The sequence below is a fragment of the Streptomyces cyaneofuscatus genome (assembly GCF_000718135.1).
GTDB lineage: Bacteria > Actinomycetota > Actinomycetes > Streptomycetales > Streptomycetaceae > Streptomyces > Streptomyces cyaneofuscatus.
The window spans coordinates 54,857-112,527 of record NZ_JOEM01000017.1; the positions used below are offsets into that span (position 1 = coordinate 54,857).

The 57,671-nt window shown below is 72.1% G+C and carries 47 protein-coding genes (2 of these 47 running past the window's edge); 13 read left to right on the forward strand and 34 right to left on the reverse strand.

The window, feature by feature from the left end:
* The 3 genes from IF17_RS0126225 to IF17_RS0126235 all read right to left on the reverse strand — a co-directional run.
* Positions 1–373 carry the 5' portion of an HAD family hydrolase gene (locus IF17_RS0126225; RefSeq protein ID WP_030570599.1) on the reverse strand. The gene continues 296 nt to the left of window position 1, outside the view, so only the first 373 of its 669 coding nucleotides appear in the window; the start codon lies at positions 371–373; its stop codon lies beyond the left edge, outside the window.
* 74 nt (positions 374–447) lie between these two features.
* A complete protein-coding gene (locus IF17_RS0126230; protein WP_030570604.1) occupies positions 448–921 on the reverse strand; it encodes a DUF5709 domain-containing protein in 474 nt (157 codons plus the stop codon).
* A 45-nt stretch (positions 922–966) separates the two neighbouring features.
* Entirely contained in the window at positions 967–1,293 is a 327-nt protein-coding gene (locus IF17_RS0126235) for a hypothetical protein (RefSeq protein WP_030570607.1), read from the reverse strand.
* 604 nt (positions 1,294–1,897) lie between these two features.
* Between IF17_RS0126235 and IF17_RS0126240 the strand changes: the two genes are divergently transcribed.
* On the forward strand, positions 1,898–2,134 hold the full coding sequence (locus IF17_RS0126240) for a DUF5133 domain-containing protein (RefSeq protein WP_030570609.1): 237 nt from the start codon (positions 1,898–1,900) through the stop codon (positions 2,132–2,134).
* Between the two features lie 46 nt (positions 2,135–2,180).
* Here IF17_RS0126240 and IF17_RS0126245 read toward each other — a convergent pair whose 3' ends face one another.
* Entirely contained in the window at positions 2,181–2,912 is a 732-nt protein-coding gene (locus tag IF17_RS0126245; protein ID WP_030570612.1) for a GAF and ANTAR domain-containing protein, read from the reverse strand.
* Positions 2,913–3,130: 218 nt separating this feature from the next.
* Here IF17_RS0126245 and IF17_RS0126250 point away from each other — a divergent pair, with 218 nt between their 5' ends.
* Together IF17_RS0126250 and IF17_RS0126255 are read left to right on the forward strand one after the other, a co-directional pair.
* Positions 3,131–3,616 (forward strand): STAS domain-containing protein, encoded by a 486-nt coding sequence (locus tag IF17_RS0126250; RefSeq protein WP_030570615.1) that lies wholly within the window; start codon positions 3,131–3,133, stop codon positions 3,614–3,616.
* Positions 3,617–4,114: 498 nt separating this feature from the next.
* Entirely contained in the window at positions 4,115–4,843 is a 729-nt protein-coding gene (locus IF17_RS0126255; protein WP_030570618.1) for a GAF and ANTAR domain-containing protein, read from the forward strand.
* A gap of 68 nt (positions 4,844–4,911) precedes the next feature.
* On the opposite strand, the gene IF17_RS0126260 is transcribed toward IF17_RS0126255, so the two are convergent.
* Complete coding sequence (locus IF17_RS0126260) at positions 4,912–5,514, reverse strand: flavodoxin family protein (protein ID WP_030570621.1); 603 nt, start codon at positions 5,512–5,514, stop codon at positions 4,912–4,914.
* A gap of 255 nt (positions 5,515–5,769) precedes the next feature.
* Here IF17_RS0126260 and IF17_RS0126265 point away from each other — a divergent pair, with 255 nt between their 5' ends.
* The 3 genes from IF17_RS0126265 (at position 5,770) to IF17_RS0126275 (ending at position 10,520) form a co-directional block, all read left to right on the forward strand.
* Positions 5,770–7,047, forward strand: coding sequence for an ATP-grasp domain-containing protein (locus IF17_RS0126265; RefSeq protein ID WP_417159441.1), 1,278 nt, complete (start codon positions 5,770–5,772; stop codon positions 7,045–7,047).
* Between the two features lie 56 nt (positions 7,048–7,103).
* Positions 7,104–9,137 (forward strand): CocE/NonD family hydrolase, encoded by a 2,034-nt coding sequence (locus IF17_RS0126270; protein ID WP_030570626.1) that lies wholly within the window; start codon positions 7,104–7,106, stop codon positions 9,135–9,137.
* An 84-nt stretch (positions 9,138–9,221) separates the two neighbouring features.
* Complete coding sequence (locus tag IF17_RS0126275; protein ID WP_030570629.1) at positions 9,222–10,520, forward strand: cation:proton antiporter; 1,299 nt, start codon at positions 9,222–9,224, stop codon at positions 10,518–10,520.
* Here the strand turns inward: IF17_RS0126275 and IF17_RS0126280 are convergent.
* Positions 10,517–11,404, reverse strand: coding sequence for an SDR family oxidoreductase (locus tag IF17_RS0126280; RefSeq protein WP_030570632.1), 888 nt, complete (start codon positions 11,402–11,404; stop codon positions 10,517–10,519). The genes IF17_RS0126275 and IF17_RS0126280 overlap by 4 nt on opposite strands.
* Before the next feature lie 68 nt (positions 11,405–11,472).
* The gene (locus tag IF17_RS0126285; RefSeq protein ID WP_030570635.1) at positions 11,473–12,300 is read right to left on the reverse strand and encodes a pentapeptide repeat-containing protein; all 828 of its coding nucleotides are present in this window, start codon (positions 12,298–12,300) and stop codon (positions 11,473–11,475) included.
* 147 nt (positions 12,301–12,447) lie between these two features.
* Here IF17_RS0126285 and IF17_RS0126290 point away from each other — a divergent pair, with 147 nt between their 5' ends.
* Together IF17_RS0126290 and IF17_RS0126295 are read left to right on the forward strand one after the other, a co-directional pair.
* Positions 12,448–13,020, forward strand: coding sequence for a PadR family transcriptional regulator (locus IF17_RS0126290; RefSeq protein ID WP_030570638.1), 573 nt, complete (start codon positions 12,448–12,450; stop codon positions 13,018–13,020).
* 90 nt (positions 13,021–13,110) lie between these two features.
* Positions 13,111–14,835: an acyl-CoA dehydrogenase family protein gene (locus IF17_RS0126295; RefSeq protein WP_030570641.1), complete on the forward strand. Its 1,725-nt coding sequence runs from the start codon at positions 13,111–13,113 to the stop codon at positions 14,833–14,835.
* Between the two features lie 15 nt (positions 14,836–14,850).
* Here the strand turns inward: IF17_RS0126295 and IF17_RS01000000136705 are convergent, their stop codons facing one another.
* Complete coding sequence (locus IF17_RS01000000136705) at positions 14,851–17,013, reverse strand: tetratricopeptide repeat protein (protein WP_106980235.1); 2,163 nt, start codon at positions 17,011–17,013, stop codon at positions 14,851–14,853.
* Between the two features lie 26 nt (positions 17,014–17,039).
* On the reverse strand, positions 17,040–18,593 hold the full coding sequence (locus tag IF17_RS1000000139910; protein ID WP_051884126.1) for a TIR domain-containing protein: 1,554 nt from the start codon (positions 18,591–18,593) through the stop codon (positions 17,040–17,042).
* 88 nt (positions 18,594–18,681) lie between these two features.
* On the opposite strand from IF17_RS1000000139910, the gene IF17_RS0126310 reads away from it, so the two are divergent.
* Positions 18,682–21,252, forward strand: a complete 2,571-nt coding sequence (locus IF17_RS0126310) for a CHAT domain-containing protein (RefSeq protein WP_030570648.1) — start codon at positions 18,682–18,684, stop codon at positions 21,250–21,252.
* Positions 21,253–21,288: 36 nt separating this feature from the next.
* On the opposite strand, the gene IF17_RS0126315 is transcribed toward IF17_RS0126310, so the two are convergent.
* The 3 genes from IF17_RS0126315 to IF17_RS0126325 form a co-directional block, all read right to left on the reverse strand.
* On the reverse strand, positions 21,289–22,047 hold the full coding sequence (locus IF17_RS0126315; protein WP_030570650.1) for an IclR family transcriptional regulator: 759 nt from the start codon (positions 22,045–22,047) through the stop codon (positions 21,289–21,291).
* Between the two features lie 137 nt (positions 22,048–22,184).
* The gene (locus tag IF17_RS0126320; protein ID WP_030570653.1) at positions 22,185–24,245 is read right to left on the reverse strand and encodes a neutral/alkaline ceramidase; all 2,061 of its coding nucleotides are present in this window, start codon (positions 24,243–24,245) and stop codon (positions 22,185–22,187) included.
* A gap of 202 nt (positions 24,246–24,447) precedes the next feature.
* Positions 24,448–26,730, reverse strand: coding sequence for an FdhF/YdeP family oxidoreductase (locus IF17_RS0126325; protein ID WP_030570656.1), 2,283 nt, complete (start codon positions 26,728–26,730; stop codon positions 24,448–24,450).
* A 260-nt stretch (positions 26,731–26,990) separates the two neighbouring features.
* Here IF17_RS0126325 and IF17_RS0126330 point away from each other — a divergent pair, with 260 nt between their 5' ends.
* A complete protein-coding gene (locus IF17_RS0126330) occupies positions 26,991–27,635 on the forward strand; it encodes a DUF1345 domain-containing protein (protein WP_030570659.1) in 645 nt (214 codons plus the stop codon).
* On the opposite strand, the gene IF17_RS0126335 is transcribed toward IF17_RS0126330, so the two are convergent.
* From IF17_RS0126335 to IF17_RS1000000139045, 10 genes are all read right to left on the reverse strand, one after another.
* The gene (locus IF17_RS0126335; RefSeq protein ID WP_030570662.1) at positions 27,625–29,409 is read right to left on the reverse strand and encodes an ABC transporter ATP-binding protein; all 1,785 of its coding nucleotides are present in this window, start codon (positions 29,407–29,409) and stop codon (positions 27,625–27,627) included. The two genes, IF17_RS0126330 and IF17_RS0126335, sit on opposite strands and share 11 nt — an antisense overlap.
* A 22-nt stretch (positions 29,410–29,431) precedes the next feature.
* Positions 29,432–31,087, reverse strand: a complete 1,656-nt coding sequence (locus IF17_RS1000000140275; RefSeq protein ID WP_030570665.1) for an ABC transporter transmembrane domain-containing protein — start codon at positions 31,085–31,087, stop codon at positions 29,432–29,434.
* Positions 31,084–32,151 (reverse strand): FecCD family ABC transporter permease, encoded by a 1,068-nt coding sequence (locus IF17_RS0126345; RefSeq protein WP_106980236.1) that lies wholly within the window; start codon positions 32,149–32,151, stop codon positions 31,084–31,086. The genes IF17_RS1000000140275 and IF17_RS0126345 overlap by 4 nt, the downstream gene beginning before the upstream one ends.
* Positions 32,148–33,233 (reverse strand): FecCD family ABC transporter permease, encoded by a 1,086-nt coding sequence (locus IF17_RS0126350; RefSeq protein WP_030570671.1) that lies wholly within the window; start codon positions 33,231–33,233, stop codon positions 32,148–32,150. The genes IF17_RS0126345 and IF17_RS0126350 overlap by 4 nt, the downstream gene beginning before the upstream one ends.
* Positions 33,234–33,258: 25 nt before the next feature.
* Entirely contained in the window at positions 33,259–34,347 is a 1,089-nt protein-coding gene (locus IF17_RS0126355) for an iron-siderophore ABC transporter substrate-binding protein (RefSeq protein ID WP_030570674.1), read from the reverse strand.
* Positions 34,348–34,498: 151 nt separating this feature from the next.
* The gene (locus IF17_RS0126360) at positions 34,499–35,362 is read right to left on the reverse strand and encodes a helix-turn-helix domain-containing protein (protein WP_030570677.1); all 864 of its coding nucleotides are present in this window, start codon (positions 35,360–35,362) and stop codon (positions 34,499–34,501) included.
* A gap of 35 nt (positions 35,363–35,397) precedes the next feature.
* Positions 35,398–37,047, reverse strand: a complete 1,650-nt coding sequence (locus IF17_RS0126365) for an alpha/beta hydrolase (RefSeq protein WP_030570680.1) — start codon at positions 37,045–37,047, stop codon at positions 35,398–35,400.
* Positions 37,048–37,131: 84 nt separating this feature from the next.
* On the reverse strand, positions 37,132–38,493 hold the full coding sequence (locus IF17_RS0126370) for a sensor histidine kinase (protein WP_030570683.1): 1,362 nt from the start codon (positions 38,491–38,493) through the stop codon (positions 37,132–37,134).
* Positions 38,490–39,155, reverse strand: coding sequence for a winged helix-turn-helix domain-containing protein (locus IF17_RS0126375; protein ID WP_030570687.1), 666 nt, complete (start codon positions 39,153–39,155; stop codon positions 38,490–38,492). Before IF17_RS0126375 ends, IF17_RS0126370 begins: the two co-directional genes overlap by 4 nt.
* Before the next feature lie 52 nt (positions 39,156–39,207).
* The gene (locus IF17_RS1000000139045) at positions 39,208–39,354 is read right to left on the reverse strand and encodes a hypothetical protein (protein WP_157851174.1); all 147 of its coding nucleotides are present in this window, start codon (positions 39,352–39,354) and stop codon (positions 39,208–39,210) included.
* A 361-nt stretch (positions 39,355–39,715) separates the two neighbouring features.
* Here IF17_RS1000000139045 and rph point away from each other — a divergent pair, with 361 nt between their 5' ends.
* Positions 39,716–42,358, forward strand: a complete 2,643-nt coding sequence (rph, locus tag IF17_RS0126385; RefSeq protein ID WP_106980237.1) for a rifamycin-inactivating phosphotransferase — start codon at positions 39,716–39,718, stop codon at positions 42,356–42,358.
* A gap of 68 nt (positions 42,359–42,426) precedes the next feature.
* Here rph and IF17_RS0126390 read toward each other — a convergent pair whose 3' ends face one another.
* The 10 genes from IF17_RS0126390 to pgfA form a co-directional block, all read right to left on the reverse strand.
* Complete coding sequence (locus tag IF17_RS0126390; protein ID WP_030570692.1) at positions 42,427–42,783, reverse strand: PRC-barrel domain-containing protein; 357 nt, start codon at positions 42,781–42,783, stop codon at positions 42,427–42,429.
* A gap of 147 nt (positions 42,784–42,930) precedes the next feature.
* Positions 42,931–43,710, reverse strand: a complete 780-nt coding sequence (locus tag IF17_RS0126395; RefSeq protein WP_030570695.1) for an FkbM family methyltransferase — start codon at positions 43,708–43,710, stop codon at positions 42,931–42,933.
* Entirely contained in the window at positions 43,707–43,925 is a 219-nt protein-coding gene (locus IF17_RS0126400) for a Trm112 family protein (protein ID WP_030570698.1), read from the reverse strand. The genes IF17_RS0126395 and IF17_RS0126400 overlap by 4 nt, the downstream gene beginning before the upstream one ends.
* A gap of 116 nt (positions 43,926–44,041) precedes the next feature.
* Positions 44,042–44,938, reverse strand: coding sequence for a hypothetical protein (locus IF17_RS0126405; RefSeq protein ID WP_030570701.1), 897 nt, complete (start codon positions 44,936–44,938; stop codon positions 44,042–44,044).
* A 4-nt stretch (positions 44,939–44,942) separates the two neighbouring features.
* A complete protein-coding gene (locus IF17_RS0126410; protein WP_237324635.1) occupies positions 44,943–45,704 on the reverse strand; it encodes a class I SAM-dependent methyltransferase in 762 nt (253 codons plus the stop codon).
* The gene (locus IF17_RS0126415; RefSeq protein WP_030570706.1) at positions 45,701–47,002 is read right to left on the reverse strand and encodes a condensation protein; all 1,302 of its coding nucleotides are present in this window, start codon (positions 47,000–47,002) and stop codon (positions 45,701–45,703) included. The genes IF17_RS0126410 and IF17_RS0126415 overlap by 4 nt, the downstream gene beginning before the upstream one ends.
* Positions 46,999–51,354 (reverse strand): alpha-(1->3)-arabinofuranosyltransferase, encoded by a 4,356-nt coding sequence (locus tag IF17_RS0126420; protein ID WP_030570709.1) that lies wholly within the window; start codon positions 51,352–51,354, stop codon positions 46,999–47,001. The genes IF17_RS0126415 and IF17_RS0126420 overlap by 4 nt, the downstream gene beginning before the upstream one ends.
* Complete coding sequence (locus IF17_RS0126425) at positions 51,351–52,079, reverse strand: class I SAM-dependent methyltransferase (RefSeq protein WP_030570712.1); 729 nt, start codon at positions 52,077–52,079, stop codon at positions 51,351–51,353. Before IF17_RS0126425 ends, IF17_RS0126420 begins: the two co-directional genes overlap by 4 nt.
* Positions 52,076–53,245 carry a glycosyltransferase family 4 protein gene (locus IF17_RS0126430; RefSeq protein ID WP_030570715.1) on the reverse strand — a complete coding sequence of 390 codons (1,170 nt, stop codon included), beginning with the start codon at positions 53,243–53,245 and terminating at the stop codon, positions 52,076–52,078. The genes IF17_RS0126425 and IF17_RS0126430 overlap by 4 nt, the downstream gene beginning before the upstream one ends.
* A gap of 309 nt (positions 53,246–53,554) precedes the next feature.
* Entirely contained in the window at positions 53,555–54,538 is a 984-nt protein-coding gene (gene pgfA, locus IF17_RS0126435; protein WP_030570718.1) for a cell envelope lipid trafficking protein PgfA, read from the reverse strand.
* A 187-nt stretch (positions 54,539–54,725) separates the two neighbouring features.
* Here pgfA and IF17_RS1000000139345 point away from each other — a divergent pair, with 187 nt between their 5' ends.
* Together IF17_RS1000000139345 and IF17_RS0126445 are read left to right on the forward strand one after the other, a co-directional pair.
* Complete coding sequence (locus tag IF17_RS1000000139345; RefSeq protein ID WP_167344533.1) at positions 54,726–54,878, forward strand: hypothetical protein; 153 nt, start codon at positions 54,726–54,728, stop codon at positions 54,876–54,878.
* Positions 54,875–56,083 (forward strand): PucR-like N-terminal domain-containing protein, encoded by a 1,209-nt coding sequence (locus IF17_RS0126445; RefSeq protein ID WP_030570721.1) that lies wholly within the window; start codon positions 54,875–54,877, stop codon positions 56,081–56,083. Before IF17_RS1000000139345 ends, IF17_RS0126445 begins: the two co-directional genes overlap by 4 nt.
* 23 nt (positions 56,084–56,106) lie before the next feature.
* Here the strand turns inward: IF17_RS0126445 and IF17_RS0126450 are convergent, their stop codons facing one another.
* Positions 56,107–56,892, reverse strand: a complete 786-nt coding sequence (locus tag IF17_RS0126450) for a 3-oxoacyl-ACP reductase (protein ID WP_030570725.1) — start codon at positions 56,890–56,892, stop codon at positions 56,107–56,109.
* A gap of 5 nt (positions 56,893–56,897) precedes the next feature.
* A protein-coding gene (locus IF17_RS0126455; protein ID WP_030570728.1) for an aldehyde dehydrogenase family protein crosses the window boundary here: on the reverse strand, positions 56,898–57,671 show its 3' portion. Its footprint extends 621 nt past the window's final position; the window shows 774 of its 1,395 coding nt (coding positions 622–1,395); its start codon lies off the right edge, out of view; its stop codon occupies positions 56,898–56,900.

Here is a 57,671-nt window from a genome sequence, read left to right on the forward strand (position 1 = left end):
CGTCCGCGTCCACGGCCCGCCGCAGGGCCGCCAGCTCCGGCCCGCTCGCCGAGGTGGCGAGGACGACCCGCCAGCCGCGCCCGGCCAGGGTCCGCAGTAGATCGCCCGCGCCCTCGAAGGCCGGGAGGCGGTCGAAGTACGTCCCGTAGAGCACCGTGTGCGCGGAGCTGATGGCGGAGTCCTGGTCAGGGTCCCGGTCCGGGCCTAGCAGCCGCTCGATCAGATCGCCGGAGCCGAGGCCGACCGCCCGGTGGATGTCCGGCATCGGCACGGTGTGCCCCGCCTGCCGGAACGCCTCCCACCACGCCACCACGTGCAGATGGTTGGTGTCGGTGAGCGTGCCGTCCACGTCGAAGATCGCCGCGCCTGCCATGTGCACCCGTTCCTCCGTCTGCGTGCCCCGCTGGGCCGCCTCAGCTCCCCCTGTGCCGCCCCCCGCTCACCCGGTCAGGGCCGTCGCCCTCCGCCGTCCGCATCGTCCGCGACGTGCACGGCGGCCTCCTCGGCCGACGCCGCTCCGCCGTCGATGCCCACGTCCTCGGCGAAGACATCGGTGTTCCGGCCCGTGGCGTCGTCCGCCGCGGCGAGCCGCCCGGCACGCTCGTCCCCGTCGATCCGCTCCTGCGGCTCGCCGTCGCCCTCCTGGAGATCGCCGATGCCGTCACCGGCCGGCGGTTCCACGTCAGGCATCTCCTGGGCGAGCCGCTGGTCGAGCGATTCGCCTTCACGCTCCTCCTCGCCCGTGGTGCCGAACTTGTTCACACCCAGGGGGCGTTCGGGAGGGGAGTAGCCCTCTTCCATCTGGTCGTCCAGATCACGTTCGCCGAGTGTGTTCTCCAGGTCGAGATCGTCGTTCGGGGGGTCCTGGCCGTCGTCGGCCTGGGGCTGGTACACATCGTCGCCGCGTGCTTGGTCGCTCATGGCGTCCTCTCTGCGTAGGGTTCGCGCGCTGTCCTGAAAGGCCCGTCAGCGCCCGACAGCCTTCCGCAGCTCGTCCTTGTTCATGGAGGAGCGCCCGTCGATGTTCTTCTTCTTCGCCTCTTCGTAGAGCTGGTCCTTCGTGGGCCCCTTCGCCCCCCGGTGGGAGCGTTCGCCACCGCGTTCGTAGGCGGACTTCTTGTCCTTCACCGACGTCCTGCTCGCGGTCTTCGACTCGCCGGACCGGGCGCGCTCCTTGTTCACCGTCCTGGCGGCGATCTCCTTGGCGCGCTTGGTGGAGCTGCCCCGCTCCTCCTGGCTCTCCTTGATGTGCTCGTACTGGCGCTCACGCTTCGCACTCGATCCAGCAGGCATGACGTGCTCCTTCTCCGGCCCGTCGGCCGCATGGCCGCGGGACCTCCATCGGAACGGGTGAATCGACTACCCGAATGGACGCCCACCCGCGTTTCCCGTACGAGCCCCAATAAACCGCGCCGGGAGGGAGAGGGCACGTCCGTCGTGCCGTTCCGCGTCCACTGGAGTGAAGGCGCGTCGGCGAGGTGAGGGCTTTTTCCGAGTGCGGCGCCGAGGGCTGTTTTCCCAACCCGTCGGCGCCTGAGCTCCGCGTACGCCGGATACCTGATAAGGGGAGTACCCCTCGCCCGGGCACTAAACATCTCCCCGTATACCGCTCCGCCACGCGTCGGCGCGCCTTTCACGCTTGCATGAATCGCCAAGGGCTGGGCACAGTTGTGGAACGAGGTCAGGAAGCGGCCGACTCGAATGGTCCGTGACCCCTCAGGTGAGCCGTGCTCTTATCCGGATCACTTCTCCTTCCCGTCCGAATGCGTGCCACCCGGTCATGCGCGATACGTGCTGTCGGTGTGTCGCTGGGTGTCGGTTGTCCGTCTCGGGAAAGCTGTCCGCGCTCGTTCACTTCCAGCGGGCGCCCTTGGTCGTGAGAGAAAGGCAGAGCGCGATGCTGATGGCACACCCCGCTGTACTCGAGGAACTTCTGCGCCGCTACGAAGAGTTGCGGTCGCGGTACGGCGGGGGCGACGAGGGGCTGGCCCGCAGTCTGGAGGACGTGACCTACACGTTGTGCGTCTCCACCGGGACCCGTGACATCGCCGCGGCGCTCGTCGTCGCCCGCGAGCAGCTGCGGCGCTCGGTCCCGCGAGGAAAGGCCCCGGCCTCCGCCTCGGTCCCCGCCTGACGGGCCGCCCGCGCCCGTCGCGATCGGCCGCCCGCGTCGGTGAGATTCAGGGACGCGGGCGCAGCCGGGGGCCGCTCGCCGGCGGATTGCCGGAGATACCGCCGACGAGCTGCCCGCAGAGGTCGCGCAGTTTGACATTGCGGTGTTGCGACGCGGTACGCAGCGTATGGAGCGCCTCCTCGGCCGAGCAGCGGCGCTGACTCATGACAATGCCGATCGCCTGGTCGATGACCGCACGCGACTGCAGGGCCGCTTGCAGGTCCGAGGTGAAGGTCCGGGCGTCGGAGAGCCTCTGGGCCAGCGCGATGGCGCCCGTCGCCTGGGCGGCCAGATCGCGCAGACCATCGAGGTCCGCGTCCTCGAAGCCCTTGACCTCGGGCGAGTAGATGTTCAGCGCGCCCGCCGTGTGGGAGTGCGCGGCGATCGGCAGGGAGAACGACGACAGGGTCCCGGCGGCGACGGCGAAGGCCGGATAGCCGTTCCAGCGGCTCTCGGCCCGCATGTCGATCACACTGACCTCATGCCCTTCGCGCAGGGCTTCCAGGCAGGGGCCGTCGTCCTGCCCGTACTGCGCCTCGTCCAGGGCCGGTGCGCTGGTTCCCGCGCTCACCACGGTCAGAGGGCGGTTCTCGCGCTCCAGCGTGATGCCGCAGCCATCGGAGCCCGGAGCGTTGACCAGTGCCCCCTCCACCAGCGCCTGAAGGAAGTCCTCCAGCGTGTCGGTGTCCAGGAGCAGGGAGACGAGGTCAGGCGTCCCAGGGGTCAGGGCGTCGGTCATGGTCGCTCCCTTCCGGGCCCAGGGCCCTCGCAGCCAGCATGGCACGATACGGGAAGTGGCGTCGCGGCCCCGCCGGACCCGGGCCCCTCACCGCGCGGTCCGAAGAAGCGCGGGGAAAGGGGTGTCGGATGCCCGATCGACGGGCAGGCGCGCAACGAGGTCAGGAAGCGGCCTTTCATCGGCCTGTTCCCCTGCCCGGCTGCTTCGCGGAGTACACGATGTCCTTGCTGCATTACCGTCTCGACGAGTCCCATGTGGTCGTGGAGCTGTGGGAGGTCGTCGACCACGACAACGAGTCGACGATCGAGCAGGAACTTTCCCGGCTGCTGCCCTGCTGCGGCCCGAGCACCGTCATCGTGGACGTCCTCACCCCTCTCCTCACCCCGCGGGCTCTGAGTGTGCTGCTGCGCGTGCGCGCGGCCGCCGAACAGCGCGGCGTGGCGATCGCGGTGGTGGCCCGGCACGAGACCACGCGTGAGGTGCTGAGCGCCGCGGGACTCAACCGCGTCCTTCGTGTCGCGTTCAGCCTCCAGGGCGCCGAACTCCGCAGCCGGGGGTGCGGACCGGGCGCCGACGCCTCCCGGAGGGAGAAGGCCCGGGGGCGACCGGAGCGACGGAACGCCCGGCCGGACACCCCCCGGCGCCCGAGCAGGGCGGTCGGGCCGTACACCGACACGTCCCTGCCGCGCTTTCCCGGGAACTGATGCCGATGAGGTCAGGCCGGCGCTGATGCCCGAAGGCGCTTTCCGGCCCTCCTGGCCGGGCTCCGCGATGCCGGGCGGACCGTGGCGGCCGAGAGGGCATAATGAAGCGCTGGAGGTCAGGAAACGGCCCTTGAGATTTTTTCCTGCCTCCTTGGAGTTCCCGTGAACCACGCTCTTCCCCGCCGCTCCGCCGCGGTCCCGGCCGCCGGTGCTTCCCGCCCGGTACGCATCCCGGCCTCGGCCGCCCGCAGCCGACCGCCGTCGGCCCGGCCTCTTCCCCGGGGAAGCCTCAGCAGTCCTGCAACCACGGCCGGTAACGCGCCCGCCCTTCTGCGGCCACCGCTCACCCACGCCTGACATCCCCGCCGCACGCCCGGAGCCTGTCCCAGGTGCCGGTGCGTCGGTGGAGGTTGCCCTGTCCCAGCGGCCCCGGACTGCGCCGCGCCAGCTCTGCCCCGCCCTTTTGGGAGGCGGGGCACCGCCCAGAACGAGATGATCATGACTGACAGGCCCGTGGCCGAGGTGCCGGACACGACCGCGCTGCTCCTGGAGACGACATCGCTGGACGAGTTCCTCCACGCACTCGCCCGCAGCGCCCTGGCCCTGGTGGAAGCGGCCGACGGGTGCGGCATCACACTGGAGAGACAGGGGCGTCCTGTCACCGTCTCCAGCGTGGGAGCCTCCGCCACGAAGCTGGACGAGGCCCAGTACGGGCAGGACGACGGCCCGTGCCTCCAGGCGATGCGCACCGGCCTGGAGGTCAGCGTGCCCGACACGCTGCGGGAGAGCCGCTGGGCCGACTACCCCGCCTACGCCGCCGTCTGCGGCGCCCGCTCCTCGCTCTCGCTGCCCATCGCCCCGCACAGCCACACCGCCGGCGCCCTCAACCTCTACGCGCCGCTCCCGAATGCCTTCGACGACGCCGACCTGACGGCCCTGCGGCTCCTCACCGCGCAGGCCACCGGGGCCATCGCCCTGGCCCAACGCATCGCCGACACCGAGGAGTTCGCCGCCGACCTGGAGGCCGCCCTCCAGTCGCGTACGGTCATCGACCAGGCGATCGGCGTGGTCGTCGGCCAGCAGCGCTGCACGCCGGAGAAGGCCTTCGAGGTCCTGCGTACGGCATCCCAGCACCGCAACGTGAAACTCCGGGTGCTCTGCGCCGAGCTGATCGCCAGCATCACCGGCGAGACTCCCCCCGAGGCACGGATCCAGCCCCGGGGGTGACATGCCGTCGGGCGGCCACCCGCCGGCTCAGGGGCGCCGGCTCAGGGGCGCCGGATCAGGGCGCCGGATCAGGACGACGCCGGGTAAGGGGCGTCGGCCAGCAGCCTGGCCAGGTGTACGGCGTTGGCGGCGAGCGCCCGGGTCGTCGACGCGACGGTCTCGGGCGTTTCGTCCAGGTCCTGGTAGTCGGTGCCCTGCATGGCTTCGCCGACCCAGTACGTGACCGCCCCAGGCGCCAGGGAGAAGCCGACGTCGTCGAGTCCCTGGAAGAGGTCGGCGCTCACCTTGTGGGCCCCGTCCTCGTTGCCCACGACCGCCACGGCCGCGACCTTGCCGTAGACGAGGGGACGGCCCTGGTCGTCGGTCTCCGACAACTCCCCGTCCAGCCGCTCCAGGACGCGCTGGCAGAGGCTGGAGGGGTGGCCGAGCCAGATGGGTGTGGCGATCAGCAGGATGTCGGCGGCCAGCATCTTCTCCCGGATGGCGGGCCAGGCGTCGCCGTCGCCCATGTCCACCTCGACACCCGGGCGGACATCGTGGTCGGCGATCCGGACGATCTCGCCCTGTACCCCGTGGCGGTCGAACTCGCTCATGACCTGCTCGGCGAGGTGCTGGCTGCTGGATCGGGCCGGTGACGGGTTCAACGTACAGACGAGGGCGAGTGCGCGCATGACGGGGTGTCTCCTTCGAGCTGCGGGGCGGGGGAGGCGTGCCGGCCGGCGGGCACGGCGACACTGGTGCCCCGTCAAGCGCCCCGGTACGCGCGGGCGCCGAGGAATGCCCCGAACGGAAGTGGTCCGGAGTTCTCCCGCGTCGGCCGTTTCCGTTTGAACCTCCGCACACGGGTAGACGGCGCAGAACCCCGCCGCCCTACGAGAGGAATCCCTGTGTCCCGAGATCAGCGCAAGAACATTTTCATCATCGGAATGGACGAGGCCAACCTGCGCACGCTGGAGGCCGTTCCGGACGCCGACGATTTCCGCCTCCACCCGCTCCTCAGCGTCAAGGAACTGCAGGAGGACGCCACCACCGTCGACGAACTGCTGACCCGGGCACGCGCCGTGCTGGACGCGCACGAGGGCAGCATCGATGCGATCGTCGGCTACTGGGACTTCCCGACGAGCACCCTCGTCCCCCTCCTCAGCAAGGAGTACGGGACGACCAGCACCAGCCTCGAATCCGTCGTCAAGTGCGAGCACAAGTACTGGAGCAGGCTGGAACAGCAGAAGGTCATCGACCAACACCCCCGCTTCGGCATCGTCGACCTCGACAGCGACGATCCGCAGCCGCCGGAGGGGATGAGCTTCCCCATGTGGCTCAAGCCCGCCCTGGCCTACTCCTCCGAGCTGGCCTTCGGCGTCTCGGACATGGAGGAGTTCCGGACGGCGGTCGCGGAGATACGCGGGGGCATAGCCCGGGTCGGAAAGCCCTTCGAGGCGATACTCGATCTTCTGGAACTCCCGCCGGAGATGGCGGGCGTGGGCGGCCAGGTCTGTCTCGCCGAAGAGGCCATGACCGGAATTCAGGTGGCCGTCGAGGGATATGTGCACCGGGGTGAGGTCACCGTCTACGGCGTGCTCGACTCGATCAACTACCCCGATTCCTCGTCCTTCCTGCGCCACCAGTACCCGAGCACCCTCCCGGCCCCGGTCATCCAGCAGCTGCACCAGGTCAGCGAACGCACCATGCGGCAGATCGGCATGGACAACGCCACCTTCAGCATCGAGTTCTTCTACGACCCGAAGACGGGCGACGTCAGCCTGCTGGAGATCAACCCCCGGCACTCCCAGTCGCACGCGGAGATGTTCCACTTCGTCGACGGCGTGCCCAACCACCACCGCATGTTCCGTCTCGCCCTGGGCGGCGACCCGGCCCTCCCGCCGGGCGGCGGCCGCTACAAGGTGGCCGCCAAGTGGTACTACCGCTGGTTCGGTGAGGGACGCGTCCACCAGGTGCCGACCGCCGAGGAGATCGCCGCCATCGAGCGGGACATCCCGGGCGTCCACATCGACATGGTCCCCGCCGAGGGCCAGAAGCTCTCCACCGTCCACGGTCAGGACAGCTACAGCTACGAGGTCGCCCACATCTTCACCGGCGGGGACGACGAGGACGACCTGCGCCGCAAGTTCGACGCCTGCGTCGCGGCCCTCGGCCTGAGCTTCGACGAGACCGAACCGGGCGGGCGCGGCCGGAATTCTTCGTGACGTCCCGGGTACCCGCCCCCACCGGACCCGACGTCAGGAAGGACCCTGCCACCCGTATGCGATTCGTCGAACAACTCCCTCACGAGACCGAGGTCGAGGACCACGTCACCATCCCCATGGCGGACGGGGTGCGGCTGTCGGCCAGGATCTGGCGGCCCGTCCTGCCCGACGGGGAGCCGGTGCCCGCGGTCGTGGAGTACATCCCGTACCGCAAGAACGACCTCACCTCCACCCGGGACGCCATCCACCACCCGTACATCGCGGGCCACGGCTACGCCTGCGTACGGGTGGACCTGCGCGGCACCGGGGAGTCGGAGGGCGTGCTCCTGGACGAGTACCTGGAGCAGGAGCAGCGCGACGCCGAAGAGGTGCTGGCCTGGGTCGCCGCCCAGCCCTGGTGCGACGGCAACACCGGCATGATGGGCATCTCCTGGGGCGCCTTCGCCGCGCTCCAGACGGCGGCGCGCAGGCCGCCGAGCCTGAAGGCCATCGTCATCGCCTCGTTCACCGACAACCGGTACGCGGACGACATGCACTACCTCGGTGGTGCCATGCTCTCCGACAACCTCGCCGAGGCCGGCACGATGTTCGCCTACGCCACCTGCCCGCCCGACCCCGAAGTGGTGGGGGAGCGGTGGCGGGACATGTGGCGGGAGAGGCTGGAGTCCGCCCGCCCCTGGGTCCTGGAGTGGCTGCGCCACCCGCACCGCGACGCGTACTGGCAGCACGCCTCGCTCAGCGAGGACTACGCGCAGTTGCAGTGCCCGGTCCTCGCCTCCAGCGGCTGGGCGGACGGTTACTCCAACGCCGTCACGCGGCTGCTGGCCGGCGTCGACGTGCCCCGCAAGGGGCTGATCGGCCCCTGGTCGCACAAGCTGCCGCACCTCGGCGAACCCGGCCCCGCCATCGGCTACCTCCAGGAGGTCGTCAAGTGGTGGGACCACTGGCTCAAGGGCGTCGACAACGGGGTCATGGACGGGCCGATGCTCCGCACCTGGATGCAGGAGAGCGTCCCGCCCTCCACGTCGTACGAGGAGCGCCCCGGCCGCTGGGTCGCCGAACCCTCCTGGCCGTCCCCGCAGATCAAGGAGGTGGTGCACCCGCTGCGCGGCGCCACCATCGTGGCGGCGGACGAGGAGGAAGCCCTCCCGCGCGGCCGTACGCGTACGGTGCAGTCGCCGCTCTCCGTCGGCCAATTCGCGGGCAAGTGGGCCTCCTACAACGCTCCGCCCGACCTGCCCTACGACCAGCGCGAGGAGGACGGCGGCTCCCTGGTCTTCGAGACCGAACCGCTCACCGAGCGGGTGGAGATCCTCGGCTCGCCCTCCGTGGACCTGGAGGTCTCCGCCTCCGCCCCGGTCGCCCAGGTCACCGCCCGGATCTCTGACGTCGCCCCGGACGGCCGCGCCACCCGGGTCACGTACGGCGTGCTGAACCTGACCCACCGGGAGAGCGACGAACACCCCGAGCCGCTGGAGCCCGGCCGCCGCTACCCCGCCCGGATCACGCTGAACGGGGTCGCGCAGGCCTTCCCGCCCGGGCACCGCATCCGGCTCTCCCTCTCCACCTCGTACTGGCCCCTGGTCTGGCCGGCCCCGGAGCCGGCCCTGCTCACCATCCACGAGGACGGCGCCGCCCTGACCCTGCCGGTACGCCCCACCGAGGAGCCGGACGGCATGCCCCAGGCGTCCTTCGGGGAACCGGAGGGGTGCCGGCCGCCCCCGGTCACCCGGCTCACCGAGCCCGAGCAGGCCTGGAACGTGTCCAGGAGCCTGGTGGACTACCACTCCGCCCTCGACATCGTGAAGGACCGGGGCCGCCAGCGGTACGAGGACAACGGCATCGAGGTCGGGCTGCGGGCCTGCGAGAGGTACACCTCCGTGGCCGACGACTTCGCCTCCCTGAGCGGCCGTTCGGCGTGGACCATGACGTTCTCCCGGCCCGGCTGGGACGTACGGGTCGAGACGAGCACCGTCCTCACCTCCAGCGCCGACACGTTCACCGTCGACGCGACCCTGGACGGGTACGAGGACGGCCGCCGGGTCTTCTCCCGCACCTGGAACGAGACCGTCCCCCGGAATCTGGCCTGAGCCGGGAGAAACTCCCGGCGGTGGCCTCGCGGCCCGCCCCCGGACCGGACCGCAGTGGGCGGCCGGCCGGACATGAAGAGAATGATGAGGCCTCACGTGGCGATCACCACCGTGGGTGCGGTGTACGGGTGCCTCGGCATAGGAGCCTTCCTCGCCGCCGCGCTGCCCCGGCTGCTCTCCCGTCTGCCGGTCTCCGTACCGATGGTGTTCCTCGCCGCCGGCGTGCTCCTCTACCTCACGCCGCTGCCGCTGCCCGAGGTCGACCCGGTCGCCGACCGTGTCTGGACGCAACACCTCACCGAGCTCTGCGTGATCACCTCGCTGATGGGGGCGGGCCTGGCCATCAACCGCCCCTTCGGGTGGCGGTCCTGGGCCGCCACCTGGCGGCTGCTCGGGGTGGCGATGCCGCTGACGATCGGGGCGACGGCGATCGCCGCCTGGTGGCTGCTCGGCTGGCCGGCCTCCGCCGCGCTCCTGGTGGCCGCGGCCCTCGCGCCGACGGACCCCGTTCTCGCCTCCGAGGTGCGGGTGGGGGAGCCGTCCGACGACGAGGAGGACGAGGACGAGGTCCGCTTCGCGCTGACCAGTGAGGCCGGGCTCAACGACGGGCTGGCCTTCCCCTTCGTCCTCGCGGCGGTCGCCCTCGCGGCGGCCGGGGAGAGCTGGACCGGCGGCTGGCTGACGCACTGGGCGTGGAGCGATGTGCTCGTGCGGATCGGGGTGGGTGTGGCGGCGGGCATCGCCATCGGGCTCCTGCTGGGGCGGGTGCTCTTCCGGGCCCGGGCGAAGTCGCTGCGGCTCGCCGAACACGGCGAGGGGTTCGTGGCGCTGGCCGCGATGTTCCTCTCGTACGGCGTCACCGAGGCCCTGCACGGGTACGGCTTCCTCGCGGTCTTCGCCACCGCGTGCGCCCTGCGCAGGTCCGAGCGCGACCACGGCTACAACAAGGTGATGCACGGCTTCGTCGAGCAGGTCGAACGCCTACTGATGGCCCTGCTCCTCTTCGCCGTGGGCGCGTTCGTCGCCTCGGGCGGCCTGGCCGCACTCACCTGGCGGGGCGCGGCCATAGGCGTCACCCTGCATGTCCTCATCCGCCCGGCCATCGGCTGGCTCGCCCAGCTGCGGGGCCCCGGGCTTCCGACCGAGCGGGCGGCCACCGCCTTCTTCGGGATCCGGGGCATCGGCTCGTTCTTCTACCTCGCCTACGCCTTGGGGGAGGGCGGCTTCGGGCGGTACGAGCGGGAGATGTGGGCGGTGGTGGTCTTCGCCGTCCTGATCTCCGTGGTCGTCCACGGGGTGGCGGCGACCCCGGTGACCGCGTACCTCGACCGGCGCGCGGCCAAGGCCGCGGCCGGGAAAGAGGCCGGGGAGGAGGCCTCCTAGGGAAGCGGTGTGCCGCCGGTGGCGTTCATGATCTCGCCCGTGATGAACGAGGCGTTCGCGGAGGCGAGGAAGACATAGGCGGGCGCCATCTCGGCGGGCTGCGCGGGGCGGCCCAGCGGGCTCTGCTTCCCGAACTCCTTGGTGTCCGGCAGGGTCGCCGGGATGAGCGGTGTCCAGACGGGGCCCGGGGCCACCGCGTTGACGCGGATCCCGTCGGAGGCCAGCATCTGGGCGAGCCCCTGCGTGAACGTGACGATCGCGCCCTTGGTCATGGCGTAGTCCAGCAGGTGGGGGCTGGGCTTGTACGCCTGCACCGAGGTGGTGTTGATGATCGAGCCACCCGCCGGGATGTGCGGCAGGGCGGACTTGCAGAGCCAGAACATCCCGTACAGGTTGGTCCGCACCACCCGGTCGAACTGCTCGGTCGAGATCGCGGCGATCCCGTCGGGCTGGGACATCTGGTACGCCGCGTTGTTGACCAGCACGTCGATGCGGCCGAAGTCGGAGACGGCCCGCTCGACGAGGGCACGGCACTGCTTCTCGTCCCGGATGTCACAGAGGACGGTCACCGCCGTCCGCCCCGCCGCTTCCACCAGGCGGGCGGTCTCCCGGGCTTCCTCCTCCTCTTCGGGGAGGTGGGTGAGCAGCACGTCCGCGCCTTCGCGCGCGAAGGCCAGGGCGACCGCACGGCCGATACCGGAGTCGCCCCCGGTGATCACCGTCTTCCGGTCGGTGAGGAGGCCCGAGCCCCGGTAGGAGTCCTCGCCGTGATCGGGCGGCGGATCCATGGGGCCGGTCCAGCCGGGGTGCTCCTGGTCCTGCTGCGGGAAGTCGGGGCGGGGGTGGAGGTGGGTGGGGTCCTGTGGCTGTTCGCTGCTGGTCATGGCAGCTGGGTGCCCCTGCGTACGGGGTCGAAACGGACCTCTTTGCCGTCGGCCGGGTGGCCCGTGGCTCAGGCGGCCCAGTGCCCCGGCCGCCGCAGCGCGCCCGGGATCCTGGTGGCCGCGTCGCCCCGGGCCGCGTTCAGCTGCGGCTGGGTGAGGAAGAGGGCGCCGGTCAGATCGGCGCCGGTCAGGTTCGCGTCGCGCAGGTCCGCGCCGATCAGGTCGGCGTCGCGCAGGTCGGCGCCGGAGAGGTCGGCGGCGATCAGGCAGGCGCCGCGCAGGGTGGCCCCGCGCAGCTTCGCGCCGCGCAGCCGGGCGCCGAAGAGGTCGGCGCCCCGGTGGTTCTTCTTCCGGCCGGGGACGGCGGCGCGGGCCAGCTCACTGGCGCGCAGGAGGTGGGTGTTCACCTCGGCGCGGAGGGCCGGTACGTCGACCGCGAGGAGGGTGCCGGCGGTGTCCCGGGTCAGGGCGTCGAGCCGGTCGTAGGCGCCACGCAGGTCGCGGTGGGCCGCCTTGGCGCCCGCCAGGTCCAGGGCCTCAGCCGTGTACCGCAGCAGTTCGTGCAGCTGCCGCACCACGGGGAAGACCTCGTACATCTGGCGGGCGGAGTCCGGTTCCGCACGCCAGCTGCGGCCGCCGAAGGTGACCTGGGAGACCTTCTGGCCCGCCCCGAAGCAGTCGAACACCGTGCAGCCCTGATAGCCGCGCTCGCGCAGCCGCTCGTGGATCCCGCAGCCGAAGTCCTCCTGGAGGTTGCCGCAGGGGGTCCCGGCGGCCTTGTCCGCGGCGAAGTCCGCCGAGCGGGCGAAGGGCAGCGCCACGCAGCACAGACCGAAGCAGTTCCCGCAGTCGGCCTGGAGGTCGGGGTGGCCGGCGTGGGTGGTGTGCTGGGACAAGGCGGTGGTTCTCCTGATACGGCAGGTGGATGGTGGGCGCGCGACCCATTGTCCCCGGGGCCCGAGCGCGGCGTAGCCCGGGTGAGCCGTGTCTCACCAGGCCCCGGCGACTTGTCTATGCAACGAGTTGCATAGAAGGATCGCGGTATGGCGCTCGAACACGCGATTCTCGTCTCCCTGCTGGAGAAACCCGGCTCCGGCTATGAGCTGGCCCGCCGGTTCGAGCGGTCCATCGGCCACTTCTGGACCGCCAGCCACCAGCAGATCTACCGCGTGCTGGGCCGTATGGAGGCCGACGGCCGGCTCGTCGTCCGCGAGGTCGAGCAGCAGGGCCGGCCGGACAAGAAGGAGTACTCCGTCGCCGGCCCGGGCCGCGCCGCCCTCGCCGAGTGGCTGCACAAGCCGATCGAGCCCGAGAGCCTCCGCCACGACCTCGCCGTCAAGATCCGGGGCGCCGCCTTCGACGACCCGGCCGCCCTGGTCCGCGAGGTCGAGCGCCACCGCCAGGTCCACCGGGACCGCCTCGCCCACTATCTCGCCGGAGAGGTGCGCGACTTCACCGGGCCGCAGGCGCCCGCACCCCCGGACGCGGGCCAGGAGCTCCAGCACGTCGTGCTGCGCGGCGGCATCGCGTACGAGCGCATGACGATCGCCTGGCTCGACGACGTACTCGACACCCTCCACCGGCTGGCCGGCCGACCGACGGGCCCCGGCGCCTGACGGCCCCGGCCGCCACCTCCGTGACCACCGCCGAACACACCCTCGAACCACCGCCGAACACACCCTCGACCCTCCCGGAAGGCAACCTCCATGGCTGAGTCCGCGTCCGTGCTCTTCAACCCGCGCACCTACGACCCCCAGCACTTCGACCCGGAGACCCGCAGGCTGCTGCGCGCCACCGTCGACTGGTTCGAGGAGCGCGGCAAGCGCCGGCTGATCGAGGACTACCGCTCGCGCGCCTGGCTGGGCGACTTCCTCGCCTTCTCGGCGAAGGAGGGCCTCTTCGCCACGTTCCTCACCCCTGCCTCCGCCGCCGGGAACGAGGACCAGCGCTGGGACACCGCCCGGATCGCCGCGCTCAACGAGATCTTCGGGTTCTACGGGCTCGACTACTGGTACGCCTGGCAGGTGACCGTCCTCGGCCTCGGCCCGGTCTGGCAGAGCGAGAACGCCGACGCCCGCGCCCGGGCCGCCGAACTCCTCTCCCAGGGTGAGGTGTTCGCGTTCGGCCTCTCCGAGAAGACCCACGGCGCCGACATCTACTCCACCGACATGCTGCTGGAGCCCTCCGGCGACGGCGGCTTCCTGGCCTCCGGCTCCAAGTACTACATCGGCAACGGCAACGCCGCCGGTCTCGTCTCCGTCTTCGGCCGCCGCACCGATGTCGAAGGCCCCGACGGCTATGTCTTCTTCGCCGCCGACAGCCGCCACGACGCCTACCACCTGGTGAAGAACGTCGTCGACTCCTCCAAGTTCGTCAGCGAGTTCCGCCTCGACGACTACCCGGTGGCGCCCGCCGACATCCTCCACACGGGACGCGCCGCCTTCGACGCCGCGCTCAACACCGTCAACGTCGGCAAGTTCAACCTCTGCACGGCCTCGATCGGCATCTGCGAGCACGCGATGTACGAGGCCGTCACCCACGCCAGCAACCGTATCCTCTACGGCCGCCCCGTCACCGCCTTCCCGCACGTGCGCCGCGAGCTGACCGACGCGTACGTCCGGCTCGTCGGGATGAAGCTGTTCAGCGACCGCGCCGTCGACTACTTCCGCTCGGCCGGCCCCGACGACCGCCGCTACCTCCTCTTCAACCCGATGACGAAGATGAAGGTGACCACGGAGGGCGAGAAGGTCATCGACCTGATGTGGGACGTCATCGCCGCCAAGGGCTTCGAGAAGGACAACTACTTCGCCCAGGCCGCCATCGAGATCCGGGGCCTGCCGAAGCTGGAGGGCACGGTCCACGTCAACCTCGCCCTGATCCTGAAGTTCATGCGGAACCACCTGCTGAACCCGGCGGAGTACCCGGCCGTCCCGTCCCGCCTGGACGCGGCCGACGACGACTTCCTGTTCCGACAGGGCCCGGCCCGGGGTCTCGGCGCCGTACGGTTCCACGACTGGCGCCCGGCCTTCGACGCGTACGCCGAGGTGGCGAACGTCGCCCGCTTCCGCGAGCAGGCCGACGCACTGTGCACCTTCGTCGAGACCGCCGCCCCCGACGAGGAGCAGAGCCGCGACCTCGACCTCCTCCTCGCCGTCGGCCAGCTCTTCGCCCTCGTCGTCCACGGCCAGCTGATCCTGGAGCAGGCCCGGCTGACCGGCCTGGACGAGGAGCTGCTGGACGAGCTGTTCGCCGTCCTCGTCCGCGACTTCTCCGCGCACGCCGTCGAACTCCACGGCAAGGACTCCGCCACCGAGGTGCAGCAGGAGTGGGCGCTCGGGGCCGTACGGCGTCCGGTCGTGGACGCCGAGCGTTCGGCACGGATCTGGGAGCGCGTGGCGGAGCTGTCGGGGGCGTACGAGATGGCCGAGTGAGCTGACAGGCGCCCTTCAGGAACCTGGCGTCCTCCCCGGCAGCTCACGGCCGGTCAAGGACGCCAGGTCCGAAGCGACCTGCTCCGCCTCGGCGGCTCCGATCTCCTGGAAGAGCCGTGCGGCGAGAGCCCACCAGCGCGCAGCCCGCACCCGGTCGCCCGAGGCGAGGGCTGCGGTGCCGAGCCTGCGCAGGCTCGTCGCCTCCTGGTGGGCGCTCCCCGCTGCTCTGCTGTGGCTGACGGCCTGGCCGTGAGCGTGTTCGGCACGTCCCGCCTCGCCCCGGCGCAGGTACAGAATCCCCAGGCTGTTGAACCCCTGTGCGGCCTCCAGATGCAACTGCAGACGCACCGCGATCCCTATCGCCTCCTCGACATGGGCCACCGCGTCGGCGAACCGGCCCAGGTCGGTCTCCACACTCGCCATGGTCCGCAGGGTGATGCACACGTGCCGGTCCGATGCGTCGAGCCGGTAGTACGCGAGGGCCTCGCGCTGCTTGGCCAGGGCGTCGGGCAGCGCGCCGCGCCGGCGGAGGACCGACGCGATGTTGGCCGACGCACCCGCCCGGCCGCGTCGGTCGCCCAGCTCGCCGAAGAGGTCGTGGGCTCTCCTGTAGTGCTGCTCCGCCTCGCCGGACCGGCCCGCTGCGACCAGTGCCATCCCGAGGTTGGTGCGGGTCAGCGCTTCGGCCCGGCGATCGCCCAGCCGGAGGGTCGCCTGGAGAGCGGCCTCATGGGTGGCGATCCAGGCGTCCAGACGCTTGGTGAAGTAGAAGTAGCCCCTGACGGCATGCGCCAGCCGCCAGCGACGGTCGTCGTACCGCTCGTCGCCGGACGTGCACAGGGCGGTCAGCGTGGGCAGGGTCGTATCCAGCCACGACAGGGCCGAGGCCGGGTTCGCCAGCTCCGGCCCGGGCGCGGCCGGACGGTGGAGCGGGACGCGGAACCGCATCGGCGCCACCAGGTCGTCCGCCCGGTCCGAGACCCCGAGGTAGTAGTCGTACAGCCGGGCCAGGACCGTGTCGCGTTCCGCCGCGCAGAGCTCACCCGCGTACGCGCGCAACAGGTCATGGGCCTCGAACCGCCCGGGGCCGGTCTCGGTGAGCAGGTTCCCCCGCACCAGGGCGAGCAGGGCTGTCGCGGCGTCGTCGGTCGTGGTGCCGGTGGCCGCCGCCAGGGCGAACACGTCGATGCCGGGGCCCGGGTGGACACCCAGCACGCGAAAGGCCCGGGACGCGTTTTCGGACAGCGCCCGGTAGGACCAGGAGAACACCGTACGCAGCGCGGAGCCGCCGTCGTTCCCGGTGTCCAGGAAGTCCAGCCGGGTGTCCGTCCCCATGGACCCGCCGAAGCGCGCGCCGTCCTCGGCGCCGCTCTCCGCGGCCCGGCTGGCCGCGATCCTCAGGGCGAGCGGCAGTCCACCGCAGAACCGGGCCAGCGCGCGGGTACTTCCCGCGTCGTCCGCGTGGTCACCGGGCGACGCCCCGAGCACAGCCAGCGCGTCGCTCTCGCCCAGGAGGCGCAGCGGCAGGAAGCAGACCTGGTGGTGCACCGCGAGACCGGCCAGACGGGCCCGGCTGGTGACGATCGCCACGCAGTCCCCGCCGCCGGGGAGCAGCGGGCGGATCTGTTCCACCCGGCTCGCGTTGTCCAGGAGGACCAGCACACGGCGGCCCGCGATCAGGGTGCGGAAGGCGGCCGCTCGCTCGGCGGTCGTCGCGAGCTTGTCGGGGTCGGCCTGGCCGAGGGCCCGCAGGAACGCCGCCAGCACGTCATGGGCGTTCAGTGGCTCGCCCGGGCCGAACCCCTGGAGGTCTACGTACAGTTGACCGCCCGGGAACTCCTCCCGCACCCGTCCCGCCCAGTGCAGGGCCAGTGCGGTCTTGCCGATGCCCGCCATCCCCGTGATCAGGGCGATACCGCCCGCCGCCAGGGCGGTATCCAGGGTGGCGAGTTCGCGATCCCGCCCGACGAGCGGTCCGCTTTCCCGAGGAATCTGCCGGGGCGGAAGCGGGGCCGGGCGGGCGGGGGCAGGGGCGTGCAGATGGACGCCCCCATGAATGATCCCGGCCTGGACCACCGGGCCGTATCCGATGTCGACCTTGTTGTCGACACGGGACGGAGGCGCAGGTCGCGGTGGTTGCGGGGTGGGTTGTCTGCGGGGCGCCGGCCCTCCGGTCATGGGTTCAGTGTCACCGGGGACGGGGCTCAGGACAACTGGGTGCCGACCTGCACGCGGATGTGGGCGTAGCCCGCTACGTCCTCGAACGTCATGAGCTGAAAGTTCTTCGGGCTGCCGGCTGCTAGCCCCGACACGGCCCCTTGCGCGGTGCCGAGGATCTCCCCGCTCGTGCTGTAGAAGGTCGCGTCGATGGACAGGAACGACACATCCGATGTGGGGGAGAGGACTTCGCCGTAGACGACGTGGTTGCCCAAGGTGTCCGGCTTGGCGACGACCTTGTCGAAGGTGACGGGTGCGCTCCGGCCCTCCGCCGACGGGCGCCCCGCCGGAGGCTCCGGGCTTCGCGGTGGCCGGCCGTATGCGGCCGAGGCCTCCGGCGGCGCCGGCTTCTCGGAGGAGGGCGGGGTCAGGTCCCCCGCCGAATGCCAGTCCGTGCCGCTCAGGTTGACCGGGCAGCCGACCGCCTCCAGCCGCATGGCCAATCTCTGCCGGCTCCGGGACGAGTCGGTCAGCCGGACCACGTACCGGCCGCCCAGATCGCTGAGCGGGCGGACCTTTCCGAACTCGACCAGGATGGTGCGGTCGGGGAACCGGCCGAAGGCCAGCCCTGCTTCGAAGAGCACATTGGGGCGTGCCTGGCCCATCGGCCGCAGCTCCCAGTCGTCCGGGCCGTCACCGTGCTCCGGTTTCAGATACACGACATCGTCCGGTGTCATGAACACCAGGAATGCCTGGGCCGCCTCCATCGCCGCGTCCAGTGCATCGCCGACGTAGGGCGCCCCCTGCCCGGTGAGGCTCAGGACTTCCGTCCACTCGCGGGGATCGAGGCCGATGGTACGCAGAAAGGTGAACAACTCGCGCCGGGCCCTGTGGTCCCGACCGTGGAAGACGATCACCGTCCGGTTCCGCGGGGCGGGCAACTCCGGCGTGCGCACAGCCGTATGCACCACAGGGCTGAGCCCCTCCTCCTCGCCGCCCCCACCGGGCAGACGCACGAACTCTTCGGGTTCTCCGGCAAAGGTGAGACGGTACCTCTGCGGTTCCTTCATGGTCGCGACCCAGTCCTGCAGCTTCGTCAGACCTCGTGTCACGGTGACCGACACCTCGATCACGACCTCGCTCGCCACGGTTCCCTTCGGCCGTTGCAGCAGGCAGCCGAGTTGATGCCCCTCGGGCCGGAGGTGTCCCTCACCACCGGGGGGTTCCAGCACCCAGGTCACCTGGGAGGACCCCACCCCTCTTGCCGGTGCCGCCCCTCCGTGGAGGTGCCGCTCCGCTCCGCTGTCGTGCTTTGCTTCGATGCCCGGACCGGCGAATTCGGCGCTGATGCTCACCTGCTGGTAGCGCCCCTGCTTGAGCGGTTCAAGAGTGACCGGGAACACGACATAGGAATACTCCCAGGTGTCCGAGTCGACCAGCCGTGCGAACCGGGCCAGGGTGGGGCCGTCGGGCCGGAACACATCAGCCCTTCCGAAGAGCACATGGCCGGCCGGCTCCCACCGGCGGTCGGATCCGGCGACCGGGACGCTGAAGTAGAGCTCTTCGACCCCGGCGACGACCGGTTCGGGGTTGCTGCTCATCCGGCTCTCCTCGACAGGGTGGCCCAACGGGGACGCGCAGGGTCAAGAATACGTTCATGACCGACAGTTCCCTCTTCGGTAGGCACCGGTGAACGGCGGCGACGCCTACCGGGGCGACATCACCCGGCACCCCTCGTCGAAACTGATCTTCGCCGCCTGGCAACGGAGTTCGGCCGAGCGCAGGCGCATTCCGGTGGAATGCCGGCCTCCCGGAGCGATCGCGCTCAGGTGCCGCTACCGTCACCTGACAGACCCGGCCGAGCCGTACGGTGTTCCCGCCCCGGTGACCGCCGAACTCTGGAACCAGGCGCTCACCGCGGAAACCGAGATCGACAACGCGGTGCACGCCGGGCGCTTCGCCCACGCCACGGCGTTGTGCCGCGAACTCATCGACGGCCCCTACGACGAACTCACCGTCACCAATGCGCTGATCGGCGCGGGAGATGTGCACCGGGCGCGAGGAGAGGTCGAAGAGGCAATCGCGCAGTACGACTTGGCGCTCCGCCGCGCCGACGCCTGCGGGTACCGCTTCGGGCGGCTGCGCGCGCTGGCCGGGCTGGGGCATGTGGCACTGAACCAGCACTCCGTCGAGCGGGCCCGGGAGATGTACGGGGAAGCGAGGGAACTGGCCCGTAGCATCGGCGATCCGCTCTACGAGGCGAACGCCTTGTTCGGCTCGGCCGAGTGCGCGGAGCGGTCGCGTGACGTGACGGGGGCGATCGAGATCCACCAGCAGGCGCACGCGCTGTACGTCGATGTCGCTTCCGTCACCGGCCAGGCCCACGCGGCCCAGCGCATCGGAGTGCTGTACCACCGGGCCGGGCGCCTCCCGATCGCCCGTACGTGGCTGGTGGTCGCCGCGAAGGCCTTCGGGCAGTTCGACGACCCCGTCGGTACGGTCAATGTGCTGGAGAGCATGGGGGATCTGCTTCTCCATGTGGACGAGACGGACGAGGCCGAAGCGCGCTACCGCGACGCCTGGACGATCGCCCAGGCACATGGTCTCGCCTCGGCCGAGGCGCACGCAGTGCAGAATTTCGGGCGGGTGGCCCGCGCCCGCCGGGACTGGTCCGCAGCTGTGGTGCTCTTCGAGAAGGCCGCGGCCGCCTACCGGGAGACCGGGGACCTGCTGGGGGTCTGCAACGCCCTCGAGAAGCTCGCAGAATGCCGGGAGAGGCTGGGGGACCCGTCCGGCCGGGCGCAGGCGGTGCGGGACCGGGTCGCCGCCGTGTTCGCGATCGAGGAGTACCGGGCGGCCCACCGCGAAGCAGGCGTGCAACAGGAGTACCGCGAACGCTTCGGCCCGGTGTACGCCTCGGCTCTGCGCGCGGCGGTGCGGGCCGGGGCGCCGGAGTCGTTCGTGGTGGTGGCCGACGGACTGGCCGGCCGGCGGCTCGCCGGTCTGGCGACGCGGGAGGTCCCGGCCGGCGTCGCCGGCCGTCTGGTCTTCCTGCAGGATCTCCTGGTCAGGAGTGACGAGCGCTGGCTGGCCCAGCGCCGCGCGCCTGGTGCGGGCGGGATGCAGCTGCCGCCGGACACGCCACGGCAGCAGCGCGTCGCCGTGATGATGGGCAGCCTCGCGATCGGGGACACGGTGCGCGAACCGGCGCGCGCGGCTGTCGAGGACCTGCTGGCGGCGGTCTACCTGCCACCCGCCGACGAAGGCGCGGATCTGCTGGCCGCGGTACCGGACCGCTGCCATCTGCTCCAGTTGGTGATCGACCCGGACGATCCCCGGCTGCTCCACCGGCTGTGGCGTGACGAGCAGGGGGAAAGCCGACTGGACAGCGTCGAGTTGAGCGATGCCTGCACCAGGCTGCTGGCCGTGGTGCGGTCCGACAGCCAGGAGCACAGCTCACTGCGCCCCGCCGATGTGACGGTCCTCGGCGAGCTGTTGCCCGAAGGGCTGCGGCGGGCGCTCGCGGACGCTGCCGTTCCGCGGCTGCTCCTGGTCCCGGCCGGCGGACTCTGGCTCGTTCCCTGGGGGGCCGTCCCCGTCGGTCCCCGCCGGCTGCTGGCCGAGAGCACCGAGTACGTTGTCTGCCCCTCGCTCGTCATCCAGCGCGTGCTGGTCCGGCGCGGCCCCGCCCGGCCCGTCGACAAGCCCTCGTGCCTGTGGCGCAACCCCAGGATGGAAAGCCTGAGGCTCACCGAGTTGAGGGCTGACGGACGGTGGACCTTCGACCTGCCGGCCACCGCCTCGCAGATCTCATCCGTCCTGGCCGCCGATGCCCACACCGTCGTCGTGCTGTGCCACGGCCGTCCGGCGGTAGGGCCAGGCCACTACCTGGAGCTGGAACCCGGCAGCTGGCTGCTGCCCGCGGACCTGCTCGACGGCACCCCACCCCAGCGCTTCTATCTCTTCACGTGCTGGGGCGGCGGTGTCCCCGGCCAGGCCATGACCGAACCCGTCACCATCGCGACCCTCGCCCTGGTGACGGGTTCGGTGGAGGTGCTGGCCACCGTGGGGGAGTACGGCGACACCCCGGACGGCGACGAGTTCGCCCAATGGGTGCTGGAGCCGCTGAGCACCGCCGGCACACCTCTCAGCCGGGCGGTCCACCTGGCGAGCACGAGGCTTCTGGCCTTGGAGGGGGCCTGGGAGTGGCCCCTGCGGGACTGGGCCCCACTGCTGCCTCTGGGCACTTTCCACGACTGACGGCCGCGGAACCGGCCCACTGAGGACGTGCCGGGGTCACTCCGGGAGCGTCAGCCTGCGGGTGACGCGCAGTGCCGAGGAGAGCAGCTGGGCCTTGACCTCGCTGGTCCGGTACATCCGGTCCGAGCGGAAGGAGATGCCGAGCGAGCCGACCTGGTCGCCGCTGTACACGCGTACGGCGACGCACGTCGTGCCGCGCCGGTACTCCTCCCGGTCCATGGAGAGCGGTGCCAGCGGTGACGCGTCCAGCTCCCGGATCAGCTCCTCGCGGCGCGTGATGGTGTGGGACGTCAGGTCGGCCAGGGGGTGGCGGGAGAGGTAGTTGGCGCGGGCCTCCTCGTCGAGCCCGCCCAGCACGCTCTTGCCCAGCGCGGTGGCGTGCCCGGCGTCCTCGAAGCCCACCCAGAGGTCGACGCGGGGGGCCCGTGGGCTGTCGACGATCTGGAGGACCCGGATCTCCCCCTCGTCGTACAGCGTCAGGTAGGCGGCGGCGGAGAGGCCGTCGCGCAGGGATGTCAGGAGCGGGCGGATGCTCTGGGTCCACGTCCCGTCACCGAATCCGGCGCCCGGCGACGGGCCCCGGTCGGCGAGGGTGAAGGCGCCGTCGTCCAGCTCGTCGAGGTAGCCGTCCTCGGCCAGGGCGTGCAGATGGTCCTCGGCAACGGCTTCGGGCAGCTCGGCCTCCCGGGCCAGCTGCTCGGCGGGGGCGCCCGTCGGGTGTGCCCCGGCGGCCTCCAGCAACCGGAGGTCCCGCTGGACGGACACGGTGGGCTCGGGGCCGGCCTGGTCACCCATGCCACCAGCATGGACCCGGGGCGGGGGCCCGGCATCTCGGGTACGGAAACCCGTGGTGGGCCGCGGTTCCGGGCCGGTCGGAGCCGTGGTGCGGGCGGCCTGTCCGTGCCGCCCGCACCACGGTCCGTGACCTCAGGTCACCCGGTCACGGTGAACGTCGGGGACGTCCCCGTGAACGGGGTGATCTTCCCCAGGAGGTTCTTCGCGTCCCCGTGGTGCACGATCCGGTACGTGCCGGGGGCGGCGTCCGGCCCGATGTCCCAGGTGACCGTGGCCTTCGACGTACCGGTCAGACCGTTGATCCGGGTCCAGCGGTACGTGGTCTCCCAGTCACCGTCGTCCAGCACCCGCACCCACTTCCCGGCCTCCAGGCGCTGGACCTCCAGGAACGTCCCGCCCCGGCGCACATTGTTCTTCGGGTGTCCGGTGGCGAACTCGACGGTCGCCGTGGAGCCGCGTGCGTACGAGGAGGCCGGTGCGTTCAGGACCGAGCCGAAGGATCTGCCGAGCGGCGGGTTGTCGTACACCACGCCGGTCTGGAAGGTGAACTGCCGGGCCGACTCGTCCGGCGGCGCTGTGCCCCGGTCCAGTGCGGAGCCCTGGCGCAGGGAGGCCGCGACCCGCGCGTACTCCTGCTGGTAGGCGGGGAGCGTGTTGCGGCCGTAGAGCGTGGAGCCGCCCTCGTAATTCTGCGTGTCGTACTCCTCCGGTGTCGTCACGTACTGGCTGTACGCGTTGGCGTACCCCTGGAGCAGCACCCGCTCCAGCGGCACCCCGAGCTCCTGGGCCACGGTCCGGCGGACCCGGAGCCCGGCCGTGATCGTGAACTCGCCCGGGCCCGCCACCAGGTACAGCTCCCCGATCCGCATGATCTGGAGCGGGAGGATCTTCGGGGTCACCGGGTGGACGTTGCTCAGCAGGCCCGTGGGGACCAGGCTCGCCTTCGGGTACTGGCAGGTCGCGAGCCAGGACGGGGTGTCGATCCGCAGCGCGTCGATGATGGAGGCGACCGGGGTGCGCATGCCCTCCTCGAAGCCGGGGATCGCCGGGCCGTCCTCCACACTGCCCGCGAGGGTGGAGGCGCCGACGACGGCGGGACAGGTCCGCTGCTCCTTGCCGTCCGTCGTGTACGCACCGCGTACGGTGACGTTCTCCATGTCCACGTAGGTGAGGCGGGCGTCCACCCCGCCGGTTACCGGCCGCGCACCGGCGTAGACCTCGCGGGCCTTGTCGAGCTGGCGCTCACCGATGATGCGGGTGTTCTCGAACTCGTCCTCCGTGGGCCCCGATCCGGGCTTCAGGTTGAGGTTCGGGGACATGTCGCCCGCGTTGGTGTTCGGGAACGCGGCGACGAAACCGGGGGTGTTGTCGAGGTAGCGCACGCCCTCGTGGTCGTGCTCCCAGGCGTAGGCGGCGTAGCCCTTGTTGTCGGGGCTGATGAGGGTGTTCTTGTTGGTGATCGAGGTGTTGTGGGTGGCGAACCAGCTGATCGCGCCCGCGTCCTTGTCGCCCTGCCGGAACCGCAGCACGGTCATCGCCGGGTCGATTCCGTCGGGGAAGGCCGCCCGGTCGGCCGCCGGATTGCGGTCGAAGGCCGCGCGGGAGCGGTTGACGCTGGCGTTGGTGAGGGTGCCGGTGCCCAGGCTGATGGTGCCGGGCTTCAGGTCGTCGTGGGCCTTGGCGACGGACTCGGCGATGCCGTCGACGATCGCCCGGTAGGTGCCGTTCTGGAAGCCGAGCACGGAGAGGTTGTACGCGACGTGGTGGGAGTAGCCGCCGGGGCCCGAGTGGGTGTGGGTGGCGGAGAGGAGGACGTTCTCCTCTCCGTACAGGCTGCCGTACTTCTCCTGGAGGCGGGCGAGGACGCCCTGCCGTACGGACTGGAAGATCATCGCGAGGTCCGCGTTGACGTAGACCACGCGCTTGCCGGTCGCCCGGTCGGCCACGACGTACGCGCGTGACCTCTGCCGCTGGTGGATGCCGGAGGTCTTCTGGTCGAAGCTGGAGTAGCCCATCATCCCGGTCTCGGCGGCCTCCCCGGTGACGTCGGCGATGCCGCGCCCGATGAGGTAGTCCGCCTCCGCGGCGGCCGGCGCGGCCGATGCGGGGGAGGGGGCGCCGAGAGCCGCGGCTCCCAGAGCGGCGGCGAGTACGAGGGCGGAGAGCTTGCGGGGGAAGCGGCGAGGGGCTGGGGGCATCGGACCTCCTGGGGCGGGAGACGTGCGGGACCCCGGGGCCCGGTCGGCAGCTCACCGACATCGGCGGGACCCGGAGCGCTGCCCCGACGGTAGAGGTGGGCGACCTGCGTCGCATAGCTCTCTACCGGCCGGTAAATGAGGATTCCTCAGAAACCCTGCCCGGCCTGGTGTGTTGTGCCCCTGATGGCCGCGAATGTGCCGCTCAGGCGGCGGGAGCGATCGTCACCTTGACGTGCTTCATGATCGGCTGGTCGCTCTGGGTGCTGTAGTCGCCGAGCGCGCACAGCACGTTCATCTCGGGCATGTACCCGGCTGCGCAGCCGCGCGGGATGTCGTACGGGATCGCCAGATAGCCGTTGAGACGGCGTCGGCTGCCGTCCTTCGCGGTGCTCGTGATGTCGACGGGGCCGAGGTCGGTGATGCCGCGCTCGCGCATGTCGGCCCGGTTCATGAAGACGAGCGTGCGCAGGTTCTTGATGCCCCGGTAGCGGTCGTTGTCGGAGTAGATGGTGGTGTTCCACTGGTCGTGCGAGCGCATCGTGCCCAGCGCCAGCGTGCCGGCGGCGGGCACCACGTCGGGCAGGCCGGCGGTGGAGAACTCGGCGCGCCCGGACGGGGTGAGGAAGACCAGCTCACGGGCGGGCTGCCGGATACGGAAGCCGAGCGGCAGGCGCACCCGCCGGTTGAAGTCCTCGAAGCCGTCCAGGGCCTTGGCCATGGTGTCGCGGATCCGGTCGTAGTCCTCGATGTACCAGTGCCAGGGCGTCGCGCTGTCCGGCAGGGCGGCGCGGGCCATCCCGGCGACGATGGCCGGCTCCGAGAGCAGGCGCGGCGACGCCGGGCGCTTCATGCCGATCGACAGGTGGACCATGCTCATCGAGTCCTCGACGGAGGTGGACTGCACGCCCTTGCGCTGATGGTCCTTCTCGGTCCGGCCGAGACACGGCAGGATCAGGGCCCGGCCGCCGTGGACGAGATGGCTCCGGTTGAGTTTCGTGCTCACCTGGACGGTGAGGTCGCAGGAGCGCAGCGCCGCGAAGGTGGCCGGGGTGTCGGGCGCCGCCATGGCGAAGTTGCCGCCCATCGCCACGAACACCTTGATCTCGCCGCGCCGCATCGCCTTGATCGTGCCGACGGTGTCCAGGCCGTGTGCGCGGGGCGGGTCGATTCCGCAGGCCTCGGCGAGGCGGTCCAGGAACGCGTCGGTGGGGCGGTGGTCGATTCCGCAGGTCCGGTTCCCCTGGACGTTGCTGTGTCCGCGTACGGGGGAGGGGCCGGCGCCCTCCCGGCCGAGGTTGCCGCGGAGCAGCAGCAGGTTGACGATCTCCCGTACGGTGTCGACGCCGTGCTCGTGCTGGGTGAGGCCCAGGCACCAGCTCACGATGGAGCGGTCCGCCTCGCCGTACACCCGTGCCGCCTTGAGGACATCGGCGCGGCTCAGCCCCGACTGGGTCTCGATCTCCTCCCACAACGTCGCCTCGCACAGCGCCCGGTACTCCGCGAAGCCCGTGGTGTACCGGTCGATGAACTCCTGGTCCAGGGCCTTGGGATCGGTCGCCGACTGCTCCAGGACCGCCTTCGCCATGCCCCGTAGCAGCGCCATGTCCCCGCCGATGCGCGGCTGGAGATTGAGCGTGCTGGTCGGCGTCGACTTGAAGAGCGCCATGTCCTTGAAGTCGTGCGGGACGATGGTGCGGGTGGCCGCCGCCTCCACGAGCGGGTTGATGTGCACGATCTGCGCGCCCCGCCGGTGGGCCTCGGAGAGGGCGGTGAGCATCCGGGGTGCGTTGGAGGCCGCGTTGACCCCGAGGATGAACAGCGCGTCGGCGCTCTCCCAGTCCTTGAGGTCGACCGTCCCCTTTCCCGTACCGAGGGAGGCGGTGAGGGCCCGGCCGCTGGCCTCGTGGCACATGTTGGAACAGTCGGGCAGGTTGTTCGTGCCCAGCTCGCGGGCCATCAGCTGGTAGAGGAACGTGGCCTCGTTGCCGAGCCGGCCGGAGGTGTAGAACGCCGCCTGGTTCGGGTCGTCCAAGCCGCGCAGGGCGGAGCCGACGACCTCGAAGGCGTCCTTCCAGCTGATCGGTACGTAGTGGTCCGACGCGGGGTCGTAGACCATCGGCTCGGTGAGGCGGCCCTGGTTCTCCAGGTCGTAGTCGCTCCACCCGGACAGCTCGGTCACCGAGTGCGCGGCGAAGAACTCCCGCCCGACCCGCTTGCGGGTCATCTCCCAGGTGACGTGCTTGATCCCGTTCTCACAGATGTCCAGGTGCAGGCCCTTGAGGTCGTCTGGCCAGGCGCACCCGGGGCAGTCGAAGCCGCCGTCCTCGTGGTTCATTTTCAGGATGGCCCGCGGACCGTCCACCGGGGAGTGCTCGCGCGCCAGGAACCGGGTCACACTCTCCGCCGCGCCCCAGCCGGCGGCCGGGTGGTGGTAGGGGCGGAACCGCGGATCGCCCTCGGGGACGGGGCCGACGCTGTGCCCCAGGGGGTCTTCCTGCTCGTCGCGGGGGTCCGGGCGGTCCTGATCGTGGTGGCTGGTGCTCACGGCTCTCGACCTTTCGGCCCGGTCGCATGCGACCTGCGACTCTTTTCGGGCATGAGTGGACGAAACGGGGCTCCCTCGCAGGCTATGCAGGGGCCTTCCCGTACGCCACTCGGCCTGCGGCGAGGTGCGGAGGATGGCCCGGGGGAGTGGGATGACGCTCGTACGGGAGTCGAACCGCCGATCCGCCGAGGTGATCCCGCTTGAGCCCCCTGGCCCACCGCCCCGCGCTCTCCGCCGTCCCCCGGCTCGTCGTCGCGGCGGTTCTCGGGGTGGTCGCCGGCGTGGTCACCGGTCTGCTGACCCATGCGCCGCTCGGGATCCTCGCCGGGATCGCCGCCGCCGAGACGATCTTCGTCGTGGCCGGGTGGATCGCGCTCTGGCCCATGGACGCGGCCACCACCCACCACAACGTCCGCCGCGAGGAGTTCCGGCCCGTCCTCGAAGAGCTGGTCGTCGTCGCGGCCGCCGTCTGCGGGCTCGTCGGCATCGTCGTCCTGCTCCTGACCAGCGACTCCGACCTCAGCCACGCCGCCGCGGCCATCGCGCTGGGCGGCGTCTTCACCGCCTGGGCCTCGCTCCACCTGATGTACGCCACCCGGTACGCGTACCTCTACTACCTGCCCACCGAGGGCGGCATCGACTTCAACTCCCGGGACAGCCCGAAGTACGTCGACTTCCTCTACTTCAGCTACAACCTCGGCATGACCTACCAGGTCTCCGACACCAACGTCTCCACCACCGAGATCCGCGCGGTCACCCTTCGGCACTGCCTGCTGTCGTACGTGTTCGGCGCCAGCATCCTCGCCACCACCATCAACCTCGTCACCGGGATCGTCACGGGCTGACCGGCGGCGCCCCGTCGTCGTCCCGCCCGGTGCGGTGGTACGCCGCCCAGAGCGCCGCGTACGCGCCCCCGGCGGCCAGCAGCTCGTCGTGCGTCCCCTGCTCCGCCACCTCGCCGCCCCGCAGGACCAGGACCCGGTCGGCCAGGCGTGCCTGCTCCAGCCGGTGCGCGACGACCACGCAGGTGCGGCCCGCGGTGACCCGGGCCAGGGCACCCTGGAGGAGGGTGCGGGTCTGCGGGCCCGATTCGGCGGTGGCCTCGTCCAGGACCACGACGGGCGGGTCGGCCAGCAGGACCCGGGCGAGCGCCACATGCTGGACGGACCCGTCGTCGAGCGGGGTGCCGGCCGGGCCGAGGACGGTGTCCAGACCGTCCTCCAGGTTCAGCGCCCAGTCGGCCCCGGCCTCGCGCAGGGCGTGGCTGAGCTGGTCGTCGGTGGCGCCGGGCCGGGCGAGCCTCAGGTTGTCGGCCAGGGTGCCCCCGAACAGGTGGACCTCCTGGGTGACGAGATAGCGGGAGGCCGGGGCGTCGGGGCTTCCCACGGTGACGCTGCCCCGGTCCGGGGTGCCGATCCCCGCGACGAGCCGGGCCAGCGTGGACTTGCCCGAGCCGCTGGCACCGACGAGCGCGAGGCTGGTGCCCGCCGGGACGCGGAGCGTGACCTCGCGCAGGGTGGGGCGGGTGCCGTCGTACGCGTACGAGACGCCCTTCACGTCGATGTCCGGGCGCCCGGGGTCCCGTGCCTCGCTCTCCGGGCGTACGGGGTGCCGGCCCCCCAGGTCGGTGATCCCGACGAGGCGCGACAGCCCCACCGTGGCCCGCTGGATGTCGTCCAGGCTGCCCAGGAGCGCCCCGACCGGGCCGAAGAGCCGGTGGAAGTAGAGGGCGGCGGCGGTGGCGGCGCCGAGGGTGACGGCCCCCGAGCCGAAGAGCGCGAAGCCGGTCACGAGGACGGCGGCGAGACCGAGGAACTCCGCCGCGTTCAGCAGCCCCGTGAACCGGTTGCGCAGCTTCACCCCGTCGCGCTGCCGCTCGATGGCGCGGACGCTGCGTTCGGCCAGATCGTCGAGATGGTGGCCCTGGGTGCGGTACGCGACGATGGACTCGGCCCCGCGCACCGCCTCGACGACCACCTGCCCGCGCGCCGACTCCAGCCTCCGGATGTCCCCGTACACGCGGTGCGAGCGGCGGAGGAACTGCCGGGTGGCGTAGACGTGGACGGGCAGGCAGACGAGCCCGGCGAGCGCGAGGCGGAGGTCGAGCACGGCGAGGCCCACCAGGCTCAGGCCGATGGTGAAGCTCGCGTGCGTCACCTCGGGGAGGACGTCGGATGCTGCTTCGGAGACCGCTTCCACATCGCGTGTGACCCGGGAGACCACATCGGAACTGCCGCTGCTCTCCAGGGTGTTGACGGGGAGGTGGACGGCGGTCTCGAAGACGTCCTCGCGGAGCTGGGCCAGCACCTCCTGCACGAGCGCCACCAGCATCCGGCCGCCCGCGTAGGCGAGGACGGCCCCCACAGCGGTGGCGCCCACCAGCGCGAGCCCGAGCGCCGCCAACTGTCCTCGCCCGGAACCTTCCGCCACGGCGTCCACGATCCCGCCGAGCAGCGGCGGAGTGGCGAGGGTCGCCGCCGTACCGCCGAGCAGCGTGAGCAGGGCCACCCCGAGCCGACGGTGGTGCGTACGGAGGCGGCGGAGGATCTCCGCGCGGGTCCGGCGGGCGTCGGCGACGGGGAGGGCGGTGACGGGCGGAGTGGTCTGGTCAGACGTCACCGGGGGATCCGGTCGGGTCGTGTCAGGTGTCAACGGGGGATCCGTTCGGGTCCTGGCCGGCGTCCTCCGCCGCGCCGAGCTCGACCACCCGGTCGCAGGCGGAGAGCAGGATCGGGCTGGTGGTGATCAGGAGGATGGTGGACGGCAGGGACCGCAGCCCCTCGGCGATGCGCTGTTCGGTCACCGGGTCGACGGCGGTGGCGGGCTCGTCGAGGACCACGAGGTCCGCGTCGGCGTGCAACGCCCGGGCCAGCAGCAGCCGTTGCCGCTGACCGCCGGAGAGCCGGCGGCCGTGCTCCCCGACCTCGGCCAGGTCGCCCCCGATCTGTTCGCGTACGTCGTCGAGCATCGCCGCCGCCGTGACGGCCGGGTCCACCGCGCCGCCCCGGGGGATCAGGTTGGCGTGCAGGGTGCCGGAGAAGACGGCGCCGTGGTGCGGCGGGGCGAGGACCCGGGCGCGCACCCGGTCGGGGCCCAGGTCGACCGCGTCCACCCCGCCGATCAGGAGTTCGCCGCGGGGCAGGGGGACCCGGTAGCCGAGCCGGTCGCTGAGGCCGCGGGCGTGGGCGGGGTGGTGGGGGACGACGCCGACGAGGTCGCCGGGGTGCAGGTCGAGCGGCTCGCCGTGGCCGGGCGGGTGCCAGCGGAGGAGGGACGACCCCGGTTCCGCAACGGTTTCGGCGGACAGCGGCTCTATCAGGGGCGGTGCGTCGATCAGTTCGCCGAGGCGGCGCGCGGAGGCGCGTTTGTGGATCCAGTTCGAGGCGAAGGTGCCGACATGGGCGAGGGCGCCCTGGAGGAACTGGGCGAGCCCCAGCACCGTGACCAGCTGGCCGATGGTGATGTGCCCGTCCAGCGCCAGGTAGCCGGACGCCGTCGCCAGCGCCGCGAGGAAGACGCCCGACAGCAGCTGACTGAGACCGCTGTACGCCAACACCGACCGCGAGGCGGCGACGGCACCGCGCCGTGAGGTGTCGCTCGCGGTGCGGTAGCGGCGGGCGGCCTCCGCCCGGGCGTTCATCCCGGCCACCACCCGTATCCCGGTGATCAGATCGGTGGCCACCTCACTGGCCCGTGCTGCCGACCCCTGCTCGGCCAGCCCCCGCGCCTCCAGCGGCATCGAGACCCGCCGCATGACCACCAGCATCAGGACGGTCCCGGCGATGACCCCCACACCCAGCGGCACGGAGATCAGCAGCAGGGCGACCGACCCCGTGAGGATCGCGGTGAGGGTGGACGCCTGCTGGACCACGCTCCACGAGACCCCCGCCACCCGGTACGTGTCGGAGGAGACCAGCGAGAGCGCCTCGCCGGAACCGGGGCGGCGGCGCAGCGACAGCGGGTCCAGCAACCGGGTCATCGCGCGCCGGCGGAGCTCGTGCTCCCCGTAGCCGTACACCGTGACCATCGACGACGACGCGCGCCGGTACGACAGCGACAGCACGACGAACACCCCGCCGAGCGCGGCGAGCCACCAGACCAGGGCGGCCCGGTCCGCCGGGGCCATCGCCCGGTCGATGACGACGCCGATGAGGACGGGCACCAGCGCCTCGCACAGCTGGTGGACCATGAACGCCACGGTGGTCAGGCCGATCCGCAGACCGCGCCCGTCACGCAGCAGCGCCACCCGGAAGAGAGCCGCGACGGAGCCTTCCACTGTCTGTCCGGCGTGGGTCATCGGCGGCCACCCTTGTACTGGCGCGCCAGCAGCCAGGCCAGATAGGCCCCGCCGACGCACACCGTGACGACACCCACGGGCAGGTCCACCCGCTGGGCGATGAAATCGGCCGCGACCAGGACCGCCGCGCCGGTGAGCGCCGCCGGGGCGATCCGCAGCGTGGTGGAGCTCCGGGTCAGCCGCTGGGCGATCTGCGGTGCGGCGAGCGCGATGAACGCGATCGGCCCGACCGCCGCCGTCACCAGCGCGGTGAGCGCGACCCCGGTGACCGTGGCGGTGAGCCGGGCGCGCTGGGCGTTCACCCCGAGCGCCAGGGCGGTGTCGTCGCCCATCTCCAGGTGGACCAGGGGCCGCACCACACCCACCGAGCAGATCAGCAGGGCGGCGAACACGGCCGCCGTCAACCGCAGTTGCTCGAAGCCGAGCCCACTGAGGGAGCCCGCGCCCCAGGTGGCCACCAGCATCGCCTTCTCCGGGCTGACGGCGAGCAGCAGCATGGAGCTGATCGAGGAGAGGAACGCGCCGACGGCGATACCGACGATGATCAGCCGGAAGGGGCGCACACCGCCCCGGTAGGCGAGCACGTACACCAGGAGCGCGGTCAGGGCCCCGCCGATCAGCGAACCCGCGGCGACCGCAAGGTAGTTGACGGTGCCGAGCACGAGCATGACCACGCTGGCGCCCGCGTACGAACCGGAGGCGAAGCCGATCACGTCCGGGGAGCCCAGCGGGTTCTTCGTGAGGGACTGGAAGAGCGCCCCGCTGACCGCGAGCGCCGCTCCGCAGACCACCGCGAACAGCAGCCGCGGCAGCCGCCAGGTGACGACGACCAGCCGCGTACGGGGCTCGGCGTCCGGGTCGAAGAGCGCGGAGAGCACCTGGGCGGGGGTGAGCTGGATGGAGCCGGTGGCGAGGGTGAGCACACCGAGGGCGGCCACGGTCAGGACCAGGGCGCCGCAGACGAGGACGGACCGCCGCTCGACGCGCAGCGAGGCTCCGCCCCGGCGCAGCGCCCAGGTGGCCTGCTTGACGTCGGGCCTTCCGGTGAGGGGCTGGGCGGTCACAGGGCGCTCACCTTCCGGCACCGGACCAGCGCGATGAGGACGGGCGCGCCCACGAGCGCGGTGACGAGTCCGACCCGCAGCTCCCCCGACGGCAGCACGATCCGGCCGACGATGTCGGCGGCGAGCAGGAAGGCGGGGGCGGCGACGCAGGTGACGGGCAGGATCCACCGCTGGTCGGGCCCGACGAACCAGCGCACGATGTGCGGCACCATCAGCCCCACGAACGAGATGGGACCCGCTACGGCGACGGAGGTCCCGGCCAGCAGGGTGACGGCGAGGATCAGGACGATCCGGGTGAACGCCAGGCGCGTGCCCAGCGATTGGGCGAGGTCGTCGCCGAGAGCGAGGACGTTGAGGGAGCCCGCGCTGAGCAGCCCCAGCACGAGACCGGCGCCGATGAGCGGCAGCGCGATCGGGAGGATGTCCAGCGAGCGGCCGCCGATGGAGCCGACGCCCCAGAACCGCATGACGTCGAAGGTGGCCGTGGACTTGAGGACCATGGCCGAGGTGAAGCCGCCACACACGGCGGTGAACGCGACACCGGCCAGGGTGAGTTTCACCGGCGTGCCCCGGTCCGCGCCGATCGACCCCAGGGTGTAGACGAGCACGGTGAGCCCGAACGCGCCCGCCAGCGCGAACCAGATGAACTGACTCGCCGCGGTGAACCCGAGCACGGCGACCGCGAACGTCACCGCGAGGCTCGCGCCCGCGTTGACGCCGAGGATGCCGGGATCGGCCAGCGGGTTACGGGTGAACGCCTGGATCAGCGCCCCGCTCAGGCCCAGCGCCGTACCGGTGACGAGCCCGATCACCGTGCGCGGCACCCGCAGTTCGCGGACCGTCACGTGCTCGTCGGAGTTGTCGAAGCGCAGCAGCGCGTCCCAGACGGTCCCCGGTGCGATGGGCCGGGCGCCGACCATCACGCTGAGGACGGCCGTCACGAAGAGCAGCGCGAGAGCGGCCAGCAGGATCAGCAGGCGGTACCGGTGGCGCCGGCGGACCGGACCCGCGGGGTTGCGCGGGTCCGGTCCGGCCTGGCCCGGGGCCGGGGGTGAGGCGGTGGTGGTGGCGGTGGTGGTCATCGTCATCCCTGACAGGCGTGGCGGATCAGGAGCCCGCGCCGGTGTTGCCCCTGCCCGCGACGGCATCGGCGAGCATCGGCACATAGCGTTCGAGACCCCATGGGATGGAGAGCACGGTCGGTCCGCTGGTCGCCATCGCCAGCTGCGGGTCCTGGACGAAGGCGTAGTGCTTGCCGGCGATCGGCTTCCAGCGGGAGAAGAGCGGGTCCTTGAGGGAGTACGTGACCTCGGCCGGGGCGTTCGCCCAGGCCACGACCACATCGGCCTCGATCGAGTCGAGCTTCTCCAGGCTGACGCCGCCGTACCAGTTGGTGCCCTTGGCGGTGGCGGCGATCGTGCTCATCGACGGGGTGTTCTTGAAGCCGATCTCCGTCAGCAGCCGGACCCGGGCGTCGTACTCGAGATAGAGACCGGCCTCCGTCGACCCGGGAGTGAGGGCGACCGCGTAGGTGAACGTCTTGTCCTTGAACTCCGGGTGGTCCACGGCGACCGCCGCCAACTGCCCGCCGACGTCCTCGACCAGGCCCTCGGCCTTCTTCTCCTCGCCCATCGCCTTGCCGATGGTGCGGGTCATCTCCTGCCAGGTTCCGCCGTCCCAGGGCTTCTTGAGGTAGGGGAGCGTGGGGGCGATCTCGGTGAGGCGCTTGTAGTCGACGTCCGAGATGCCGGAGTACAGGCCGATGATGAGGTCGGGTTCGAGGGAGAGGATCTGCTCGAAGTCGATCTCGCCCGCGTCGCCGTACTTCAGCGTCTCGGGCAGGGGCCCGCCGAGCTTCTCGACCTGGGTGCGGAACCAGGGGGTGTACCCGTCCTTGTCGCCGCCCCACTGCTCGTCCACCCCGACCGGCACGCTGCCGAGCGCGGCGACGACGTCCAGCGACATCCAGCTGAGCGTGACGATGCGCCGGGGCTTCTCCTTGATGGTGGTGGTGCCGTGGGCGTGCTTGATGTCCACGGGGAAGCTGTTGGACGCGCCGTCGGCCTTCGCCTCGGTCGCGGTCTTCCCGGACTCACCGCTGCCGCAGCCTCCCAGGACGAGTACGGCGCCGATGGCGAGCGCCAGGACACGGGCCAGCGGGCCCGTTCGGCGTCCGGCCGGAATGGATGGGGACACGGTTCTCCTCGGATCGGGACAGCGGGACGGGTGGGTCAGGTAACCCTTACCTCGCTGAACGCTAGAAGGGCCGGAGGCCGAGGAGGGTCGCGAACGGGCCAGGATGCGTCGCGGATCGGCCACGCGTGAGGTGCGTGGTGGGTAGTGGGTATCAGTGGCCGGCGGGAGCGAGCGTCGACTGCTCGCGCAGATACGCGGTCGGGCTGGTCCCGGTCACCCGGCGGAAGGCCGCGGAGAATGCGCTCGTCGTGGAGTAGCCGCAGCGGTGCGCGACCAGATTGACCGGGCGGCCCTGGGCGAGCAGGGTCGTCGCCGCGGACATCCGGACCAGCGACCGCCACCGGGTGAACGACATCCCGACGTCCCGGGCGAACGCCCGCGTGACCGTCCGCACGCTCAGCGCGTGGAGCGCCGACCACTCCTCCAGCGACAGGTCGCTCTCCGGGTCCCGCATGATGTCCTCGGCCATGGCCCGGATCCGCGGGTCCTCGGGGACGGGGACCTCCATCGCCGCGTGCGGGTCCTCCTCCAGCATCTCGATGATGAGCCGCTGGGCCCGCAGCCGCCGGTCGTCGGGCATGGAGTTGGCGTCGAGGTGCAGCAGCATCTCCTGGAGCGCGCGCCCCATCCGCAGGGAGCGCGCGGCGTTCCAGTGCGGCGGGATCGCCGCCCGGGTCACATAGGTGTAGCAGGCCACGCTCCCCGGATCGGGATGCGAGGCGTGCGGGGTGCCCGGCGGCATCCAGGCGGCCTGACCGGGTACGAGGCGGCGCACCGTGTTCCGGGTGTGCAGGGTCGTGGTGCCGGTGTGCGGCCAGACCAGGAGGGCGTCGTCGTGGGTGTGCACCCCGCTCGCGGACGAACCGGCGGGGGCGGGGCTGTCGAGGACCGCGGTGGTGAGCAGGTAGGGCGCCTCCACCACGGGTCCGCCGACCGACGGCTCGGCCCAGCGGAGCAGGGTCGCCGAGAGCGTCTCCGCGCGCCCGCGACCGGGGGAAACCACCGAAACCGACATGGAGGTTAGGGTAACCTAACCTCCATGTCGCCGGGTCAGCAGGTCGCCCCTGGGCGGACCCGCTCCCCCTTCACCAGGTAGGCGTCGACCTTCGCGGTGACACAGGCGTCGCCCCGCCCGTACGCGGTGTGGCCGAGCCCCTCGTACGTCAGCAGCATCCCCTGCGGGAACTGCTCCGCCAGACTCACCGACTCCTCGTACGGGGTGGCCGGATCGCCCGTCGTGCCCACGACCAGGACCGGCGGTACGCCGTCCGCGTCCACCCGCTGCGGGCGCCGGCCGCCGGACGGCCAGTCGCGGCAGGTGAGTTCGGCGGTCACCCCGGCGGTGCCGTAGACCCCGGCTGCCTGGTCTGCGGGGGCGAGGGCGTCCCAGTAGGGGCGCAGGGAGCGGGGGTGGGGGACGTCGAGGCAGTTGACGGCGGTGAGCGCGGCGTCGCCGTTGTCGGCGGGGGGCTCGGGGGTTTCGTCCTCCTCCTGCTGTCCTTCAGCGGTGCCGGGGTCCTCGGTCCCCTCCTCGGTCTCCTCTTCGTCGTCCAGCGCGCCCAGCTTCGTCGCGTCCCCCTGGTCCGCCTCCCGCAGCGCCTCCGACAGCGGCTCCCACTGGTCCTCCGGCGTGTACATCGCCATGGAGACCGCGTGGAGGACGGCAGTCGCGTCCATGCCGCCGTACTCCGCGTACGTACTGTCCTCCCCGACCGGCAGCGGCTCGCGGTCGGCTCGCTGGTAGAGGCGCTCGATCAGCGCCCGTATCTCCTGAGGGCTTGCGCCGGGGCAGCTGTCCCCGGCGATCTCCGCGCACTGCTCGGCGTAGTCGTCCACGCTCCGGCGGAAGCCGGCCGACTGGCTGATCACCCGCTGCCGCCAGTCCAGCGACGGGTCGATCGCACCGTCCAGGACCATGGCGCGGACCCGGCGCGGGAACTGCTCGGCGTACGAGGTGCCCAGGCTCGTCCCGTACGACCAGCCCAGGTAGGTGAGTCGGCGCTCCCCGAGCGCCGCGCGCAGGACGTCCAGGTCGCGGGCCGCGTCCTCGGTGCCGACGTGCCGGAGGATCGGGCCGCTGTGCTCCTCGCAGTCCTCGGCGGCGGTGCGAGCGCCCGAGGCGGCGGCCGAGCGGTCGGCTTCGGTGCGGGGGTGCAGGGGCGCGACGGCGTCGGAGGAGTCCTCCGGGGTCTCCTCCGTCTCCTCCGCCTCCGGCTCAGCCTCGGCCGGTTCGCAGGTGAGGGCCGGGATGCTTCCCCCGACCCCGCGCGGGTCGAAGCTGATGATGTCGAAGCGGGCCCGTACCGCCGCGCCGAACGACTCGTCCATCCCCTCCTCCAGCGAGCTCGCCCCGCCCGCGCCGGGCCCGCCCGGGTTGTAGACGAGCGAGCCGATGCGCCGGGCCGGACCCGTCGCGGCCGCGCGCGCCACCGGGAGCACGAACGTCCGGCCGTTCCCGGGGCGCGCGTAGTCCAGGGGGACCGTCAGCCGCGCGCACTCGTACCCGTCCGTCGCGCAGTCCGTCCACTGAAGCCGCTGGCCGTAGAACGGTTTCAGGTCGGGGCGGGAGGCCGGGTCGGCGGCCCGCGCCTTGCCCGTGGCGGGGGCCGGGCCGCCCGTGCAGGCGGTGAGGGAGAGGGCGCCGAGGAGGGCCAGGGCGGTGTTCGTGAGGGCGGGGCGGCGACGGACGGCGCGGTTCAACGGAGTGCTCCCTGAAGAGGGTCGGGTGGTTCCGACCCGAAGCATTCCTGGGCGATGCTGAGGTTTTGATGAGGCGCCGTGCGGTCAGCCCTCGGTGGCCGGGCCCCCGGCGGGCAGGCGCAGCACGAACCGGGCCCCGCCGCGCCGCCCGGGTTCCGCCGTGAGGCTGCCGCCGTGGGCGTGGGCGACCCAGGAGGCGATCGACAGGCCCAGCCCCGTCGACCCCGAACCGCTGCGGAACCGGTCGAAGAGCGCGCCCGCCACCTCGGGCGGCAGCCCCGGCCCCGCGTCCTCCACCGTGACGGTCGTGGCGGCCCCGTCGCCGTCGACGGTCACCTCCACCTCGGCCGGCTCACCGGGGCGGTGGCCGTGGACGAGCGCGTTGCCGACCAGATTGGCCACCGCACGGCGTACGAGATCGGGGTCGGCGACCACCACCACGGCCCGCTCCGCCCGGACCGCCACCCGCTGCCCCTCGCCCGCCGCGTCCTCCACGACGGCCTCCACCAACTGGTCCAGCCGCAACGGCTCCACCGCGAGCACGGCCGTCCCCGCCATCAGCCGGGCCCGGGTGAGCAGCCCGTCGACCAGCGTGCCCATGCCCTCCGCGAGCCGCAGTGTGCGCCGGTGCACATCGGTGCTGTCCGTCTCACCGCGCAGCGCGGTCTCGGCGAGCGTCCGCAGCGAGGCCGCCGGCGTACGCAGGTCGTGCGCGGCATCCGTCAGGAACGACTCCTGCCGGTCCAGCGCCTCCAGCGCCGGCCGGACCGCCCGCCCCGAGAGCAGGTGCCCGACCCCGGCCGACAGGAGGACCAGCAGGGCGCACCCGCCGCTCACCACCCAGGTCAGCCGCCGGTGGTCGGCCCGCTGGGCCGACGCGTCCGCCACGGTGACGAGGGCCCCCTGCGGCGCCGCGTCCTCCTCCGCGTCCGGCGGATAGAAGGGCAGCGCGAACATCCGCACCGGCTCGCCGTCCGCCGTCCGCGCGTCCCGGGACCGGGGCTCGTCGGCCCGTACGGCGGTGGCGGCGGCCTGCCGTACGGCTCCGGCGGGCATGGTGAGACAGGGGCGGCGAGGGGCGTGCTCGACGACCAGCTCCCCGGGAGCAGGCGTGACGGACGGCTCCCCGGGAGCCGCCGGTACCGAGAGCAGGAAGAGCGGCGGGCACGCGGTCCCCGCGTTGTCGAGCAGCACCTCGGTGTCCAGCCGGCCGTCGTCGTCGGTCTCCAGCAGACCCAGCGCCCAGTTGGTGTCGGCGCTCATGCCCTGGTCCAGCTGTTCGCGCCAGCGCACGCCGTCACTGCGCACCGCCAGGACGGCCATCGCGACCAGCCCCGCCGCACTGGTCAGCGCGAACAGCACGGTGATGCGCCGGCGCAGCCTCCGTACGCGCGCCGTCGGCGTCAGCGCGCGGGCGGAGCGGAACGGAGGGCGAACGGCCCTCATCGGGTGGACTCGTCGGCCAGGCGGTAGCCGACGCCGCGCACGGTGTGGACGAGCGGAGGCCCGCCGAGCTTCCGCCGCAGCTGCGAGATCAGCACCTCCAGGACGTTGGACTGCGGCTCCGCCATCTCGTCCCAGCAGCTCTCGATCAGCTCCGCCCGGCCCACCGCCTGGTCGGCGCGGGTGGCCAGCACTTCCAGGACCGCGAACTCCCGGCGGGTGAAGGTCAACAGGACGCCCGCCCGGCGCACCTGGCGCCGGGCGGTGTCGATCTCCACGTCCCCGACCCGCAGCACCGGCGGGCTCACGGCCGGAGCGCGGCGGCACAGGCTGCGCACCCGGGCGACCAGCTCCGGCACGGCGAACGGCTTGACCAGATAGTCGTCACCGCCCCGGGCGAACCCCTCCACCCGGTCGGCGACGGTGTCCCGTGCGGTGAGGAACAGCACCGGAACGGCCCGTCCGCTCCGCCGGAGCTCCTCCACATAGTCGGCGGCGTCCCCCGAGGGCAGCATCCGGTCGAATACGGCGCAGTCGTACGCGGTGACGAACAGGACCTCGTCCGCCTGCGGCAGATCGACCGCCTCGTCGACCGCGAGACCGGCGGCCCGCAGCGCGGCGGCCACCCCGAACCGGAGGTTGGCGTCGTCCTCGACCAGCAGCACTCTCACGTCGACACCCTAGGACCGATCGGTACAGCGACGTCGCGCCGGGGCCTCACACGGAGAACTCCTCGCCGGGGCCGTTGTCCTCGTCCGCGTCGGCCTGCACGGCGTTGTCGGCATGGACCGTACAGACCGTGCCGCCGGCCAGCATCAGCAGCATCGCCAGCCCGCCGAGTACGAATGCCGTGCTGAATTCCATGGAGCGCACCTTCGGAGCAGCGCGGCCAAGGATTCGCCTTCGCGCCATCGGCCGGGAATTGCCAGGGCGTGCAGAACACCACCTGGTCGTATCATCCGCACGCCGCAACACGCTGCTCGCCCGCACGCGACCCGAACGCGCCGTCCGACAGCCCCCCGTACGGAGTCGGGGGAGCGTGAAACGTGGCACAGAAGGGCGTGGCAGAAAGGGGCGTCGCACAGAGAGACGTGGCACAAAAGGAAAGGCAAGGAGAGCCCTCTCCCTGCCGTGTTCAACATATAGCGCACCGGGGGGCTTGCCACAAGGCCCGGGGCAGCGCGCAAAATCGTCCGCCGTGCCCCGAACCACGGAGGAAACAGGAATGACGATGCGCAGGACCGACCTACTGGACCTCCATGAGGCCGACGCGACGCAGCTGGCCCTCGTCGGCGGCAAGGGAGCCCAGCTGGGCGCGCTGTCCCGGATCGACGGCATCCGCGTGCCGGACGGCTTCTGCGTGACGACGGACGCCTTCCGGCGGGTGGTGGCGCGGGTACCGTCCTTCGACGACCGGGTCGAGAGGTTGTCGCGCTCGGACCCGGACGACCGGGAGGCGCTCCGCACGCTCAGCGCGGACATCCGCCGGGCCGTCGAGGAGACCGCGATCCCCGGCGACCTCGCGACGGAGATCACCGGCGCGCTCGCCCGGCTCGGAGAGGGGACCGCCGTCGCCGTCCGGTCCAGCGCGACGGCGGAGGACCTGCCGACGGCCTCCTTCGCCGGCCAGCAGGACACCTATCTGAACGTCGTCGGGCCGGCCGAGGTCCTCCGGCACGTCAGCCGGTGCTGGGCCTCGCTGTTCACCGAGCGGGCCGTCGCCTACCGCCGGCGGAACGGCATCGACCACCGCGCGGTCCAGATGGCCGTGGTCGTCCAGCGGATGGTCTTCCCCGAAGCGGCCGGCGTCCTGTTCACGGCCGACCCGCTCACGGGCAACCGGCGGACCGCCACCGTGGACGCCGGCTTCGGCCTCGGTGAGGCCCTGGTCTCCGGGCTGGTGAACCCGGACGTGTTCACCGTGCGGGACGGCGCAGTCATCGCCCGGGCGATCGCCGCCAAGCAGCGCGCCGTGCATGCCCTGCCGGGCGGCGGTACGCAAGAGGTGGAGGTCGACCCGCAGCGGCAGGAGCGCCCCGCGCTGACGGATGCGCAGGTGCTACGGCTCGTGGAGCTCGGGCGGCGGATCGAGGCGCACTTCGGCCGTCCGCAGGACATCGAATGGTGCCTGGCCGACGACGGCTTCCGGATCGTCCAGAGCCGGCCGATCACGACGGTGTACCCCATCCCCGACGCCGGTGACCAGGAGCGTCACATCTATGTCTCCGTCGGCCATCAGCAGATGATGACCGACGCCATGAAGCCGCTGGGTCTCTCCCTGTGGCAGCGGACGGCCCTGGTGCCGATGCACGAGGCCGGCGGACGGCTGTTCGTCGACGTCACGCCCCGACTGGCATCGCCCGCCTCTCGCGCTGCCCTCCTGGACCTGGTGGGAAGAGGCGATCCGCTGGTCAGGGACGCTCTGGAGACCGTCCTCGACCGGGACGATCCCGTCCCCCCGCTCCCGGACACGGGCCTCGCGGAGCCACCGGCCGGGGGAGCGTCCGGGCCACCGGCCGCCGGTGCGTCCGTGCCGTCGGCCGGGGCCGATCCGGCGATCGTCCCGGAGCTGATCGAGCGTAGCCGGGCGTCCGTCGCCGCCCTGGAGCGCGACCTCCGGACGAGGAGCGGACCGGCCCTGTTCGACTTCCTCCTTGAGGCCTTCGAGGAGCACAAACGGGTTCTCGGCGATCCACTGAGCATGCGGGCGATCACGGCGGGCATGGAGGCCACTTGGTGGCTCAACGACCAGCTGGGGGAGTGGCTGGGTGAGAAGAACGCGGCCGACACGCTCACGCTCTCCGCCCCCGGCAACATCACGTCGGAGATGGGGCTGGACCTGCTCGACGTGGCGGACGTGATCCGCCCGCACCCCGAGGTGGTGGCGTTCCTCAAGGGCGTCGAGAAGGGCACGGAGGACGAGGGCTTCCTGGACGAGCTGGCGAAGCTGCCCGGCGGCACCGAGGCGCGGGAGGCGATCGACGCCTACCTCGACCGGTACGGCATGCGCTGCGTGGGCGAGATCGACATCACCAGGCCGCGCTGGCGTGAACGCCCCACCACGCTCGTCCCCCTGATCCTCGACAACGTCAGGAACTTCGGGCCGGGCGCCGCCGCGCACCGCTTCGCGCAGGGCCGGGCGAAGGCACGGCAGAAGGAGCAGGACGTACTGTCGCGCCTGCGGGCCCTGCCGGACGGTGACCGCCGGGCCGAGGCGGCCAAGCGGATGATCGACCAGGTCAGGGCTTTCGCCGGCTACCGGGAGTACCCGAAGTACGGCATCGTCAGCCGCTCCTTCCTCTACAAGCAGGCCCTTCTGGAGGAGGCCGGGCGGCTCGTCCAGGCCGATGTGCTGTCCGAGAGGGAGGACATCTTCTACCTCACGTTCCCGGAGCTCCACGACGTCGTGCGCTCGCAGCAGGCGGACGACCGGCTCATCCGGCGGCGTAAGGACGCGTTCCGGTCGTACGAGACGCTCACCCCGCCCCGGGTGCTCACATCGGACGGCGAGGCCCTGACCGGGGCCTACCGGCGGGAGGACGTACCGGCCGGGGCCCTGGCCGGTCTCGCCGTCTCCACCGGGACCGTCGAGGGAACGGCCCGCGTCGTCCTGGACCTGGCGGACGCCGACCTCGGAGCGGACGACATCCTGGTCACGCGCTTCACCGACCCCAGCTGGTCGCCGCTGTTCGTCGGCGTCGCGGGCCTGGTCACGGAGGTGGGCGGCCTGATGACCCACGGCGCGGTGATCGCCCGGGAGTACGGACTGCCCGCCGTCGTCGGCGTGGAGGGGGCCACCCGGCTGATCCGGGACGGGCAGCGGATCCGCGTGCACGGGACCGACGGGTACGTCGAGCTCCTGCCCTGACCGCACCGATGACCGCACACCCGGCCGCACCCCTGACCGCAACCCTTCACCGGTGGGCGGTCAGTCCGTCAGCGGCGGGCCAGAACCCGTACGCCGTCGGCCGGCGGCAGGTACTCCAGACCGAAGTAGGCGAAGAGCGCCGGCTCGTCCTCGGCGGGCAGGACGTCGTCCGTCCCGATCGACGGGCCGTCCTTCACCTTGGCCTTGGCGTGGGCGACCCTCACGTAGTCCGGGCCGACGACGGTCCCCGCCAGCGGCACGAAGACCAGCCGGTGACGGGTCGGCAGGCCCACGATCACGGTGGCGAACGCCGGCTGGTCCGTCCCCGTGTCGACGTAGACGGACTCCAGGGACCCGATCCTGCGCCCGTCGGGGTCGACGACGTCACGCGTACGCCACTCACGGATGTCTGCGCTCTCGATCACGGTGGAACTCCTCGGGGTCGGCCAGGTCGTACGTGGCGGTCTCGGCGGGTCGGCCGGGTGACCGCCCACGCTGGGGCGGCCACCCGGCTCCCCTCTCACCTGCCCCGCAACCTCCGCCGTCAGCGCGCCCGGCACCGGTGGATTCGCTCAGGCCCCCGCGGCGCCCGGCACCCGCCCCTCGGGAAGGAACAGCACCGAGTTGATGTACCGGGTGCGCCGCGGCACGAACGCCCTTCGCAGCAGACCTTGATGGACGAGGTGTTCCGTCCGCGCCTGGTGGGCCGGCAGGTCGAAGCCGGTCAGGGGGACCCAGCGGCGTCCGGCCAGGACCCACCCCGCGTACCCCTGATCGGTGAGCAGCGTGACCGCCGGAGCGATCGGGCCGAGCCTGCTCTCCAGCTCGACGAGGAGCGCCGGACGGTCCCGCCGCAGCAGCTCCGCCGCACCCCCCAGAGCGGCCACCTCCGCACCGTCGACGTCCATCTTCACGAAGCCCACGCCTTCCAGGCCGAGGCTGTCGATGGTGAGGGACTCCACCTCGACGCAGTGCGCGTGGATGTCACGGCGCTCCAGCGAGGAGACCCCGCGGTCGCCGTCGTCGCCCTCCGGCAGCCAGAGCCGGACCGTGGAGCCGTCCCGGTCCGTCGCCGCACCCTGCACCACCCGGACGTTCGACGGCAGCGTACGGCGCAGATGTGCGGCCAGATGCGGTACGGGCTCGACGGTGACGACCTGGTCGCAGCGCCGGGCGAGCCGCCGCGACCAGGGCCCGTACCAGCCGCCGATGTCCACGGCGGTGGAGCCGGGCGGGCAGAAGTCGGCGAGCCGGCGCAGCTCCGGTTCGAAGCGCGGGTAGAGGGCGACGGCGGCGGAGCCGACCAGGCCGGTGGGCAGCCGGGACGCCACCGCCGCCGCGAACGTCGTCATGCGGCCGAGGCTTTCAGGTGCGCCAGGTATCTCTCATGGGCGTCGGCGTCGACCTTGCGGCCCGAGGAGGGCAGCAGCTGCGGGATGCCGTCCAGGATGGGGTAACTCAGGCGCAGCCGGGGGTTGTAGAGCGCCTCCTCATCGGTCAGCAGGGCCAGCGGGCCTTTGTCGAGCGGGCAGACCAGGATGGCGAGCAGGGGATCGTCGGGGTTCATGGAGACTCCCTCGGTGGTGGGGAGGTTCATGGGGACTCCCTCGGTGGTGGGGAGGTTCATGGGGACTCCCTCGGTGGTGGGGACGGGACGGGAGGGCACAGGGCCGGTGGACGGGGTCAGGACGGGGCCGCCGCGGCAGGAGGGTCATGGCGGGGCATGGCCAGCAGGACGGTGAGGGCCAGCGCGGTGCCGGCCAGCCGCAGGGTCAGCAGCAGCGGATCGTCGGGGAGGGACTCCCCGAAGGCGATGCTCCCGAGGACCGCGGTGAACACGCAGGTCACCGTGGTGCACACGGGCACGATGAGGGAGGCCCGGCAGCGCTGCAGCGCCGTCTGGGACATGATGAGCCCGGCCACGGCGGTGAAGAGCAGCAGATACGGGTAGGGCGAGCCGAACAGCGAACGGGCGGCCTCCCCGAGGTCGGTGGTGGTCAGCCGGCTGGAGGTGCCCTTCACCGCCAGGGAGCTGACGCCGTACAGCAGCCCGACCGCCACCCCGTAGCCGATACCGCTGGTCGGCACCCGGTGGCGCTGGTTCGCCCGGCTCTCCACCCGTACGTAGAGCCAGACGCCCGCCGCCAGCGCCGGGACGCAGACCATCAGCACCAGCATCCACGGGGCACCGGAGCTCACCTGGTCCTCGCCCTCGCGCACCGAGGCGACGACCATCAGCAGCGCCACCAGGACACCGCCGAGGGCGTACCGTTCGCGCCCGGTCGACTCCTCGCCGAGGACGGCCGAGGAGAGCAGGAGCAGCAGCACCAGACCGGAGACGAAGATGCCCTGCGCCGCCGCGATCGGCAGCGCCCGGTAGACGATCAGCTGGGCCGCGAAACCGGCCGCCAGCGACAGCGCGCCCAGCATCCACAGCGGGCTGGTGAGCAGGACGAGGACCAGGCGCATCGGCTTGCCCGCGGAGAGCGCGGGCAGATTGCCCAGGGCCCGCTTCTCCACCACGAACCCCACGCTGTACAGCAGGTTGGCCACCAGCGCGGCCCCCACACCCCACCACATCGCTCTATCGCCGCCGCGCGTGGGCCAGCAGGATGGACGCCGCCCCCGGCACCGCGCACGCGGCCCGGTCCACCAGCCGCAGCGGACGCGGCACCCCGTGGAAGGGGGCGCCCGTGATCTTCACGTCCTCGAAGCCGGAGGCCGTCAGGAAGGAGCGCAGCGCCCGGGCGGTGTAGAGCCGCAGATGGCCCACCACCTCCGAGCCGGGGCGGCCGTGGATCCCGCGCAGACTGACCTCGGAGAACACCGGCTGCACCCCGGCCAGCAGCAGCGCCCGGTTGTACCAGGCGGCCAGGTTCGGGGTGGACAGCATCAGGTGGCCGCCCGGCTTCAGGATCCGCCGCAGCTCGTCCAGCGCCTGGTCCGGGTCGACGAGGTGCTCCAGGATCTCGCTGAACAGCACCGCGTCCGCGCATCCGTCGGCGAGCGGCAGCCCGCCGTGCTCCAGCTCGCCCCGGACCACCGAACCCATCCGGGGACGGGCCCGGCGCAGCGCGTCCTGCGACCAGTCGACACCGATCAGCCGGTGGCCGGTGAGGATCGGCGCGGCGGTGGCGGCGGCCGTCCCGTCGCCGCATCCGACGTCCACGATGACCTGGCCGGTCCGCCCGCGCAGGGCGTCGGCCAGCAGTCGCGCCTGGCGCCGGCTGCGTCCGTCGCCGGACGCCACGGGGACGGCCGGGTTCTCGTAGAAGTCCCGCAGCCCGGGCGGGGGAGCGGAGACAGGGTTGTCAGCCCCCAGCGGGAGGGGCGCGGTGCCGGTCACGGTGCCTCCGGGGATGTCGCGGCCAGATGACGGGTGAACAGGCCGAGCAGCGCCTCGCCGTCCGCGTCCCCCAGCAGGGTCCGCGACCAGCGCAGGGCCAGGTGCAGCCGGCCGTTCGTGGACGCGGTGGTGAACGTCAGCCCCCTGGGCATCCGGGCGGGCGCGGAGATCCACAGGGCGCGGGAGCTCCCCGCGTCGCCGAAGTCCAGCGGGTACGGGATCCGGCCGACGTTGCTGAGCAGCGTCGTCGAGGTCCACGGCCCCGCCAGCACCCGCAGCCCCCGGGTGTACGCCGCACGCACGGCGACCGGCAGCAGCGGGGTGGTCAACAGAGAGGTGGAGCGGCCCAGTTGCGGACGCGGCTGCCCCTTGAGGGCGCGGGTCCGCTCGGCGGTCAGGCGCAGCAGCCCGGCGATGTCCCGGCCCGCCGCCACCTCCGCCGCGTCGAAGCCGACCTCGACCAGCCGGGTGCCGTTGCCGATCGGCATCTCAGGACCCCGGGTGCGGTCGTCGACCGGCATGGTGATCCGCAGGGGCCGCTCGGCCGCCCCCTGCCGCCGGTTCCAGTCGGCCACTGTCAGGGCGGTCGCCACCATCAGCTGGTCGTTCACCGTGTACGGCGCGCCCGACTCCCGCCGGGGCACCGGCAGTTCGGCGAGCAGTTGCCCGTTGCCCGGCACCTTCCCCGGGGTGCCCGCCGCCACCCGGGCCGGCCGGGTGAGGGCGGAAGGACCGGAGTGCCGGGGCAGGGGTGCGGCGGCCGGGCGGGCCGGCGCGGACGGCGGGGGAAGGGGCCGTCCGCTGTAGATCTCGGCGGCCGTCGCCGCCAGCCGCAGACAGGCGGGCCCGTCGAGCGCGGTGTGGTGCACGGTGAACACCAGCACACACCCCTCCCGGTCCGGCTCCTCGACCACCTCGACCCGCAGCGGAGGCGAGAGGGTGAGCGGCGGGGCGACGGCGAGGGACGCCGCCCGCGCCCGGTCGAGCGCCCCGGGCGCGGGCGGCAGGAAGGTGACCGGGTCCCGGTCGGGACCGTCCGTCAGCTCCCACTCGTACCGCCGCGCGAGCGGGCCGCGCGGCCGCTCCCGCATCAGCGCCCGCGGGAACCGCGCCAGCGACGCGGTGAAGGCGGCGCGCAGCCGGTCCTCGTCCAAACGGCCGGGCAGATGGACCTCGATGTGGATCGTGCTCGGCTCGGCGTCCTGCGCGCAGTGCCGGTCCACCTCGTCGACGACGGGGAACGGTACCCGGGGCAGCCGCCCGGCCGCGTACGGCCGGGCGGGATGCGTGGCGGTCATCCGGTGGGTCCTCCGCTGCCGGGCGGAGGACCGGCCGGGCCGCCCGGACCGCTCGCGGGCGGGTCGGTGTGCGGCCGCTTGGCGTCGGCGGAGAGGGTCCGGCCGGACGGCGGCCCCGCCTGCTGCTGCGGGATCGTCGCGTCCACGTCGCCCCCGTCGGCCGTGACGGCCGAGGGCTCCGTGGACCGGCCGGCCCGTCGCCTGCCCCGGCTCGGGGCGGACCCGACCGTGACCAGTGCGGCGAACAGGGCTACCAGCGCGAGGAGTTGAGGCGCCGCCCCGAAGGCGCCCTCTCCGACGGCGGTGTACTCCCCGGTGCTGAGGGCCACGATGACCCCGGCCCCGGCCATCGCCGCGAAGGCGACCGGCGACAGCAACGACGGGCGGAAGTGGGCGAGTACGGCGAGCACGGGCACCACCAGGGCGACCGGTCCCGCGATGACGATGCCCACCAGGGTCAGCGCCCCGGTGCCCAGGATCAGCCCGGGAGCCGGCGGAAGTGCCTGCTCCTCACGCTCGTACGCGTCCTCCGCCGGGCCGGAGCCCTTGCGCCGGAAGACGGCAAGACCCACCAGCACCAGGAACAGCACCCCGGCCCCGATCAGCCCGGCCCGGTAGATCAGCGAGGGCTCGTACTCCAGGGTGACCGTGCCGCCCTCGCCCTCGGGGACCAGCCAGGCCTGCTGCCAGCCGTCGATCCGCAGCGGCGTCAGTTCCTTGCCGTCCAGCGTGGCCTTCCAGCCCTTGTTGTGGTTCTCGTGGAGCTGGAGGTACGAGGCCTCACCGGCGCCGACCGTCAGCGTGCGGCGGTCACCGTCGCTCTTCTTGACGTCGACGGTCCGGGCGGTGGCCGCCGGAGCCTTCGTCTCGCCCGTGGAGAGCGTGACGTCGGTGATGGCGAGCGGACCGGCGTCACCGGCCTCCACGGTGTGGGTCGACGCGCCCAGCTCCACCTCGGACCGCTCGGAGCAGAGCGACACGGCGATGGGACGGCGCTGGGTCAGATCCCTGATCCGGCCCTCGGCCTTGGTCTCCATCAGCGTGCCGCCGATGGAGAGGACCGGCCCCTGACCGCAGGGCAGGCTGAACTTCTTCTCCGGTGCGGGCTGCGGCGAGCGGAACTTGTCCAGCGCCGGGATGTAGACCTCGCTCAGTCCGACCGGCAGCTGCAACTGGCCGCCGGCGAACGGGTTGTGCACGGTGAGCGGTGCCTGGCGCGAGATGGTGATGTCCATCTTGTCGGTGGTGATGGGCGAGAAGCGGGCCATGCCGTTCTCGTCCACCGCCGCCACCGCCGTGCCGTCCGGCGAGCTGATCTGGACCTGCTCGGGCCGGGTGGAGATCCCGCCGGCCGCCGCGAACACGATCTCGCCGATCTGGGTCTTCTCCGGCCAGGACAGCCGCAGTACGGGACGGTCGCCCGCGATCCACGCGGTGGTGAGGTCGCCGTCCGTCAGGTTGCGCGCGCTGAGGTTGGTGCCGAGGCGGGCCGTCGAGTCGGCGCTGACCAGGATCTTGTCGCGCTTGCCCGTCAGGTCGAACAGCAGCTTGTCCAGCGCCTCGCCCGGCACGGGCACCGCGCTCGCGGCCACCTTGTACGGACCGGCCTGGCCGGCCGTGAACTGGCGGTGCAGCCCGGTCTCCGCGGCCACGGCGGAGAGCCCGCCCGGGTCGCTGCCGCGCTTCAGCGAGAAGACCGTCGCGTCGGCGCCCTCACGCGGTGCGTCGGAGGGCAGCTCCAGCATCCGGGTGACCTGCACCCCGGGGACGGCGATGTCGGTGAACCCGGCGCCGGTGAGACCGGGGCGTCCCTGCTGGGACTTGAGGATCGTCACCTTCAGCCAGGAGGCCGGCCCGGCGGGCGCGGCCACCTCCTGCGGGGAGCCGTCGGGGCGGATCGGGCTGTCCTTCGAGCCGCTGTCCGTCTCGACGCGCACCTCGGTCGCCGCCGCCCGCACCCCGTTGCCGGGCAGCGGGGTGAGCTGCAACGAGCCCGGGATCTCCTGCGTACCGGAGAAGTCGATCCGTACCCACTCGTCCTCGGGGGAGGCGGCGGAGCCCTCCGCCCAGGCGGTCTCCGGGTTGCCGTCGAAGGCGTTGACCGGGTCGTACTGCGGCAGATGGAACAGCCAGTTGCCGATGGACGACGCGCTCACCGACTTGGCGCCGCGCAGCACCGCCGTGGTCTGGTGCTCCTTGCCCTCGGTCGGCAGGATCTGGCGCGGAGCTGCGCCCGGGTCCTGCTCCGACTCCGGCGCGTTGCGCTCGTCGGCCGTGTAGGTGTGCGACGTGTTGGTGTTGACCAGGCCGAACCGGGTGTCGGCGCGGCGCAGTCCGTCGCCCGCCGCGTAGAGCGACGGCTTGCCCACGCCCGGGTGGGCGTCACCGGCCAGCACGGTGGGCCGGCCTTCCAGGGCGCCGTTCGCGGAGAGCGGCAGCAGGGACTCCGGTCCGCCGCTGACGACGGCGGTCGAGGAGACGGGGGCGATGCTCGCCCGGCCGGGACGCTCGGTGCCGGTGGGCGGCTCGTAGATCTCCACCGCCTCCTGGCGCGGGTAGAGGCCCTCGATCTGCACGGGCGTGTCGTTGGCTATGCGCCCACCGGTCATGACGGGGCCGAAGCCGGTGACCCGCTTGTATCCGGACGCCTCCAGCGTGCGCTTGACCGTGGTGGTGGGGACGTACCCCAGCTGGTCCGGGTCCAGATCGTTGCGGACCACGACGTAGTGCAGCCCCGCCCGGTTCAGGTACTCGCTCAGCCCGGGCACCTGGCCGCCGGAGGTCAGAGCCTGCTCGACGGCATCCATCGCCCGCCGGTTGCCCGGCGTACCGAAGGGGACGTAGTCGCGCTGGGCGTACGGCGTGTCGGCCAGCACGTCGAGCGGCTGGTCGATGGTGGAGCCCCAGGTGTAGATGCCGTGCGCGGTGGCGGGGACGACCAGGGCCCGGTCGTTCGCCGAGTTCTCCTTCAGCCAGCCCGCGGCCTTCGACCAGTGGTCCGGGATCTCCTTGAACGAACCCGGCTGCAGGATCGACCCGTTGACGTACGGCCAGGCCAGACCCGGCAGCACGAGCACGGCGGCGATCACCGGAGCCAGCCGGCGCGCCCGCACCGGCACCCGCTCGTCGCGCTCCGCCCGCAGCGAGGCTACGGCGGCGATGTGCGCCACACCCAGCGCCAGGGCGAGGCCCAGACCCGTCTGGAACTTGTAGATGTTACGGAACGGCACCAGCCAGGTGTCCAGCCACTCCTGCACGGTCCCGTGGAAGAGACCGCCCAGCGCACCGCCGTACCCGGCGAGCGTGACGAGCGCGACGGACAGCACGGTCAGCACCAGCCAGCGGCGCTCCGGCACATCGCGCCGGGCCAGACCGGCCAGACCCAGGGCGGCGGCCAGCGCCGAGCCCAGGATGGTGACGGTCGCCGTGGCGACGGTCCACCCGGCGGGCAGCCACGGCTCGCCGAAGTTCAGATAGCCGACCCAGTTGCCCGCGCCGCGCAGCACCTCGGTCGCCGACATGGTCGTCGTCGTGGTGTACGACGACTCCACGTACGGCATGAAGTTCTCACCGAAGGTGCCCAGCAGCAGCAGCGGAACGATCCACCAGGCGGTCGCGAGGATCACGCCCGGGATCCACCAGAGCAGCAGCGCCCGCTTGCGGGGGCCGCCCGGCCGGGACAGCAGATAGAGCCCGACCGGCAGCAGCGACGCCAGCGTGGACGCCGCGTTCACCCCGCCCATCAGCGGGATCAGCAGCGCGGAACGGGCGGCGGCGATCCGCGGCGCGAGGCGCGCGTCCGTCAGCGGCAGCAGCACCCACGGCAGCAGCGCGCCCGGCAGGGCGGCGGCCGAGGTCGAGCCGACGACGATGGTGTACGTCGGCCAGAGCGCGTACACGAGAGCGCCGAGCAGCCGGGTGGCCGAGGAGCCCACCCGCAGCCGCTCCGCCAGCCGCAGCGCACCCCAGAAGGCGGCCGCCACGATCAGCGAGAGCCAGAGCCGCTCCGCGAGCCAGGTCGGCACCCGCAGCAGATCGGCCAGGCCGTAGTACGGCAGCATCGGCACGAGGTAGCCGATGTACTGGTCGGTGATCCCGCCGAAGCCGGACCTGCTGTGCCACAGCTCGCCCAGGTCGCCGAGGAACCGCCCGGGATCCACGACGACCCCGAGCTTGGTGTCGAACGTCATGCGTCCCGGCGACACCGCCAGGAACGCCACGAACACCGTGGCCCAGAACCCCAGCAGCCAGCGCCGTGAACGGGGCGCCGCCGGTTCGTCGACCGGTCTGCCGGGCGGTGGGTCGCCGCCGTCCGGGGACTGGTGGGGTGCGAGGTGGACTGCGCTGGTCATGAACACCGCCGGAGAATGAGGAGGAGGTTCCAGGTGGCGAATTCCCGCAGTCCGGGCACCCGGGTAACAAGTTCGGGCAGGACCGGCCAGTACCGCGACCGCGCGGACACGAGGTCCACGTCGGTGCGGCCCCGCACATGGCGCAGTGTCGGGCCGACGCCGATCCTGAAGAGGTTCTCGCCGAGGCGGTGCTTGGCCGGGTGGCCCGTGCGCCGCTCGTAGCGGGCGCGGGCGCGCTCGGCGCCGGCGTAGTGCCAGGGGGCCCACTCGTGGCCGCCCCACGGCGAGTACCAGTTGGTGAACGAGACGTAGATCAGCCCGCCGGGGCGGGTGACGCGCGCCATCTCGCTGATGAAGGTGTGCGGGTCCGCGACGTGCTCCAGCACATTGGACGAGAAGGCGACATCGGCCGCCCCGTCCGCCAGGGGCAGCAGATAGCCGTCGGCAACGACCGTGTCCCGCGGCCCCTGGGCGGGCCTGGTGCGCAGGGCACCGCGGTCCGGCTCGAAGAGATAGCTCTGCGCGCCGCGCCGCCGGAACTCGCGGGTGAAGTAGCCGTCGCCGCCACCGACGTCGACGACGACCTTCCCGTTCAGCGGTACGTACCGCTCGACCTGGTCCGCCGCGTCCCTGGCCAGCAGGGTGTAGACGGTGGTCGGGTCCTCCTCCTCGCGCATGAAGGCGCGGAACAGGGTGAGGGAGCGGCGGAAGGACGGGTCTTTCACGAGCGGGCACCCGCCGGCCAGGACCCCGTACCGCTGATCGCCTCGGCGGCCACGGCCTCCAGCTGGGTCACACTGCTGCTCCACCGGTAGGCGGCGGCCCGCTCACGGGCCGCCTTGCCCATCGCCTCGCGGCGCTCCTCGTCGAGCGCCAGCGCGCACCAGGCCGCGGCGAAGGACGACTCGCCCCGGGCGAGGATGCCCGTGACCCCGTCCTCGACGGAGTCGCGCAGTCCGGGGACGTCGAAGCCGAGCGTCGGGGTCGACCGGGTCCCGGCCTCCGTGACGACCAGCCCCCACCCCTCGACGGCCGCCGGGTGCAGCAGCATCCAGGACGCGCACAGCAGCCGGTGCTTCTCCGCCTCGGACACATGCCCGGCGAACTCCACATCCGGGCCGGCGAGCCGCTCCAGCTTCTCCCGCTCGGGACCGTCACCGACGATCACGAGCCGGCCGCCGGTGACCGGCCGCACCCGCTCCCAGAGCTGGAGCAGCAGATCGATGCGCTTGTAGTCGACCAGCCGGCCGAGCGCCAGGAAGAGCGGGGTCGCGGACCGTTCGCTCTGCGGCAGCGGATCCTGGACGCCGTTGTTCACCAGCCGGATCCGCTCGTCCGGAACACCCAGCTCACGCAGGGCGCCCGCGGTGGACGGCGAGACGGCGATCATCAGATGGTCCCGGTAGGCCCGGGACAGGGCCCAGTGTTCGAGCTGACGCCCGGCGCGGGCCACCGGCGCCGGGAATCGCATCTCCCACAGATCGGTGTGGACGTGGTTGACCAGGCACACGGTCGGACCGCGGTGCCACAGGGGCGCCAGGTACGGCATGCCGTTGCAGACCTCGATCAGCAGGTCGCAGCTGCCGACCTGCCGGGCGAACGCGGAGCGCGCGCCGAGGTAGTGCCCCAGCTGGGAGCCCGCGGAGACGACCCGGTAGGGCCGGCGCGCGGCCTGTCCGCCGCAGAGGAGGGTGACGTCGTGGCCCCGTTCGGTGAGGCCGAGGGCGAGCTGGTCGATGAGCAGCTCGGAGCCGCCCGCGGCCGGGTTGCCCAGGTCGCGGTGGGCGAGGAAGACGATGCGTCTCGGGGAGGCGGAAACCCTGGGGGAGACCTGGCCCTGACCCTGCGGCGCGGCTGCGGGAAGCAGCGGGGGAGGTACGTGCTGGGGCATCGGTGCTCCAACTCGGCTCGGGGAGCGGGGGACTAGGGGCGGGGGCTTGAAGAACACGGAGAAGGGACGGAGAAGGGACGGAGAGGGATGGAGAGGGGTGGAGACGGGTGAAGAAGGGACGGACGAAAAGGGAGGGGCTGGGGCACTACGGGAGCGGGACGAGCGGATTCGGGTACGGAAACGGAGAACGCGGCTGTGGGGCGCGCGAACAAGGGATGAGAGACCGGGGGCCGTGCTGTGGTGGGGATAGACAGTTTTCGGTACGGCTACGCCCCCGGCTACTCACCGATGCGACAACTTGCCGGTAACTCAGGTGGGCGAGTTCGTCATCATGTGAGTATTCGGGGCTTCCGGCTCCGTTCTGCGGCCCCGAATGACGAGCACGATGCCCACGGTCGCGAGCACGAGACCCAGTCCGACCGCCCCGGCCGGCGCGGTCCCGGACAGCAGGGCCAGCCGGTCGCTGTCCGCGGAAGCCAGCTCGACCTGCTTGAGCTGGGTCTCCTTGGTGAACTCGACCCGCTTGCTCTCCAGCAGCGTGACGGCGTCCTTCTTCGAGCCCGGCGCGCGCAGCGTCTTCTTCGGGCCGATCGCCGCGTTCATGATGCGGCCGGTGCGCCGGTCCACGACGAGCTCGATGCCGCTGTTGGAGTACCACTCCTCGGCGAGGATCTGCGGTGTACGGGGCTTGCCCACGAGCACGCCCGGCACCTGGCGCACGCCGGTGCGGGTCGGCTCGACCGTGCCCTTGAACACGTACCCCTCGTACCCCTGCACCTTCTTCTTGCCGGCGTAGTCGAGCCGGACGACGCCGCCGAGGGTGCCGTCCCACCAGCGGTAAGCACGTCTTTCGACATCGAAGGGGAACTTCAGATAGGCCTCCCCGTCGAAGGTCGGCTTCTCCTCGCAGCAGTGGACCGGCTCATTGGTGGTCCGGTCGGTCACCCAGCGCTCCATGGTCCACTGGAGGGCGTCGCGCGGGTCGGAGGCGGGCAAGGTGCCCTCGTGGTCGACAGAGGTGGAGACGTCCCACACGGCGTTGCCGCTCTTGACGCTGTCGGCCACGTCCCCGCGCACCTGGCGGGTGATCGTGATCTCCTTGCCCTCGACCGTCTCGACCTTCGAGGTGTCGAAGTAGCTGCCGGTCCCGGTGAAGACCGTGGTCGTATCGATATCTATCGGGGTGCGCTTCGCCTGCGGCTGGACATACCAGACGAGCAGGGGCGCGAGAACGAGCAGAAAGACCCCTGCACCCAGCAGAAATAGTGACAGAGGTGAAGCATTGCGGCGCATCCGGGCACTCCTGGGTCGAATCTCTTCGCGGGAGGTGCACGGGCCCCGGGCCGGTCAGCCCTTGATTGGCGTGAACAGTAAGCAAGGCCTTGACGGCATGTCAATGGACTGTCGACACTGTGTGCCAGCCGGAGGGGCCCGGCCATCACGGAGCAGGGATCGACTCCAGCAAGGAGCTGACCCGATCATGCGCAGACTCATCGCCGCCGCTGCCACCACCCTGGTGGCCGCAGCGCTCGCCTTCGGTGCCGCCTTCGGCATCGTGGCCCTGCTCGGCGCCACACCCGAGCAGCCGAACACACCGCTGATCAGTTACGACACCGGTCCGGCCGGCTCGTGACGCCTCGCGCCTGGCAGGAGGTGCCCCGGTCGAAGGTGGAGCGGTTCTCCTCCATCGCCTTGGCCGAGGCCCCCGAGATCGCCCAGAAGATCCTCACCGAGATCCGGCAGGACTACCCCTACCTCCAGCTCGTGGAGGACGAGTCCGGTGAGCCGATGGCCCTGGTCGGCATCCGCCGCGCCATCGAGGGCTTCGTACGCCACCTCGCCTCCGGCGCCGCCGACCCCCGGGTGCCGCCGGAGGTGTTCCAGGAGTTCGGCCGGGGCGAGGGGCTGCACGGCCGCAGCCTCGACTCGCTCCAGGCCGTCTACCGGCTCGGGGTCCGGCTCACCTGGCGCAGGTTCGCCGAGATCGGCCAGCAGGTCGACATCGCCGCGCCCGCCATGTACGAGCTGGCCGAATCGGGATTCGAGTATCTGGACGGCCTCGTGGAACAGTCGGTCCTGGGCTACGCCGAGGCGGCGGCCCGCCGCGCCAGTGAGCGGCTGCGCCTCCAGCGCCAGCTCATCGACCTCCTGCTGGTGGAGCCCCGCGGCGATTCGGCCAGGACGCTCGCCGAGCGGGCCGCCCGCGTCGGCTGGGAGCTGCCGGAGACCATCGCGGTGGGCGTGCTGATGCGCCCCGCCCGGGAGGCCGTGGCCCCGGCGGTGGGTCAGGGGATCCTGCTGGAGATGGAGAGCGAGCAGCCGCGCATCGTCATCCCCGACCCGGAGACGGCGGGCCGGGCGGACACCCTGCGCCGGGCCACCGCCGGCTGGTCCGGCGCGATCGGCCCGTCGGTGCCGCTGGCCGCGGCGGCGACCTCCCTGCGCTGGGCGGAGACCGCGGTCCAGCTGATCAAGAAGAACCTGCTGCCGCAGGGCGAGGTGCTGCACTGCACCGAGCGCACGGAGGAGCTGGTGCTCCTGCCGTCCCGGGAGCTGATCGACGCGGCCGCCCGCCGCTGCCTCGCCCCGCTGGACGGCCTCGGCCCGACCGCGGCGAAGCGGCTGGCCGAGACCCTGCTCGCCTGGATCGAGACGCCCGGCGGAGCGCCCGAGGTGGCCCAGCGGCTCGGCATCCACCCGCAGACGGCGCGCTACCGGCTGCGCCAGATCCGCGAGCTGTGGGGCGCCGCGATCGACGACCCCGACCAGCGCTTCGAGATGCTGCTGGTGCTCCGTTCGCAGCGGCTCAGAGGGGCCTTGGCGCAGGGGGCCGAGTAGCGACCCCCTGCGCGTGCGGATCCCTAGACCGGGGTGACGTACGCCCCGGCGATCCCGCCGTCCACCAGGAAGTCCGTCGCGTTGACGAACGAGGAGTCGTCGCTCGCCAGGAACGCCACGGCGGCGGCGATCTCGGTCGGCTCGGCGAACCGGCCGACCGGGATGTGCACAAGACGCCGCGCCGCCCGCTCCGGGTCCTTGGCGAACAGCTCCTGGAGCAGCGGGGTGTTGACCGGCCCCGGGCAGAGCGCGTTGACGCGGATGCCGTCCCGCGCGAACTGCACCCCCAGCTCACGCGACATCGCCAGCACCCCGCCCTTGGACGCGGTGTACGAGATCTGCGAGGTCGCCGCCCCCATCCGGGCCACGAACGAGGCCGTGTTGATGATCGAGCCCCGGCCCTGGGCGCGCATGTACGGGATGGCCGCCTTGCAGCACAGGAAGACCGAGGTCAGGTTGACCTCCTGCACCCGGCGCCAGGCCTCCAGGCCGGTGTCCAGGATCGAGTCGTCGTCGGGCGGCGAGATTCCCGCGTTGTTGAACGCGATGTCGACCGAACCGTAGGTGTCGAACGCCGCCTTGAAGAGCGCCTCGACCTCCTCGGCGTCGGTGACGTCGGTACGGACGAAGAGCCCGCCCGCCTCCTCGGCGGCGGCCTTGCCGCTCACCTCGTCCACATCGGCGCAGACGACATGGGCGCCCTCGGCGGCCAGCCGCCGCACGGTGGCCAGGCCGATGCCGCTGCCGGCTCCGGTGACGACGGCGGTGCGGCCGACCAGGCGGCGGCAGACAGGGGAAGTGTCGGTCATGGTGCTCAGGCCTCCGTGCTGATGAAGATGTTCTTGGTTTCGGTGAAGGCGGCCAGGGCGTCGGGCCCGAGCTCACGGCCCAGCCCCGACTGCTTGTAGCCGCCGAAGGGGGTCGAGTAGCGCACGCTGGAGTGCGAGTTGACGGAGAGGTTGCCCGCGCGCAGGCCTTGGCCGACGCGGAGGGCGCGCCCGATGTCCCGGGACCAGACGGATCCGGCCAGCCCGTAGTCGGTGGCGTTCGCCAGGTGCAGGGCGTCCTCCTCGCCGTCGAACGGCAGGACCACCGCGACCGGCCCGAAGACCTCCTCGACGGCCACCGGAGCATCGGCCGCCACCCCCGCGAGCACGGTCGGCGGATACCAGAACCCGGGCCCCTCCGGGGAGTTGCCGAGGATGGCCCGTACGCCGTCGGCTTCCCGCACACCGTCGGTGAAGCCCCGCACCCGGTTCAGCTGGGCGGCCGAGATCAGCGGGCCCATCTGCGTCTTCTCGTCGGCCGGGTCGCCCACCACCACGGCGGCCACCGCCGGGCCGAGCAGCTCCAGGAACCGGTCGTACACGGACCGCTCCACCAGGATCCGGGTGCGGGCGCAGCAGTCCTGGCCCGCGTTGTCGAGGAACGACATCGGGGTGGCCGCCGCCGCTGCCTCCACATCGGCGTCGGCGAAGACGATGTTCGGGCTCTTGCCGCCGAGTTCGAGGGTGAGGCGCTTCACGCGCTCCGCGCACCGGGTCATGATGTGCTTCCCGGTCCGGGTGGAGCCGGTGAACACGATCTT

Coding starts and splice junctions, on each gene's coding strand:
- IF17_RS0126290 (WP_030570638.1), top strand. CDS start 12,448: ATGGCGCTCGAACACGCGATTCTCGTCTCCCTGCTGGAGAAACCCGGC.
- rph (WP_106980237.1), top strand. CDS start 39,716: ATGACGATGCGCAGGACCGACCTACTGGACCTCCATGAGGCCGACGCG.
- IF17_RS1000000139045 (WP_157851174.1), bottom strand. CDS start 39,354: ATGGAATTCAGCACGGCATTCGTACTCGGCGGGCTGGCGATGCTGCTG.
- IF17_RS1000000139910 (WP_051884126.1), bottom strand. CDS start 18,593: ATGAGCAGCAACCCCGAACCGGTCGTCGCCGGGGTCGAAGAGCTCTAC.
- IF17_RS0126260 (WP_030570621.1), bottom strand. CDS start 5,514: ATGCGCGCACTCGCCCTCGTCTGTACGTTGAACCCGTCACCGGCCCGA.
- IF17_RS0126265 (WP_417159441.1), top strand. CDS start 5,770: ATGGACGAGGCCAACCTGCGCACGCTGGAGGCCGTTCCGGACGCCGAC.
- IF17_RS1000000139345 (WP_167344533.1), top strand. CDS start 54,726: ATGCGCAGACTCATCGCCGCCGCTGCCACCACCCTGGTGGCCGCAGCG.
- IF17_RS0126255 (WP_030570618.1), top strand. CDS start 4,115: ATGACTGACAGGCCCGTGGCCGAGGTGCCGGACACGACCGCGCTGCTC.
- pgfA (WP_030570718.1), bottom strand. CDS start 54,538: ATGCGCCGCAATGCTTCACCTCTGTCACTATTTCTGCTGGGTGCAGGG.
- IF17_RS0126360 (WP_030570677.1), bottom strand. CDS start 35,362: ATGTCGGTTTCGGTGGTTTCCCCCGGTCGCGGGCGCGCGGAGACGCTC.
- IF17_RS0126320 (WP_030570653.1), bottom strand. CDS start 24,245: ATGCCCCCAGCCCCTCGCCGCTTCCCCCGCAAGCTCTCCGCCCTCGTA.
- IF17_RS01000000136705 (WP_106980235.1), bottom strand. CDS start 17,013: ATGACCGGAGGGCCGGCGCCCCGCAGACAACCCACCCCGCAACCACCG.
- IF17_RS0126275 (WP_030570629.1), top strand. CDS start 9,222: ATGAGGCCTCACGTGGCGATCACCACCGTGGGTGCGGTGTACGGGTGC.
- IF17_RS0126395 (WP_030570695.1), bottom strand. CDS start 43,710: ATGACGACGTTCGCGGCGGCGGTGGCGTCCCGGCTGCCCACCGGCCTG.
- IF17_RS0126245 (WP_030570612.1), bottom strand. CDS start 2,912: ATGACCGACGCCCTGACCCCTGGGACGCCTGACCTCGTCTCCCTGCTC.
- IF17_RS0126400 (WP_030570698.1), bottom strand. CDS start 43,925: ATGAACCCCGACGATCCCCTGCTCGCCATCCTGGTCTGCCCGCTCGAC.
- IF17_RS0126270 (WP_030570626.1), top strand. CDS start 7,104: ATGCGATTCGTCGAACAACTCCCTCACGAGACCGAGGTCGAGGACCAC.
- IF17_RS0126235 (WP_030570607.1), bottom strand. CDS start 1,293: ATGCCTGCTGGATCGAGTGCGAAGCGTGAGCGCCAGTACGAGCACATC.
- IF17_RS0126230 (WP_030570604.1), bottom strand. CDS start 921: ATGAGCGACCAAGCACGCGGCGACGATGTGTACCAGCCCCAGGCCGAC.
- IF17_RS0126295 (WP_030570641.1), top strand. CDS start 13,111: ATGGCTGAGTCCGCGTCCGTGCTCTTCAACCCGCGCACCTACGACCCC.
- IF17_RS0126370 (WP_030570683.1), bottom strand. CDS start 38,493: ATGAGGGCCGTTCGCCCTCCGTTCCGCTCCGCCCGCGCGCTGACGCCG.
- IF17_RS0126405 (WP_030570701.1), bottom strand. CDS start 44,938: ATGTGGTGGGGTGTGGGGGCCGCGCTGGTGGCCAACCTGCTGTACAGC.
- IF17_RS0126240 (WP_030570609.1), top strand. CDS start 1,898: ATGCTGATGGCACACCCCGCTGTACTCGAGGAACTTCTGCGCCGCTAC.
- IF17_RS0126350 (WP_030570671.1), bottom strand. CDS start 33,233: ATGACCACCACCGCCACCACCACCGCCTCACCCCCGGCCCCGGGCCAG.
- IF17_RS0126280 (WP_030570632.1), bottom strand. CDS start 11,404: ATGACCAGCAGCGAACAGCCACAGGACCCCACCCACCTCCACCCCCGC.
- IF17_RS0126420 (WP_030570709.1), bottom strand. CDS start 51,354: ATGACCAGCGCAGTCCACCTCGCACCCCACCAGTCCCCGGACGGCGGC.
- IF17_RS0126250 (WP_030570615.1), top strand. CDS start 3,131: ATGTCCTTGCTGCATTACCGTCTCGACGAGTCCCATGTGGTCGTGGAG.
- IF17_RS0126315 (WP_030570650.1), bottom strand. CDS start 22,047: ATGGGTGACCAGGCCGGCCCCGAGCCCACCGTGTCCGTCCAGCGGGAC.
- IF17_RS0126415 (WP_030570706.1), bottom strand. CDS start 47,002: ATGACCGCCACGCATCCCGCCCGGCCGTACGCGGCCGGGCGGCTGCCC.
- IF17_RS0126450 (WP_030570725.1), bottom strand. CDS start 56,892: ATGACCGACACTTCCCCTGTCTGCCGCCGCCTGGTCGGCCGCACCGCC.
- IF17_RS1000000140275 (WP_030570665.1), bottom strand. CDS start 31,087: ATGACCCACGCCGGACAGACAGTGGAAGGCTCCGTCGCGGCTCTCTTC.
- IF17_RS0126430 (WP_030570715.1), bottom strand. CDS start 53,245: ATGCCCCAGCACGTACCTCCCCCGCTGCTTCCCGCAGCCGCGCCGCAG.